Origin of the sequence: Escherichia sp. E4736 (assembly GCF_005781225.1) — a bacterium.
Taxonomy (GTDB): Bacteria; Pseudomonadota; Gammaproteobacteria; order Enterobacterales; family Enterobacteriaceae; genus Escherichia.
The window spans coordinates 1-41615 of record NZ_VATT01000029.1 but is presented as its reverse complement, the minus strand read 5'-3'; the positions used below and the strand labels follow the sequence as shown (position 1 = coordinate 41615).

General features: G+C 48.8%; 43 protein-coding genes and 2 pseudogenes. 14 read left to right on the top strand and 31 right to left on the bottom strand.

What is annotated here, in order from left to right; all coding sequences use genetic code 11:
* The 5 genes from FEK46_RS17475 to FEK46_RS17455 all read right to left on the bottom strand — a co-directional run.
* Positions 1-249 (bottom strand): hypothetical protein (locus tag FEK46_RS17475; protein WP_138194713.1); only part of this gene is annotated, 249 nt, incomplete at its 3' end.
* Positions 250-267: 18 nt separating this feature from the next.
* Complete coding sequence (locus FEK46_RS17470) at positions 268-720, bottom strand: DcrB-related protein (RefSeq protein WP_135559592.1); 453 nt, start codon at positions 718-720, stop codon at positions 268-270.
* A gap of 51 nt (positions 721-771) precedes the next feature.
* The gene (tssI, locus tag FEK46_RS17465) at positions 772-2766 is read right to left on the bottom strand and encodes a type VI secretion system tip protein TssI/VgrG (RefSeq protein WP_135559593.1); all 1995 of its coding nucleotides are present in this window, start codon (positions 2764-2766) and stop codon (positions 772-774) included.
* 210 nt (positions 2767-2976) lie between these two features.
* Positions 2977-3333, bottom strand: a complete 357-nt coding sequence (locus FEK46_RS17460; RefSeq protein ID WP_130210181.1) for a hypothetical protein — start codon at positions 3331-3333, stop codon at positions 2977-2979.
* Positions 3330-3860, bottom strand: coding sequence for a type IV secretion protein Rhs (locus tag FEK46_RS17455; RefSeq protein ID WP_130210183.1), 531 nt, complete (start codon positions 3858-3860; stop codon positions 3330-3332). The genes FEK46_RS17460 and FEK46_RS17455 overlap by 4 nt, the downstream gene beginning before the upstream one ends.
* 973 nt (positions 3861-4833) lie before the next feature.
* Here FEK46_RS17455 and ansP point away from each other — a divergent pair.
* The gene (gene ansP / locus FEK46_RS17445; RefSeq protein WP_131161496.1) at positions 4834-6333 is read left to right on the top strand and encodes an L-asparagine permease; all 1500 of its coding nucleotides are present in this window, start codon (positions 4834-4836) and stop codon (positions 6331-6333) included.
* An 80-nt stretch (positions 6334-6413) separates the two neighbouring features.
* On the opposite strand, the gene FEK46_RS17440 is transcribed toward ansP, so the two are convergent.
* Entirely contained in the window at positions 6414-7475 is a 1062-nt protein-coding gene (locus FEK46_RS17440) for a YncE family protein (protein WP_135559594.1), read from the bottom strand.
* Between the two features lie 240 nt (positions 7476-7715).
* On the opposite strand from FEK46_RS17440, the gene pqqU reads away from it, so the two are divergent.
* Positions 7716-9809: a TonB-dependent receptor PqqU gene (gene pqqU / locus FEK46_RS17430; RefSeq protein ID WP_135559595.1), complete on the top strand. Its 2094-nt coding sequence runs from the start codon at positions 7716-7718 to the stop codon at positions 9807-9809.
* 142 nt (positions 9810-9951) lie between these two features.
* Here pqqU and mcbR read toward each other — a convergent pair whose 3' ends face one another.
* Together mcbR and curA are read right to left on the bottom strand one after the other, a co-directional pair.
* A complete protein-coding gene (gene mcbR / locus FEK46_RS17425; RefSeq protein ID WP_130210191.1) occupies positions 9952-10617 on the bottom strand; it encodes a colanic acid/biofilm transcriptional regulator McbR in 666 nt (221 codons plus the stop codon).
* A 198-nt stretch (positions 10618-10815) separates the two neighbouring features.
* The gene (curA, locus tag FEK46_RS17420) at positions 10816-11853 is read right to left on the bottom strand and encodes an NADPH-dependent curcumin/dihydrocurcumin reductase (protein ID WP_131161499.1); all 1038 of its coding nucleotides are present in this window, start codon (positions 11851-11853) and stop codon (positions 10816-10818) included.
* A gap of 180 nt (positions 11854-12033) precedes the next feature.
* Here curA and mddA point away from each other — a divergent pair, with 180 nt between their 5' ends.
* Together mddA and FEK46_RS17410 are read left to right on the top strand one after the other, a co-directional pair.
* Positions 12034-12552 (top strand): L-methionine sulfoximine/L-methionine sulfone acetyltransferase, encoded by a 519-nt coding sequence (gene mddA / locus FEK46_RS17415; RefSeq protein WP_130210195.1) that lies wholly within the window; start codon positions 12034-12036, stop codon positions 12550-12552.
* Positions 12549-12998 carry a DMT family transporter gene (locus tag FEK46_RS17410; protein WP_001548534.1) on the top strand — a complete coding sequence of 150 codons (450 nt, stop codon included), beginning with the start codon at positions 12549-12551 and terminating at the stop codon, positions 12996-12998. The genes mddA and FEK46_RS17410 overlap by 4 nt, the downstream gene beginning before the upstream one ends.
* Here FEK46_RS17410 and ydcY read toward each other — a convergent pair whose 3' ends face one another.
* Both ydcY and FEK46_RS17400 read right to left on the bottom strand, forming a co-directional pair.
* Entirely contained in the window at positions 12999-13232 is a 234-nt protein-coding gene (ydcY, locus tag FEK46_RS17405) for a DUF2526 family protein YdcY (protein ID WP_113649882.1), read from the bottom strand.
* An 85-nt stretch (positions 13233-13317) separates the two neighbouring features.
* Positions 13318-13491, bottom strand: coding sequence for a GhoT/OrtT family toxin (locus tag FEK46_RS17400; protein WP_135493895.1), 174 nt, complete (start codon positions 13489-13491; stop codon positions 13318-13320).
* A 194-nt stretch (positions 13492-13685) separates the two neighbouring features.
* Between FEK46_RS17400 and yncL the strand changes: the two genes are divergently transcribed.
* Positions 13686-13781, top strand: a complete 96-nt coding sequence (gene yncL / locus FEK46_RS17395) for a stress response membrane protein YncL (RefSeq protein WP_074399477.1) — start codon at positions 13686-13688, stop codon at positions 13779-13781.
* A 98-nt stretch (positions 13782-13879) separates the two neighbouring features.
* Here the strand turns inward: yncL and patD are convergent, their stop codons facing one another.
* The 8 genes from patD to FEK46_RS17355 form a co-directional block, all read right to left on the bottom strand.
* A complete protein-coding gene (gene patD, locus FEK46_RS17390; RefSeq protein WP_131161500.1) occupies positions 13880-15304 on the bottom strand; it encodes an aminobutyraldehyde dehydrogenase in 1425 nt (474 codons plus the stop codon).
* Between the two features lie 21 nt (positions 15305-15325).
* On the bottom strand, positions 15326-16120 hold the full coding sequence (locus FEK46_RS17385; RefSeq protein WP_130260846.1) for an ABC transporter permease: 795 nt from the start codon (positions 16118-16120) through the stop codon (positions 15326-15328).
* A complete protein-coding gene (locus FEK46_RS17380) occupies positions 16110-17051 on the bottom strand; it encodes an ABC transporter permease (protein ID WP_001251315.1) in 942 nt (313 codons plus the stop codon). Before FEK46_RS17380 ends, FEK46_RS17385 begins: the two co-directional genes overlap by 11 nt.
* Entirely contained in the window at positions 17052-18065 is a 1014-nt protein-coding gene (locus FEK46_RS17375; RefSeq protein WP_131161502.1) for an ABC transporter ATP-binding protein, read from the bottom strand. It abuts the gene before it with no gap.
* Positions 18066-18082: 17 nt separating this feature from the next.
* Positions 18083-19228, bottom strand: coding sequence for a putative ABC transporter substrate-binding protein YdcS (gene ydcS / locus FEK46_RS17370; protein WP_135559596.1), 1146 nt, complete (start codon positions 19226-19228; stop codon positions 18083-18085).
* A 241-nt stretch (positions 19229-19469) separates the two neighbouring features.
* Complete coding sequence (locus FEK46_RS17365) at positions 19470-20879, bottom strand: PLP-dependent aminotransferase family protein (RefSeq protein WP_135559597.1); 1410 nt, start codon at positions 20877-20879, stop codon at positions 19470-19472.
* A 79-nt stretch (positions 20880-20958) separates the two neighbouring features.
* Complete coding sequence (hicB, locus tag FEK46_RS17360) at positions 20959-21375, bottom strand: type II toxin-antitoxin system antitoxin HicB (RefSeq protein ID WP_130210249.1); 417 nt, start codon at positions 21373-21375, stop codon at positions 20959-20961.
* 43 nt (positions 21376-21418) lie between these two features.
* A complete protein-coding gene (locus tag FEK46_RS17355) occupies positions 21419-21595 on the bottom strand; it encodes a type II toxin-antitoxin system HicA family toxin (protein ID WP_130260850.1) in 177 nt (58 codons plus the stop codon).
* 221 nt (positions 21596-21816) lie between these two features.
* Between FEK46_RS17355 and FEK46_RS17350 the strand changes: the two genes are divergently transcribed.
* Positions 21817-22047: a YncJ family protein gene (locus FEK46_RS17350; protein ID WP_130260851.1), complete on the top strand. Its 231-nt coding sequence runs from the start codon at positions 21817-21819 to the stop codon at positions 22045-22047.
* Between the two features lie 92 nt (positions 22048-22139).
* On the opposite strand, the gene rlhA is transcribed toward FEK46_RS17350, so the two are convergent.
* Positions 22140-24101, bottom strand: a complete 1962-nt coding sequence (rlhA, locus tag FEK46_RS17345) for a 23S rRNA 5-hydroxycytidine C2501 synthase (protein ID WP_135559604.1) — start codon at positions 24099-24101, stop codon at positions 22140-22142.
* A 72-nt stretch (positions 24102-24173) separates the two neighbouring features.
* Positions 24174-24710 (bottom strand): XRE family transcriptional regulator, encoded by a 537-nt coding sequence (locus FEK46_RS17340; protein ID WP_135559598.1) that lies wholly within the window; start codon positions 24708-24710, stop codon positions 24174-24176.
* Between the two features lie 52 nt (positions 24711-24762).
* On the opposite strand from FEK46_RS17340, the gene ydcO reads away from it, so the two are divergent.
* Positions 24763-25974 carry a BenE family transporter YdcO gene (gene ydcO, locus FEK46_RS17335; protein WP_135559599.1) on the top strand — a complete coding sequence of 404 codons (1212 nt, stop codon included), beginning with the start codon at positions 24763-24765 and terminating at the stop codon, positions 25972-25974.
* 34 nt (positions 25975-26008) lie between these two features.
* Here ydcO and FEK46_RS17330 read toward each other — a convergent pair whose 3' ends face one another.
* From FEK46_RS17330 to tehA, 3 genes are all read right to left on the bottom strand, one after another.
* Positions 26009-26677, bottom strand: coding sequence for a DUF3313 domain-containing protein (locus FEK46_RS17330; RefSeq protein WP_130219290.1), 669 nt, complete (start codon positions 26675-26677; stop codon positions 26009-26011).
* A 297-nt stretch (positions 26678-26974) separates the two neighbouring features.
* Entirely contained in the window at positions 26975-27568 is a 594-nt protein-coding gene (gene tehB, locus FEK46_RS17325; RefSeq protein ID WP_135559600.1) for a tellurite resistance methyltransferase TehB, read from the bottom strand.
* Positions 27565-28557, bottom strand: coding sequence for a dicarboxylate transporter/tellurite-resistance protein TehA (gene tehA, locus FEK46_RS17320; protein WP_130210219.1), 993 nt, complete (start codon positions 28555-28557; stop codon positions 27565-27567). Before tehA ends, tehB begins: the two co-directional genes overlap by 4 nt.
* Before the next feature lie 123 nt (positions 28558-28680).
* On the opposite strand from tehA, the gene ydcK reads away from it, so the two are divergent.
* On the top strand, positions 28681-29661 hold the full coding sequence (gene ydcK / locus FEK46_RS17315; RefSeq protein ID WP_135559601.1) for a YdcK family protein: 981 nt from the start codon (positions 28681-28683) through the stop codon (positions 29659-29661).
* Here ydcK and rimL read toward each other — a convergent pair.
* From rimL to FEK46_RS17295, 4 genes are all read right to left on the bottom strand, one after another.
* A complete protein-coding gene (gene rimL, locus FEK46_RS17310; RefSeq protein WP_135559602.1) occupies positions 29653-30192 on the bottom strand; it encodes a 50S ribosomal protein L7/L12-serine acetyltransferase in 540 nt (179 codons plus the stop codon). The two genes, ydcK and rimL, sit on opposite strands and share 9 nt — an antisense overlap.
* A 62-nt stretch (positions 30193-30254) precedes the next feature.
* Positions 30255-30479: a YdcH family protein gene (locus tag FEK46_RS17305; protein WP_001296778.1), complete on the bottom strand. Its 225-nt coding sequence runs from the start codon at positions 30477-30479 to the stop codon at positions 30255-30257.
* 141 nt (positions 30480-30620) lie between these two features.
* Positions 30621-32276, bottom strand: coding sequence for a glucan biosynthesis protein OpgD (gene opgD / locus FEK46_RS17300; RefSeq protein ID WP_130210225.1), 1656 nt, complete (start codon positions 32274-32276; stop codon positions 30621-30623).
* A gap of 224 nt (positions 32277-32500) precedes the next feature.
* Positions 32501-33844, bottom strand: coding sequence for a VOC family protein (locus FEK46_RS17295; RefSeq protein WP_135559603.1), 1344 nt, complete (start codon positions 33842-33844; stop codon positions 32501-32503).
* A gap of 217 nt (positions 33845-34061) precedes the next feature.
* Here FEK46_RS17295 and FEK46_RS17290 point away from each other — a divergent pair, with 217 nt between their 5' ends.
* Positions 34062-34985, top strand: a complete 924-nt coding sequence (locus FEK46_RS17290; protein ID WP_135406753.1) for a LysR substrate-binding domain-containing protein — start codon at positions 34062-34064, stop codon at positions 34983-34985.
* A 30-nt stretch (positions 34986-35015) separates the two neighbouring features.
* Here FEK46_RS17290 and FEK46_RS17285 read toward each other — a convergent pair whose 3' ends face one another.
* Positions 35016-36656: a methyl-accepting chemotaxis protein gene (locus FEK46_RS17285; protein ID WP_138194711.1), complete on the bottom strand. Its 1641-nt coding sequence runs from the start codon at positions 36654-36656 to the stop codon at positions 35016-35018.
* A 340-nt stretch (positions 36657-36996) separates the two neighbouring features.
* Between FEK46_RS17285 and FEK46_RS23770 the strand changes: the two are divergent.
* The 4 genes and pseudogenes from FEK46_RS23770 to FEK46_RS17275 form a co-directional block, all read left to right on the top strand.
* Positions 36997-37134 (top strand): annotated as a pseudogene (locus FEK46_RS23770) (hypothetical protein); the annotation flags it as partial.
* The gene (locus tag FEK46_RS17280; protein WP_316246020.1) at positions 37073-37204 is read left to right on the top strand and encodes a type I toxin-antitoxin system Hok family toxin; all 132 of its coding nucleotides are present in this window, start codon (positions 37073-37075) and stop codon (positions 37202-37204) included. The pseudogene FEK46_RS23770 and the gene FEK46_RS17280, both read left to right, overlap by 62 nt.
* A 289-nt stretch (positions 37205-37493) precedes the next feature.
* A pseudogene (locus tag FEK46_RS23765) lies at positions 37494-37631 on the top strand (hypothetical protein); the annotation flags it as partial.
* The gene (locus FEK46_RS17275; protein WP_316246020.1) at positions 37570-37701 is read left to right on the top strand and encodes a type I toxin-antitoxin system Hok family toxin; all 132 of its coding nucleotides are present in this window, start codon (positions 37570-37572) and stop codon (positions 37699-37701) included. The pseudogene FEK46_RS23765 and the gene FEK46_RS17275, both read left to right, overlap by 62 nt.
* 65 nt (positions 37702-37766) lie before the next feature.
* Here the strand turns inward: FEK46_RS17275 and FEK46_RS17270 are convergent, their stop codons facing one another.
* Entirely contained in the window at positions 37767-37940 is a 174-nt protein-coding gene (locus FEK46_RS17270; protein ID WP_130210233.1) for a hypothetical protein, read from the bottom strand.
* Between the two features lie 272 nt (positions 37941-38212).
* Positions 38213-38743 (bottom strand): cytochrome b561, encoded by a 531-nt coding sequence (gene cybB, locus FEK46_RS17265; protein WP_130210235.1) that lies wholly within the window; start codon positions 38741-38743, stop codon positions 38213-38215.
* A 188-nt stretch (positions 38744-38931) separates the two neighbouring features.
* Here cybB and gap point away from each other — a divergent pair, with 188 nt between their 5' ends.
* Positions 38932-39933 carry a type I glyceraldehyde-3-phosphate dehydrogenase gene (gene gap, locus FEK46_RS17260; protein ID WP_130210237.1) on the top strand — a complete coding sequence of 334 codons (1002 nt, stop codon included), beginning with the start codon at positions 38932-38934 and terminating at the stop codon, positions 39931-39933.
* 40 nt (positions 39934-39973) lie between these two features.
* Here the strand turns inward: gap and aldA are convergent, their stop codons facing one another.
* Complete coding sequence (gene aldA, locus FEK46_RS17255) at positions 39974-41413, bottom strand: aldehyde dehydrogenase (protein WP_130260864.1); 1440 nt, start codon at positions 41411-41413, stop codon at positions 39974-39976.
* Between the last annotated feature and the right edge of the window lie 202 nt (positions 41414-41615).

The following is a 41615-nucleotide window of genomic DNA, read 5'->3' as shown; positions in this document are numbered from 1 at the left end:
GGCTTCGCTGACCGTTTCTGTGGCGCCGGTGTACACCATCGCCACACCCACCACAAAACCGGTCAGCACGACGGCCGTGCATCCCATCGTGAACCCCACTGACGCCGCCAGTAACGAGGTTGCGCCGACAATGAGGGCATCAATAACGACATTTGCGGCCACCTCCAGCACCGCCCCCAGCACATCTGCCATAAACGACGTATGCAGCAGGGCATCACCCTGTCTTGCCGCCCAGAATGCATCTTCCATGTCCCGTTCCCTGTGTGATTAATTCGTTCTGGCTTCCTGCCGTATCCTGAAGCGCAGATTCTTTTTAATTTCAGCCCAGCGCGTCATGTCTGCCGGGGTCAGCGGTGTGGTTCTGGCGTAGGTGAAGGCCATCATGACCCGCTCACCCGGCAATACAAATGTCACCTGACACTGGTATACATGCTCGTTACCCCGGAGAAACTGGCTCTGTATTTCCAGCCCTTCCTCTGCGTCATTAATCCCCACGCGGGTCACCTGCACGGGCGTGTAGCGCAGTTCTTTTACCTGCTTTTCCAGCTTTTTCATTTGCTGTTCAACCTGAGATGCTAATTCATCTCCTTCCTGCATCTGGCCCCGGCTGATAATTAGTGCAGCGTCGGGATCGCTGAGGCGCAGCATATTAATCGTACTGTCCTGAATAATATTTCCAGGAAAAGTTACAACAGTTTCATTGAGATAGTACTCCGTCATAATGGTATGAGTCCTTTTTAATTAATGAATTATTTATTGATGGGTTTTTATTTATTTTTTAGTCATGAATGTGGCGTCTATCGCCAACTGAAGGGCTGTTTTCTCTAATGTTCCAGGCGGAGGTATATCTGCCGCTCTGTTATTCATATTTAAGTCAAGCTGCCCTGATTGTGTATTTATTTTTCCATTCTCTGTTGCAGTAATATTAAAATTCTTACAGGTTATATTAAATATTCCGTCACTGGTCATTTGCAGGATAGTTTCTCCGCAGCTAAGAATAATGGAATCTCCCGCAGCAAGGCGTAAATTCTGCACTGTCTGAATCGTTTTATCCCTTCCGGCGAGAGAGATATCATCTGTCTGGACTGTTAGAGAACGTTTCTCACCAATAATCGCAGTTTCTGTTTTATCAATGACTTTAAGGCGATTATTGCCCACCCAATGGCTTTCATTATTATTTACTTCAATGCGTTGATCTTTCTCGGCATGCAACCAGATTTCTTCTCCGCCAGTTTTATCCTCAAAACGCAGGGCGTTAGCATTGGTTGGGCCGCCGCCGATGGTGTGGCTGTAAAACCCGCTTTGCGTCGCTGCGCCCGGTAGTCCCCACGGTGGCATGGTGTCCTGGTTGTATGTCCGCCCTACGATAATGGGTAAATCCGGATCACCATTTTTGAAATCCACCAGAACTTCCTGACCAATGCGCGGGATCTGAATGCCACCGAATCCTTTACCCGCCCACGGATAACTGACACGGACCCAGCAGGAACTGTTTTCATCATTCTTACCGTAACGATCCCAGCCAAACTGAACTTTCACCCTTCCATATTTATCTGTCCAGATTTCCTGTCCCGCCGGGCCGGTCACGATGGCGCTCTGTGGGCCTTTGGTGTGGGGTTTGCTCAGGGTTCGCTGCGGACGGTAAACTTCATTGGTGGGATGTAACTCAAAGCTGGTTGAGTAAGAGAAGTGCTGCTCCTGGCCGCTGTGTTGCGCATTGTCCTGTATAAATAGCGTGGTCTGTGCCAGCAGATATTCCCGGTTCACTTCGGCTGTCGGATAGTTTTCCAGGGTGAAGGTAAAACCTGTCATCAGGGTACGAATATTGCCGCTGCCCTGTACCCGACTACCGGGGCTACGCTGTTCTTCCATGCGGATGCGTGTCAGCATTTCACCTTCACTCTTTGTGAAGTAGTCTCCCGGCCATTCATAGTGCTCATATTCAGCAAGGCCGGTTTCACGCGGATTAGCCACGGTGCTCTTCAGCAGTGAACGCGGCTTCATAAAGTCGAAATCATTCAGCACCCACTGTCCGCTGCGCAGGCTTTCATTTGCTGTGATGGTATGGATAAACTCCTTGTCCAGTTTCAGCCCTTTCTGGTAATAACACACCAGCGGCGAATCTGCGCATGCCTTGTGGACATTAATGGCATCAGCCAGCACTAACGTGTGACTGTTCTCGCTGTGCTCAAACCACCAGTAGATACCCCATTCCTGCATCAGGCGCTGAATAAAATCGAAATCTGTTTCACCGTACTGCACCTGCCAGGCACGAGTCGGATAATTTTCCACCAGTCGTTTTTCGACTGGCCTGGGGTACTCATCCAGTACCTCATCCAGAATGTCCACCACGTTTTTATTCTGAAACGCTTTGTAGTCACTAGTGTGGGTCAGTATTTTTAACCACGGTTCGATCCGCAGTTCATACACCACCGAACGTCCTTGATGACCAGCCACGCGTGCCGCCGTCACCAGCCCGCTGATATAACGTTTTCCGCCGTCATCCAATTCGATATGGACGCACAGATCTTTGCCCACCATCGGTTTGAGCTGCAGGTTGGCTGCGGGGGAAACATAGCCCAGGTTCAGGATGTCAGGAGTTTTTAATTTAATAGAATAAGTAAATAGTTCCCCTACTGTTTCTGTACCCCCCAAGCTTGCAAACAGTAACATTCCATCAGGAACTGCACTGCCGCTCAAAGTCACGTTATGTGTACCCGATCCAATTAGTGCACCGGATGGATAATCTGTAGCTGTAAAACTCATAATTAATCCTTTTAACTAGAAATGGCCAAGTGCTAATAAGAAATCTTACAGAGAGTAAAATATGCAATATATTCGTAGTTGGCATAAAACATCTCAATACTTATGAATGCTACTGAAGATACTATCAACTATATATACCATAGTCATGTTAACCTGATGAAAATATTCACCTAAAGCACATTAATAAAATCAATGAAACTATTTAATTTGTTATTTAGTATGATTATCATCAAGTCTTAAAATACGCTCCCCTGACCTAATTATGCTAAAACCATAGTATTCTTTATCACTTCCGGAAGAGAGCATATATTTTCCGATATAAATAACATCTGGAGATAGCTTATTTATGTCAATGCATACGGGATCGAACTGACCAGTCACTCTTTTCAGTTTTATTGCATTGCCATATTTACCTTCATACAAAATATAATTTGAAATCATATTCCCATCGTCTGGTTTTGAACAAACCCGTCCGTCTTGTAAATATATATTACCGGGCAACAATGGGCGAACATAATCACCAACAGTGCATCCCGACAAAAAGAGCAACAAAAAGAATCTCTTCATATGACGCCCGCAGGAAATAAATTAAGTACCTTTTTGTATTTTTTCGATAAAGTGTCCACTGATTCAGTTGTATCACCTACATAGTTAACATTTGCCAAATCAGCTACCAGTCCATAGTTAATCAATAGCCAATAATCAGAAACTATAGATGCTTGTTGTTCCATGGAATAAGAAGAAATTGACTGTAAATTAAGATCGTAATGATAATTTGCCGCCCAGGAAAATAAACCACGTAACTTAACTGAATACCCTTTCTGATATTGCCAAACATGCATCATTTCATGGATAAACAAGTGAGAAGCACCTGCTACTGTTTCACGATCGCCAGGCATTGCTTGCGATGAAAAATCTGAACTATAAACAGCATCAGGATAATACATTTCCCCGTTTGGGGTCATCGCTGTTCTTTCCCCTTGACCTGGCAAATATTTTTCATTGTGGATCCATACCTTGTTATAATCAAGTGTATTCTCAAAAATCGATCTGGCTAATGTTAATTCACCAGATGTCATTCTCCTTAATGACATATCATTCCTCCTGGAGATAATATTTTTCAGATAAAAACAAATGCTCTTTTATTATTTATTAAATAGGGTTCTCTTTGATGTTCAACATTTCCACTTTATGCAGTATTGATGGCATCATCTTCATAGACAATGAAATCAAAGCAAGTTCTCAACGATTTCCATTACGATTCCTTAACATTGGTTCTCAGCATCTTTATTTATCTATCTTCAATATCAATAGTTGATGTAAATGATTGCACGGGTAACATAATTTTCATCAATTAATTAATATCTGTAAACGCTACCGCCCCACCCTGATATCTTAATCTGCACATAGCCATCTTAACGTTATGCCCCATACATTAGTAATGTAAATTAAGAATTCGGAATATATCAAATTCACTTCATAAATTAATATCGAGAATGATATACACATTAATTATATTGAAGTAATGTTTTAAGGGTTGTAATGTCCCTGGAACGGGACTAATTCAAGAAGTTTCTGTTGGGCAATAGCGCGTTTATCACCCTATATCCCTCTTACATTTTTTGGCATTTTCTGTAACGTCGGTAACTGGCATTTCTAATCAGCAATTGTATTGGTCTTTGGCGTATTACCCCTGAAACCAGTCATACGCTAGTCCTTCACTATTCAATGATAATCAGCGACGACCAACCACACCAGTGTCCACTGCAACCACTGGAGTTCAGAGCAACGAACGAGTGGTGAAAAAGTCGGCGGCCGTCGAGTATCATCGAACCAAAAGTGGTTTTTCCGTCATAATTTCATCAGGTTGCGACTTTGTCGCTAGCCGCCATTATCCCCACACATTTATAGCGGGATTATTTTGCATCATTACACGATAACGGGTAGGATTCTGCGCCGACAGTTATACCCATAAAGAATAATGGTGAATCTTGTCATCGCCAGGATGAATAAACATTGTTCATGGCAACTTATATGACTTTTTCATTAAAGCAATCAGGGAGAGCAATGAGTAAACACGACACCGACACTTCAGATCAACACGCCGCGAAACGCCGCTGGCTTAATGCCCACGAAGAGGGGTATCACAAAGCGATGGGCAATCGCCAGGTGCAGATGATCGCCATCGGCGGCGCGATTGGCACCGGTTTGTTTTTAGGTGCAGGAGCCCGACTGCAAATGGCAGGTCCTGCGCTGGCACTGGTTTATTTAATATGTGGTTTGTTTTCGTTTTTTATTCTGCGTGCATTGGGTGAGTTAGTATTACATCGCCCTTCCAGTGGCAGTTTTGTCTCTTATGCCCGAGAGTTTTTAGGAGAGAAAGCTGCTTACGTTGCTGGCTGGATGTACTTCATCAACTGGGCGATGACGGGGATTGTCGATATTACCGCCGTCGCTCTGTATATGCATTACTGGGGTGCGTTTGGCGGCGTGCCGCAGTGGGTCTTTGCGCTCGCTGCGCTGACCATCGTTGGCACCATGAATATGATCGGTGTGAAATGGTTTGCGGAGATGGAGTTCTGGTTTGCGCTTATTAAAGTGCTCGCCATTGTGACCTTTTTGGTCGTGGGTACAGTGTTCCTCGGTAGCGGTCAGCCGCTGGATGGCAACACCACTGGCTTTCATTTAATTACCGATAACGGCGGCTTCTTCCCCCACGGTTTGCTGCCTGCGCTGGTGTTGATTCAGGGCGTAGTGTTTGCTTTTGCCTCCATTGAAATGGTTGGTACAGCTGCCGGAGAATGTAAAGACCCGCAGACCATGGTGCCTAAAGCAATTAACAGTGTGATTTGGCGTATTGGTCTGTTTTACGTCGGCTCCGTGGTGTTGCTGGTTATGTTATTGCCGTGGAGCGCGTATCAGGCGGGGCAAAGTCCTTTCGTGACGTTTTTCTCTAAACTGGGTGTGCCGTACATCGGCAGCATTATGAACATTGTGGTGCTGACCGCTGCCCTCTCCAGCCTGAACTCAGGTCTGTACTGCACTGGACGTATTCTGCGCTCGATGGCGATGGGCGGTTCCGCACCGAGTTTTATGGCGAAAATGAGCCGTCAGCATGTGCCGTATGCCGGGATCCTGGCGACGCTGGTCGTTTATGTTGTTGGCGTATTCCTTAACTATCTGGTGCCGTCTCGCGTATTTGAGATTGTCCTGAACTTCGCGTCGCTGGGAATTATCGCCTCGTGGGCGTTTATCATCGTGTGCCAGATGCGCCTACGTAAAGCGATTAAAGAAGGCAAAGCAGCGGACGTCAGTTTTAAACTGCCTGGCGCGCCCTTCACATCTTGGCTGACGCTACTGTTTTTGCTGTGCGTGCTGGTGCTGATGGCGTTCGATTACCCGAACGGGACTTATACCATCGCTGCGCTGCCGATTATCGGTATTCTGCTGGTTATAGGCTGGTTTGGTGTGCGCAAACGCGTTGCTGAAATTCACAGCACTGCGCCAGTCATCGAGGAAGATGAAGAAAAACAGGAAATTGTGTTTAAGCCTGAAACGACGAGTTAATTGCATAATTGCTCGGTTTAAAGCCGGATGCGGCGCTAGCGCCGCATCCGGCCTACGAAAGACAAACTCCCCTGTGTCGATTACAGCGCAATACGAATCACATCGTCCGGCTGGGTAGCTTCCTGCTGTTTAGTGGATTTTTGTTTAACACTGACATACAGCGTTTTGCCATCGGCAGACAGCGCCAGGCTATTCGGATAAGTCGGCGTATCGAACGTTTTCACCACCTTATAGCTTTTCGCATCAATCACACTAACTTTACCCGCCTGACGATGCGTCACGTAGGCTTCATTACGCGCTGGGTTAAACAGCACAGCCAGTGATTCCGGTGCCGCAACCTTCGCCAGAATATTGCCATTACGGGTATCGACCACTAACACTTCTGCCGCTTTTGAATCGGTGATAAATGCACGCTGATTGGCGGTATCAAGGCTTATGTTGATAAAGAAGTGCTCTTTGCCGTCATCCAGCAGCTTTTTACGGCTGAGGATTTTATTGTCGGCGGTGTCGATGGTAATCAATTCGCCGTCAGCGTTAGTGGTGTAAAGACGTTTGCCTTTACTATCCAGCGCTAAACCAGTGCTCATTTTACCGGTGTTCTGGATGGCGGTTTTCAGTTTGATATTCTCGCCATCAACGACCCAAATCACGCTCTCTTTGCCAATACCACTGATGTAAACCGTGTTCATGGCATCGTCAGCTACCAGCTCACGCGGCTGCAACGGGCGCACCTCTTCCGTGCGCTTACGATCATCCAGCACCAGACGCCCTTTCACTTCGCCCGTTTTGGCATCTATCGCCGTGACCGCGCTGTTTACGGTGTTACCAAACCACAACGTCTGAGTCGTGTTATTGATGGTGGCACCAAACGGCTTGAGATCGTTATGGATCGCCTGAGTCACTTCCAGAGTGACCGGATCGAGACGATAAACCACGCCGCCTTTATCCAGTTTGCGGCTTTGCGAAGTAGCAAGCCACAGCGCGTTCTCCTGCTGGCTATAAGCCATTTCGTAGGCACCTTTACCTACCGCTTTACGCAGCATTTCTTCTGCGGCCTGCGTACTGAATGATGAAGCAACGAGCAATGAACCTAACAGTAATGAACCACGCAGGCGCGATGAAAACAGATGACGTAAATGCATGACGACTCCCTTTGATGAACCGATATTTTTGCTGCTTCACAATGCTTCGCTGAGCGTAATCATCGTTACACTCTTGTTATAAATGGGAATGGTAATCATTATTTTCTCAAATGTGGAGTATTTCTTGTCGTTACGACTACAATTTCCTCAATTACTTAACGTATTGTGCCGTTTCGTTTTCCATAAATTTACAATTTTATTACCATGACGGCGTATTCCCATTCTTAACCTGGCTTTTTCATGAAGATTTTTTCCGTCCGACAGACCATTTTGCCCGTACTGATTGCCCTTTCTCCTTCCGCTTTTGCAACCAATGAACAAACCATGATTGTCAGTGCCGCGCCACAAGTGATTTCCGAGCTGGATACGCCAGCAGCCGTTAGCGCGGTGGATGGCGAGGAGATGCGCCTGGCAACACCGCGCATCAATTTGTCTGAATCACTGACCAGCGTGCCCGGTTTGCAGGTACAAAACCGGCAGAACTATGCGCAAGATTTACAGCTGTCGATTCGCGGATTTGGTTCCCGCTCCACTTACGGAATTCGCGGTATTCGCCTGTATGTGGACGGTATTCCCGCCACCATGCCCGACGGACAAGGGCAAACATCCAACATCGATTTAAGCAGTGTGCAAAATGTGGAAGTGCTGCGTGGCCCCTTCTCTGCCCTGTATGGCAACGCGTCTGGCGGGGTGATGAATGTCACTACTCAAACCGGGCAACAGCCGCCAACCATTGAAGCCAGTAGTTACTATGGCAGTTTTGGCAGCTGGCGCTATGGGCTGAAAGCGACGGGCGACGGCACACAGCCGGGCGATGTCGATTACACCGTCTCAACCACACGCTTTACGACCCACGGCTATCGTGACCATAGTGGTGCACAGAAAAATTTAGCCAATGCCAAACTGGGCGTACGCATTGATGACGCCAGCAAATTAAGCCTGATTTTCAACAGCGTGGATATCAAAGCAGATGATCCAGGTGGATTAACCGAAGCAGAATGGAAGGCGAATCCGCAACAAGCGCCACGCGCTGAACAGTACGACACGCGAAAAACCATCAAGCAAACTCAGGCTGGGCTGCGCTATGAGCGTAGCCTGAGTTCGCGGGATGATATGAGTGTGATGATGTATGCCGGAGAGCGAGAAACGACCCAGTATCAGTCAATCCCAATGACACCGCAACTTAACCCGTCGCATGCTGGCGGCGTGATTACTCTGCAACGCCATTACCAGGGGATAGACAGCCGCTGGACACACCGTGGTGAACTGGGCGTTCCGGTCACGTTCACTACCGGCCTGAACTACGAAAACATGAGTGAAAACCGCAAAGGCTACAATAATTTTCGCCTGAATAGCGGCGTGCCGGAGTACGGGCAAAAAGGTGAGTTGCGCCGCGACGAACGCAATCTGATGTGGAACGTCGATCCCTATTTACAGGCACAGTGGCAGCTGAGCGAAAAACTGTCGCTGGATGCTGGCGTGCGCTACAGCTCCGTATGGTTTGATTCCAACGATCATTACGTTACTCCGGGTAACGGCGATGATAGCGGTGATGCCAGTTATCACAAATGGCTACCAGCCGGATCGCTAAAATATGCAATGACCAATGCCTGGAATATCTATCTGGCAGCCGGGCGTGGTTTTGAAACGCCGACGATTAATGAACTGTCTTATCGCGCTGATGGGCAAAGCGGTATGAACTTTGGTTTAAAACCTTCCACCAACGATACAATTGAGATCGGCAGTAAAACGCGTATTGGTGATGGGTTGCTTAGTCTCGCATTGTTCCAGACCGACACCGATGATGAAATTGTTGTCGATAGCAGTAGCGGTGGGCGTACGACTTACAAAAATGCCGGAAAGACCCGTCGTCAAGGCGCTGAACTGGCATGGGATCAACGTTTCGCGGGAGATTTTCGCGTAAAAGCGTCCTGGACCTGGCTTGATGCCACCTATCGCAGCAATGTTTGCAGTGAACAGGATTGTAACGGTAACCGGATGCCAGGGATCGCCCGTAATATGGGTTTTGCGTCGATAGGTTATGTACCGGAAGATGGCTGGTATGCAGGCACGGAAGCGCGTTACATGGGCGATATTATGGCAGATGATGAAAATACGGCCAAAGCGCCTTCTTATACTCTCGTCGGCTTATTCACCGGGTATAAATACAATTACCACAATTTAACTGTGGATTTATTTGGTCGTGTCGATAATTTATTCGATAAAGAATATGTCGGATCGGTGATTGTTAATGAATCAAATGGTCGATATTACGAACCAGCTCCCGGGCGTAATTATGGTGTGGGCGTGAATATCGCATGGCGATTTGAATAACTATACTCTAAATAATTCGAGTTGCAGCGGCCCCGTAAGGGGTGAGGCCCATGGATGGGCCGAATAACCCGCAGACGCAGCACATGCAACTTGAAGTATGACGAGTATACATTGATGCCCGATATTTGCCGGGCGTTTTAATTTAACAACTGTATTGCTGGCACAACATAGCAACGTTTTTTTGCATAATTTCAGCAAGACAATGTCTGCATCCCTCTTTGTCTTTTGCTTTTAACGCGGCGAATAGTACATGATAGCTTTCAATACGCTCACGTAATTCTGCTGGATTAATCGCTTCATAAAGATAATGTAAACCAGGTCCCATCCTGACCCATAATTGCTCAATCATTTCACACAGAATGGGCATTTTTGAACGATGATAAATCGCTAAGCGAAATAGTTTGTTTGCATTAATGAGTTGTTCCATATCGCCGTTTTCTTGCGCCTGCTGTAATTTCTCGAGCAATTCCTGAAGTTCCGCTATGTCTTGCGAGGAAATGTTTTCAACAGCCAGGGCAACTGCCATTAATTCCAGTTCGTAGCGGATCCGATTGATTTCGTCTAATTGACTTTGCCTTACTTCCGGTACTGTAAATGCTTGTGCAGGTGCGACAGAGAGCGCATTAACCGAAACCAGGCGTAATAGTGCTTCACGCACGGGTGTAATACTCATGCCTAATTGCTCCGCCAGATTTTTAGTGATCAAGCGTGCGCCAGGTTTCAGTGCACCAATACTAAGCTGATGTTTCAGGTCGTTCTCAACCTGCATAGTCAAACTGATATGCGATATTTTTTCCGTTCCAGGCATGTTATTTCCTTCAGGTGTATTCGTTCCAACTCTGCCGGTATAGCAGAAGTCGTTTACCTGGTGTATGAAGCTGAATAATCATTATCCACTCATCTTTATTGTTATTAGCTACAGAACAGTGATGTGATTAGTTAATTAAAGCTGGAAATAAGATTTTTGTCTGGATTTTTGTGGCGGCTTTACGCCGCCGCCGTATCTTTAGTCATCACCCGCGACACGAATAACAACTTTGCCGAAGTTTTTGCCGCTCAGCAGGCCGATAAATGTCTGCGGTGCGTTCTCCAAACCGTTGGTAATTTGTTCACGATAGTGAATTTTACCCTCTTTCACCCATTGTCCCATCTCCTGCTGGAACTCATGGATTCGGTGGCCATAATCCTGACTGATAATAAAGCCTTGCAGGCGAATACGTTTTTTCAGCACCGTGGCCATCAACAACGGTAAACGGTCTGGCCCCGATGGCAACTCCGTCGCATTATAGCCGCTTACTAAGCCACAGACAGGAATACGCGCGGAGGTATTAAGCAACGGCAGCACGGCATCAAACACCTTCCCGCCAACGTTTTCATAATAGATATCAATCCCTTTCGGACACGCTTTCGCCAGCTGCCCGGCAAAATCATCCGCGTGGTGGTCAAGGCAAACATCGAAGCCCAGCACCTCGGTAGCATGGCGGCATTTTTCCGCGCCACCGGCCACTCCAACTACCCTACAACCTTTAAGTTTTCCGATTTGCCCCACCGTCGCACCCACTGGTCCTGTCGCTGCAGCAACCACCAACGTTTCGCCCTCTTTGGGCTGACCGATATCCAGTAGGCCCATATAAGCGGTAAAGCCGGGCATCCCCAGCACACCCAGTGACCACGAAGGATTTTGCGGATGATCGCCAAGTTTCACCAGTTCATCGCCACTGGATATGTCATAGTCCTGCCATCCACTGTAGCCAAGCACCCAGTCGCCAGGCTGGTAATCAGGATGATTCGACTCCACGACACGGCTCACCGTACCGCCGACCATCACCCCGCCAATATCAACGGGCGGTGAATAAGATGGCTCATCGCTCATTCGTCCACGCATATACGGGTCCAGTGACAAATAAACTGTGCGCAGTAACACCTGTCCTTCACCCGGTGTGGCGACATCATCTTCTTCAAGACGAAAATTCTCCGGAACCGGCGCGCCATGCGGACGCGAGGCCAGAACCCAACGGCGGTTACGCTGCTTTTGTTGCCCCATAATGCTCTCCTGTGCTTTTGGCATGAATCGATCAATGGTAGCAGGCACACGTGGTTATATTTGTCTGTATGCATCACATTCCTCCCACAACACGCAATAATTTCATTGTAGATTGCGTTGCTTCCGGCTGTTTTCGATAGTATTGATAACATCATCATCAATATTTAATCGAGGCCAGATATGTCCATCCGTTTTGCCTGCAAAGCCGATTGTGCTGCTATTGCGGAAATTTATAACCACGCCGTGTTGTATACGGCGGCTATCTGGAATGACCAAACTGTGGATGCAGATAACCGCATTGCCTGGTTTGAAGCGCGGACTTTAGCAGGTTATCCAGTGCTGGTGAGCGAGGAAAACGGCGTAGTGACGGGATATGCCTCGTTTGGCGACTGGCGTAGTTTCGATGGTTTTCGCCATACCGTGGAACATTCGGTTTATGTCCATCCAGATCATCAGGGCAAAGGTCTTGGGCGTAAATTGTTAAGCCGATTGATCGATGAAGCGCGGGATTGCGGGAAGCATGTCATGGTCGCCGGGATCGAATCGCAAAATCTGGCCTCGCTGCATCTCCACCAGTCTCTGGGATTTGTCGTCACCGCACAAATGCCGCAGGTAGGCACTAAATTTGGTCGTTGGCTGGATCTGACATTTATGCAGTTGCAACTCGACGAGCGCACTGAACCGGACGCGATTGGATGAATCAGTCGCTCACCCTTGCCTTTTTGATTGCCGCCGGAATTGGCCTGGTGGTGCAAAACACGCTGATGGTGCGCATCACCCAGACCTCCTCTACCATTCTCATCGCCATGTTGCTGAACTCACTGGTGGGGATTGTGCTATTCGTCTCCATTTTATGGTTTAAACAAGGGATGGCAGGGTTTGGCGAACTGGTTTCCAGCGTGCGTTGGTGGACACTGATTCCTGGCTTGCTGGGATCATTTTTTGTCTTTGCCAGTATCAGCGGATATCAGAATGTGGGGGCAGCTACGACCATTGCAGTACTGGTCGCCAGTCAGTTGATTGGAGGGCTGGTGCTGGATATTTTGCGTAGCCATGGCGTGCCATTACGGGCGTTGATCGGCCCAATTTGTGGCGCAATTTTACTTGTGGTTGGCGCCTGGCTGGTGGCCAGACGCTCGTTTTAATCACAGGATAGTGCCGCCTTTGGTTAACTGTTCGTGGCGAGCTTCCATATCTTCTTTATGCTTACGCCCGTGATGAGCGATTGCTGTACGCAAACGCTGCTGCTGAGTGTAACGTTCTTCCCGGCTTAACTCTGCGTCATCGCTCAGGGCGATTAATAATTCGTTCATATGGGCAATGACGCTCTCATCAATTGCTGCATCCACGCGTGCGATGACCTCTTCCAGATGCGACATACTTTCTCCTTAGCCACTTGTGAAAATTATCGATTCTCCCAAATGATATAAGTCTGCGTTGTGCCGTCAAGCTAGTGCTCAAGATTTAAAACAGCGAAAACAGCAGCGCCACCGGAAAACTCATCGGCCAGGTCACCGCCACCAGGAAGGCGCTCAGAAAACGAATGTGCTTCTTCTCGTGGGAAAGAAACCAGGTAGTAACAAACGCGATAGCTGCCATAACAGCATAAAAAACAAGCAGACATTGATAAAGAGACATGTACGGGCATCCAGCCAGAGGAATAAAACGCGCGCAAATATGCGTTATTTTTTGATGCACATCAAGTTTTTCAACCCGTTTGAGATATTTCCATAACCCGGGAGCTGCCCTTGTCCATCTTCAGAATGAGTATTATTGCAGATTTACTTAACCCGTACTATACACATAGGGGCTATGACAAAAGGTGGCAAAATATGAATGTTTCCAGTAGAACCGTAGTGCTTATAAATCTCTTTGCTGCTGTTGGATTGTTTGCTCTTATCTCTATGAGATTTGGTTGGTTTATTTGATGTAGCGATATTGCACGCAGTACACACTGTCAGAGAGATATCAACTCTCTGACAGTGCGTTAGATCTTCTCACACTCTCCCTGGCTACAATATTACCCTTAATGTTTAACCATTACGTGGCGGACAACGGTGTAATCCTCCAGCCCATAAAGTGACATATCCTTGCCATAACCTGAAAGTTTCTGACCACCGTGCGGCATTTCACTTACCAGCATGAAATGGGTATTGACCCATGTGCAGCCATATTGCAGACGTGCACTAACGCGATGCGCCCGCCCCACATCTTTCGTCCATACTGAAGAGGCTAAGCCATACTGGCTATCATTTGCCCAGTTCACTACCTGTTCTTCATTATCGAAGACAGTCACGCTCACCACTGGACCAAATACCTCTCTTTGAACGATAGCATCTTCTTGCAACGCGCCTGCCAGCAGCGTCGGCGTATAGTAATAACCGTTACCTTTTCGTTTCTCCCCACCGGTGATCACTTTAATGTGTCCCGTCGCTTTCGCCTCTTCCACTGCTTTGCTGACGCGGTCGAGATGAGCCTGGGAACTCAACGGCCCCAGTTCCGTTGATTCGTCATCCGGCGCGCCCGATTTCAAGGTTGCGACAGCGGCGCCGAGTTTTTCCACCAGCGCATCGTAAATGCCTTTTTGCGCATAGATTCGACAAGCTGCGGTGCAATCCTGTCCAGCGTTGTAATAACCAAACGTGCGGACACCTTCAACCACAGCTTCAATATCAGCATCATCAAAAACAATGACCGGCGCTTTGCCGCCTAACTCCATGTGGGTGCGCTTAATGGATGGCGCGGTATGGCTGATGATGTGCTCACCGGTGGCGATAGACCCCGTCAGCGAAACCATGCGCACTTTTTGATGCCCGGTCAGCGGATCGCCCACGGTCTGGCCCCGGCCAAACAGTACATTGATCACGCCCGGCGGGAAGATATCTTTCGCCAGCTCTGCCAGTTTTAGTGCGGTCAGCGGCGTGATTTCTGATGGCTTCAGTACCACGCAGTTCCCCGCCGCCAGTGCCGGAGCCAGTTTCCATGCAGCCATCATCAATGGGTAATTCCAGGGGGCAATAGAAGCCACAACGCCCAGCGGATCGCGGCGGATCATCGAAGTATGTCCCTCGAGATATTCTCCTGCCGCCAGACCATTCAGGCAGCGAGCAGCTCCGGCGAAAAAGCGAAAAACATCGACAATCGCAGGAATTTCATCATTGAACGCACTATGCAGAGGCTTGCCACAGTTACGAGACTCCAGTTCGGCAAAAACCTGACCATTTTCTTCAATAACATCAGCCAGTTTCAGCAGGCATTCTGCGCGCACCTTCGGCGTGGTTTGCCCCCATTCGGCAAATGCCGCATCTGCCGCGCGAACAGCAGCATCAACTTGCTCTGCCGATGCCTCGGCAATCTCCAGTAAAACGTCCCCCGTTGCCGGATTATAGACAGGCTGTTTTTCCCCTTCGCCGCTAACCAGTTCTCCGTTAATCAGTAACTTATGTTGCATAGCATATTCCTGTATCAGTGGTTATTGACCATTGTCGCCTTCGCGGGTTAGCCACCAGGCTCCCAGGATCGGCAAGGTTGTTACCAACATAACCAGCAGTGCCACCACGTTGGTTACCGGTACATCACGTGGTCGCCCAAGCTGATTGAGCAACCACAACGGTAACGTCCGTTCATGGCCTGCCGTAAAGGTCGTAACGATGATTTCATCGAACGACAAGGCAAACGCCAGCATCCCTCCTGCCAGTAGCGCCGAACTGAGATTCGGCAACACCACATAACGAAAGGTTTGCCAGCCATTAGCCCCAAGATCCATTGACGCCTCAACCAGACTCCACGAGGTGCGGCGAAAACGGGCAATGACATTGTTAAACACCACCACTACGCAAAAAGTCGCATGCCCGACCACGATGGTGAAAAATCCCGGCTCCAGATTGATGGTTTTAAACGCGGTTAATAACGCCAGACCAGTAACAATGCCTGGCAGCGCAATAGGCAGCAGCAGTAACAGAGAAATGGCGTTTTTGCCGAAAAAGTCTCGTCGCCACAGCGCGGCAGCTGCCAGCGTCCCTAACACCAGCGCAATTAATGTTGCCAGCGCCGCCACTTTAAGTGACAGTGTCACGGCATCAAGAATATCACTACGCTGTGCTGCCACGCTAAACCAGCGCAGTGTCAGACCTTGCGGGGGGAAGCTAAATGCTGCTTCTTCAGTATTAAAAGCATAGGCAGCAATAATAAGGATGGGAAAATGTAGGAAAACCACGCCGCCCCAGGCCGCCAGTTTGAGGAAAAACGGTGCGCGTTCAGAGTGCATCGAACGCTCCCAGACGTTTCACGAACGCCAGATAGAGTGCGATAAGGACTATCGGCACCAGAGTAAAAGCCGCAGCCATCGGCATATTGCCAATCGCTCCCTGCTGGGAGTAGACCATATTGCCGATAAAATACCCTGGCGGGCCAACCAGCTGTGGGACGATAAAATCACCCAGTGTGAGCGAAAAGGTAAAGATAGAGCCAGCCGCGATGCCAGGGATCGCCAGCGGCAGCACCACATAGCGAAAGGTTTGCCGTGGACGCGCGCCAAGATCAGCCGACGCCTGCAACAATGACGGCGGCAAACGCTCAAGCGCCGCCTGCACAGGCAGGATCATGAACGGCAACCAGATATAGAGAAACACCAGAAAGCGCCCTAGCCCAGAAGTTGACAGCGTATTACCGCCCACCGCTGGTAATGTAAGGAACGCTGTCAGCAGTGGTTCCAGCCCCAGATGTTGTAAAAACCACTGCGCCACACCGTCTTTAGCCAGCAATAAGGTCCAGGCATAGGCTTTAACAATGTAGCTTGCCCACATGGGCAACATCACCGCAATGTAAAAGAACGCTTTCATTTTGCCGCTGGTATAGCGCGCCATATACCACGCCATCGGAAAGGCCAGAATGGCACTGGCGATAGTGACTGCCACAGCCATTGTCAGTGTGCGGAGAATGATGTCGTAATTCGCCGGATTAAACAGCGCACGGATATTCGCCAGCGTCAGCTCCGGCGTTACCGACATGGTGAAATCGTCAAAGGTATAAAAGCCCTGCCATAACAACGTCAGCAGCGAGCCGAAATAGACAATACCAAACCACATTAGAGGGCCAAGCAGCAGCAAAAACAGCCCCAGCCCCGGATTACGCCAGAAGAAACCGGACACCTTACCCAGACCAGGACGTGAAGGTGATTGCAATACGTTCATCGCCATTCACCTCTCCTCAACCAGTGGCACCATCACATCACGCGCCCAGGAAACCATCACCTGTTGACCAGCCGTGAGCGTGTTGGGTAAGTCTTCGCCCGTTACATTTGCCTGGCTAACCAGCAGTTTTTCACCGCTGTTAAGTTTCAGTTCAAAACGTGTGGCTGCCCCCTGATATTGCACCGCCTGAATCGTGCCATTGGCCTGCACTTCACCTGGTGTATTCAGGCGAATATGTTCCGGCCGCAGGGCAAAACTGCCCACCATGCCGCAAAGATTCTCGGCCATTAGCGGATCAAAAACGTTGGATGTCCCGACGAATCCCGCAACAAACGGCGTGCGCGGGCGCATATAGAGATCGCGCGGGGAATCGACCTGTTCAATGCGTCCATTATTGAAAACCGCCACACGATCGGACATCGATAACGCTTCGCCCTGATCGTGGGTAACGAAAATAAAAGTAATACCGAGCGACTGTTGCAGCTTTTTCAGCTCAAGCTGCATTTGTTCGCGCAATTTGAGATCCAGTGCGCCGAGCGGTTCATCCAGCAACAACACGCGCGGTTCGTTCACCAGTGCTCTGGCGATGGCGACTCGCTGGCGCTGACCACCAGAAAGCTGTGACGGTTTACGTTGCTGTACAAACCCCAACGCCACTTTCTCCAGCGCCTCTTGCGCCATTGCGTACCGCTGCTTTTTATCCACGCCTTTAACCATCAGCCCGTAGGCCACATTCTCGAGAATCGACATATGGGGAAACAGCGCGTAGTCCTGGAAGACGGTATTCACGTCCCGCTCCCACGGCGGTAGATTACTGGCCGGTTTGCCAAAGATAGCAATCGCCCCGCCGGAAAGCTGTTCGAAGCCAGCAATCAGGCGCAGGCAGGTGGTTTTGCCGGAACCGGACGGTCCCAGCATAGAGAAGAACTCACCATCTTTTATCGCAATACTGACGCCATCTACCGCGCGCACGTCGCCGTACAACCGCGAGACGTTGTCAAACTCCACTGCGTACGTCATAAAACACCCCAGCGAAGTTAGCGACCGCCCATAATGGCAATGTAATCCTGCGTCCAGCGACTGTAGGGAACAAACTTGCCCCCTTCGGCTATAGGCGTTTTCCAGAAGGCAATTTTATCGAAATAGTTAAAGCCGTTGGTTTCACAGCCTTTATCGCCCAGCGACGGACTGGCTTTGCAGCCTTCCGGTACTACCGGCAGCGAACCAAACCAGGCCGCTACATCGCCCTGCACCTTCGGCGTTAATGACCAGTTCATCCATTTGTAGGCGCAAACCGGATGTTTCGCTTCGCTATGTAGCATGGTGGTGTCAGCCCAACCGGTAACGCCCTCTTTCGGGAAAACGGTAGCGACAGGCTGGCCTTCGGCTTTCAAGGCGTTGGCCTGATAGGGCCAGGCACTGGAAGCGACCACTCCCTCGTTTTTGAAATCGCTCATTTGCACGGTTGTGTCATGCCAGTAGCGATGGATCAAACTATGTTGATCGCGCAGCACTTTCAGTACTGCCTGATACTGTTGTTCAGTGAGTTGGTATGGATCGGAGATACCCAACTGCGGCTGAGTCGCTTTGACGAACAGCGCAGCATCTGCAATGTAGATAGGGCCGTCATAAGCCTGTACGCGGCCTTTATTACTCTGACCGTCCGGTAGATTCTGCTCAACAAAAACCACTTGCCAGCTATCTGGTGGTGTCGGGAAGGTTTTGGTGTTGTACATCAACAGGTTCGGACCCCATTGATATGGCGTGCCATAGACTTTTCCACCCACGTTAAACCAGTCGCCTTTAACCACGCGCGGATCGAGCGTTTTCCAGTTGGGAATCAATGCGGTATTAATCGGCTGCACGCGTTTACCCATAATCAAACGCAGCGAGGCATCGCCGGACGCCGTGACCAGATCGTAACCTCCTTTGGTCATCAGGCTGACCATTTCATCGGAAGTCGCTGCAGTTTTCACATTGACCGCGCAACCTGTTTCTTTTTCAAATTGCGTCACCCAGTCGTATTGTTTATCGGTTTGTCCGCGTTCGATGTATCCCGGCCAGGCGATAATATCCAGTCGTCCTTCCGGTTTATCCAAATTGGTAGGCTGTTCGGCGGCGTGGGCGGTCATTAATGTCATGGTAAGCGCACACAGGCTGCTGCGGGCAAATGTCTTGCTCATAAAGTCTTACTCCTGTCGTAATTAATTGTTCAGCCGCCGTGCCGTAAAAATATCTCCTTGTTTAACCATAGACGGCGGCTTGCAGGCGCACCCTCGCCCCCGAGAAAATTTAATCAGGATGTGAGCTAACGCGCATTATGCCGTTTGAGAAGCTATCTTCTGGAGTATAGACAAGGGGTTAGGAAATATAGCTTCTATTCGAAATTCATATTACCCAACCTGAGAGAAATTAAATGGGGATCTATTTCAGGTATTCTTTAATAAGGTGACCTAATTGTTTAACCGCCTGTTCTTCGCGCTCCCCCCACTGCCATGCAGTATTAAAACGGAAAAAACGTGACCAACTTTCGCCAGTAGAAAACATTTTACCCGGCGCAATGCTGATGTGATGCGCCAATGCCTGAACACTTAATTCGCCCGCATCTAACGGTTCGGGAAGCTCCAGCCAGAGAAAATAACCGCTGTCATTGTGATGAATTTTCACTTCCGCAGGCAGATAACGCAGCAGCGCCTGCCAGGCACGTTGTTTACGTTCCGCAAGCTGGCGACGTAGACGACGAAGATGGGCATCGTAACGACGAGTAGAAAGGTAATCCACCAGTGCAAGCTGCATTGGCGAACTTGTGGAAAGCGTGCTCATCAACTGCAATCGCTGGATTTTGCGTGCATGTTTTCCGGCGGCGACCCAACCAATGCGAAAACCTGGCACCAGACATTTAGAAAATGATGAGCAAAGCAGTACACCATCGTGACGATCCCACGCTTTCGCGGGTAGCGATTTTTCCCGACCAAAGTAAAGCTCATTGTAAACGTCATCTTCAATTAACATCACGTTGTACTGATTGAGCAACGCTACCAGCCGCGCTTTTTTCTGTGGCGTTAAGGTAAATCCGAGTGGATTCTGGCTATTAGTCATTAGCCAGCAGGCTTTGACCGGATACTCCTGTAACGCCAGTTCCAGCGCCTGAAGATCGATCCCTTCGTTAACATCCGTCGCCACCGATAACGCCTTCAGCCGTAACCGCTCCAGTGCCTGCAACGCGCCGTAGAAACAAGGATTCTCGACAATCACCCAATCGCCCGGTTCAGTGACCGCTTGCAAACTGAGGTTTAATGCCTCTAACGCCCCGGCGGTAATGACAATTTCATCAGGAGAAATAGTGATGCCTTGTAAGGCATAGCGACGAGCAATAGCCTGACGCAGTTCTGCATTCCCTGGCGGCAAGTTTTCAATCACGCTCATCGCCGTGGCGGTTTTACTCACCTGCGCCAGCGAGCGGTTCAGTTGCTGTAGCGGAAACAGGTGCGGATCGGGAAAGGCTGAAGCAAACGGTACTACCGATGGATCGCGACTGGCCTGCAACATATCAAAAATATAGGTGTTAATATCGACCGTTTCATCACGCGTTACCGGAATAGCAGGTGCCTGCGGTGATTTCACCGTGCGCGGCGCAACGTAATAACCTGACTGCGGCCGCGCAATAATATACCCCTGACTTTCGAGCAACTGATAAGCATGACCGACAGTCATAAAGCTCATGCCAGAAATCGCAACCTGTTCACGTAGAGAAGGCAGGCGATCGCCGGGTTGCCAGATGCCTGACGCAATTTGCTCACGTAATAGTTCTGCGAGCTGCTGGTATTTTTTCATTAATTGGATCGTTATTATGTGCAGGTGATCCGGCAGTCTATATCAGTTGTTAAAAATGACAACTTTACGTTAACTGTAATTAAACCATTACCAGCGATAACTCTTTGCCCAGGGCTTTAGCCGCAAGCTGGACGGCGTCGATTTTTGTCGCATGATGCAAATCAAACAAGCGAGTGATCTCCTGCCTGGGTTTACCAATCCGCCTCGCCAGCTCTTGCTGGGTGATATCTGACTGCAAAAAAGCATTTAACAGCAATACCTTAGAAGCGACACTTAAAGGCACTTCAACAAAGTGATCGTTGTTATTTAATGGCGAAGGCAACGGGATTAGCTCGTTATCTTCAAAATAAAAATCAAATGCGGTGAGTAAGGCATCTTTTGCTGCTTCCATCGCTTCAGCAACAGTTTCTCCCTGCGTTAACGCTTCAGGGATATCTACAAAAGAAACCACATAACCGCCTTCCGGCGCAGGTGTAAGAGTGACGGGATAACGCATAATTTTGACTGTCTCTCGCATGTCATTAACCTTCTTATGGCGATTAATTTAAACCGAGTTGTTTCAGGGTTGCTTTACGCAATGGTTCTTTGATCTCGTCACTGGGGTGACGCGGCATGACACTACGTCGCCCCTGAAACCTGAGTTTCAAATGGTTGCTGCCATTCGCCACATCTACGCCCTGAGATTCGAGCCAACGTCTGAACTCGCTTTGTTTCACATCGCCTCCCTGCCGCTGAGTATATCAACAAAGTAAACATTAATGTTTACCTCCTTTTTTAATTTGCTCGAAAATAGCACTAATTCGCCGCAACGGTGAAAAGCAGTGCCAAATCAGGAAGGCAGGTTCCAGAAATTCTTTGCGCTAATTTGCAAAACAGAAGAATAACTTAAAGAAACTATCGGCATCATAGCGGCAAAGTGTAATAAACGGGTGGCGGGATGTTTACGAAAGCGTTATCGGTAGTCTTATTAACGTGTGCGCTGTTCTCTGGTCAGCTGATGGCAGGACACAAAGGACATGAATTTTTGTGGGTGAAGAATGTGGATCATCAACTGCGTCATGAGGCGGACAGCGATGAATTGCGTGCTGTGGCGGAAGAGTCGGCGGAAGGTTTGCGCGAGCATTATTACTGGCAAAAATCACGCAAACCAGAAACGGGACAACCTTGAGTCGTTTGTTGCCGGATGTGGCATGAACGCCTTATCCGGCAACAATATCATGCAGATTCAATGAGTTGTGATTACCCCTGAAAGCTTGCGTTTTATCCTTTCCGCTTCGGCAATGTTTTCAGCAGATCATCCGGGCTTACAGATGCGACAACGCTTCCCGGTAACGGCATTTTCAGAATATGATTTTTAATTTTACCGATGACGTGCATCTCACACGGGCGACAATCAAACTTCAGCGTTAGTACTTCATCACCGTTAACCAGTTGCATTGGCGTTGCCTTCCAGCTTTTAATATTACCTTTCGCCTGTTTCGGACACAGATTGAAGGCAAAGCGCAGGCAGTGTTTGGTGATCATCACCGGGACTTCGCCCTTCTCTTCATGCGCTTCATACGCCGCATCAATCAGTTGTACGCCATAGCGATGATAGAACTCGCGTGCTTTATGGTTGTAGACGTTCGCGAGGAAACTCAAATGCGTTTGCGGATAAACCGGCGCAGGTTCAGCAACCGGTTTACGACTGCCGCGCTGGTAGCTGGCAAGACGTGCAGCATCCAGCATTTCGACGGCCTCACGGCGGAACTGATTTAACAGACTGTTTGGCACAAACAGCGCCCCCGGCAAATTAATTTGCACATCGCGGGCGTAATAGATGGTTTGCCCCAGTTTTGCCAGGCTATCTTTCAGGTTATTCAGCGCTTTTTCGGCGTTATTCGCTTCGTCGAACTGCCCATCCAGGGTATGAGTGATGCTAACGCCCTCTTCGCTGGTTAACGTCAGAATGAGTTGTTCTTGCCAGCCACCCAGTTCAATGTCTACCGCTACCCGACGCTCGCTGGAGGTTTTCGTCAGTGCCTGTTGCCAGTTATGGTCAAGGTTACGGTTAAGCGGATGATGTGGGCGAATTTTATGCAAATCTGCTGGCATTTCATTTGGCCAGACGCGGTAGTGATTTTCTCCGGTTTTCTCTACCGTATTGGCACGAAAGCCAACCACTTCACGTTTAATCATTACGTTCAGGCCATCGCCATTTGCCAGTGGCTCGGTGACGGCAACATCGAGATGATCTTTCGCCACTTTCAATACTTCACCCACCGGCAGGCCGATAAATTTCGGCGAATCGAACGCGCCAATGTCACCTTTACGCGCGTTAACAAAGTAGTCTGTGCTACCACGATGGAAGGTTTTTTCTGTCGAAGGCACAAAGAAATGTTCAGTACGACCTGATGAAGCACGAGCCAGATCGCCGCGCTCTTCAATAATGGCATCCAGCATCTGGCGATAATGGGCGGTGATATTCTTCACGTAGCTCATATCTTTGTAACGGCCTTCAATCTTGAAGGAGCGTACGCCCGCATCGATCAACGCGCCGAGGTTGGCAGTCTGATCGTTATCTTTCATCGACAGCAGATGTTTTTCATAGGAAACCACCCGCCCCTGATCGTCTTTCAATGTGTATGGCAAACGGCACGCCTGCGAGCAATCGCCACGGTTGGCGCTACGTCCCGTTTGTGCATGAGAAATGTAGCACTGACCGGAATATGCCACACACAATGCGCCATGAATAAAGAACTCAATAGTCGCGTCCGTGGCCTGATGAATCGCACGAATCTGCTCCAGGTTAAGTTCACGCGCCAGCACAATCTGGGTAAAGCCAACGTCAGAGAGGAACTTCGCTTTCTCTACAGTACGAATATCGCACTGCGTACTTGCGTGCAGTTCAATCGGCGGAATATCAAGTTCCAGAATTCCCATGTCCTGAACAATCAGCGCATCTACGCCTGTCTGGTAAAGATCGGTAATCAGTCGTTGCGCCGGTTCCAGTTCGTCGTCATGCAAAATGGTGTTAAGCGTGACGAAAATTTTTGCGCCATAACGGTGGGCAAATGGCACCAGTTCGGCGATATCTTTCAGACTATTACTGGCGTTATGACGGGCACCAAAACCAGGGCCGCCGATATAAACAGCATCGGCACCGTGCAAAATAGCTTCGCGGGCAATGGCGGCATCGCGTGCCGGGCTTAACAGTTCAAGACGATGAGAAGATACGGTCACTTTCTTATCCAGTAGCTGAAAAAAGGCGGTTATTTTAGCCACAAGCGCGACGTTGCGAAATAGTTTTCCTGTTCAACTACGCGGGTAATGGATAATGGAATGAAAATGCACGGTTTGCTCGCCACGGTTGCAATAGGCATGGGCAACATCTGCGGCAAAGCGTTCACCTTCTCCACTTATAAGGCTTCGCCACTCACCACCAACGCACAGGTCAAGCTGCCCATCAATGACGACAACATGCTCGATAACACCCTTTTCGTGCGGCGTCGATTCGCTTATTGCACCAGGGGCCATCATGATCGAGAAATGTTCAAAACAGAGTTGCGGATCATAAGGAAATAAAGAAGTGATCACCATTGCCTGCTGTTGTGGATCATAAACGGATGGCGTAGCGGTCTGCGGTGGCGAAATAAACGTCGAAAACGGCACGTTCATCCCGGTAGCTATTTTCCATAATGTTGCGACCGTCGGGCTGGATTCATTACGTTCAATCTGCCCTAACATCGCTTTTGAAACGCCCGTCGCTTCTGCCAGTCGCGAAAGACTCCAGCCTCGCTGCTGACGAAGATGTTTAAGCGTAGTGGATAAAAAGCGAGCGAGATTTTCCATGCGACTCCTCCTGCAAAACGGGAGTTTATCACTTGTGCGTTATAACGGACAAATGCTACGGTGCCTGTACGCTATAACGCACGAGGTAACTATGCGTCTGTTTTCCATTCCTCCTCCCACACTGCTTGCAGGGTTTCTGGCGGTATTGATTGGTTATGCCAGCTCTGCGGCAATAATATGGCAAGCGGCGATTGTCGCTGGAGCCACCACAGAGCAAATTTCCGGCTGGATGACGGCGCTGGGGCTGGCAATGGGAGTCAGTACGCTGGCTCTGACATTATGGTATCGCGTGCCTGTTCTTACCGCATGGTCAACACCCGGTGCTGCGTTGCTGGTCACCGGGTTACAGGGACTAACGCTAAACCAGGCCATCGGCGTTTTTATTGTCACGAATGCGCTAATTGTTCTCTGTGGTGTGACAGGATTATTCGCCCGTCTGATGCGTATTATTCCGCACTCGCTGGCAGCGGCAATGCTGGCCGGAATTTTGTTACGCTTTGGTTTACAGGCGTTTGCCAGCCTGGATGGTCAGTTTATGTTATGCGGTAGTATGTTGCTGGCGTGGCTGGCGACAAAGGCTATTGCGCCGCGTTATGCGGTAATTGCGGCGATGATTGTTGGGAGCGTGGTCGTTATCGCACAAGGTGACGTTGTCACAAAAGATATCGTTTTCAAACCAGTTCTCCCCGCTTATCTCGCCCCTGAATTTTCGTTTGCTCACAGTTTGAGCGTTGCACTCCCCCTTTTTCTGGTGACGATGGCATCGCAAAATGCGCCAGGGATTGCGGCGATGAAAGCCGCCGGGTATTCAGCTCCTGTTTCGCCATTGATTGTATTTACTGGATTACTGGCGCTTCTGTTTTCTCCTTTCGGCGTCTATTCCGTAGGTATTGCGGCTATCACTGCGGCTATTTGCCAGAGCCCGGAGGCGCACCCGGACAAAGATCAGCGTTGGCTGGCTGCCGCTGCGGCTGGCGTCTTTTATTTACTGGCGGGTCTGTTTGGCAGTGCCATTACCGGGATGATGGCTGCCCTGCCTGTAAGTTGGATCCAGATGCTGGCTGGTCTGGCGCTGTTAAGTACCATCGGAGGCAGTTTGTATCAGGCTTTGCATAATGAGCGTGAGCGCGATGCTGCTGTGGTGGCTTTTCTGGTAACGGCAAGTGGACTGACGCTGGTAGGTATTGGCTCGGCGTTTTGGGGATTAATTGCCGGTGGTGTCTGTTATGTAGTATTGAATTTGTTCGCTGACAGAAGCCGATAATCAGAAGCGCCATCTTGCGATGGCGCGACTGGCATTACTTTTTGTTAACGTCAAACATGGTCGCGTCGGTCGCCATGTCATCAATAACTTGCTTAATATTTTCGAAAGCCATTGGTGTGCTTTCGTTATTCAGGTCCTTACCTTCGCCCTGACGAACCACTTTGATAACCGGTTTGTTGGTAGCCGCATCAATCAGCTCACCTTCAAAGTACAGGCGGGTATCCATGGTACGGTGACCCGTCGCCATTTGCGTCCCCGCTACCACTAATGCGACAGGAACAACTTCATAGAACTGTAACCCTTCGTTGCTGGTATCTACACCAGTAATAGCACCACGGAAAATCAGACTACGAGGCCCAGCGGTAGTAACCAGTGGTTTACGCTGTGAGATGGCTTCTTTCATTTCAGTATTGGTATAGCTCAAAATTCTATCCAGAACTTTTTGCCCTACCTGGGTAGAAGGTTTAGGCACCGGATAATAGGTGATTGGGTTCCAGACGATACTGTCATATTTACTTTGATCAAAATTTGGATCAACCCAGCGTAATACCGGTTTGCCCGTTGCTGAAGTTGTTTCTTGAAGGTTGGAGTAATTGTTTAAAAAACCAGAATATTTATCTGGCTGGGTGATTTTAGAGGCACAACCTGACAGAGCCAACAAGCCGCATAAAGCCGCAACTTTCGCAATTGATGTGGTACGCATGAATAGTTTCCTGAGATGATTATATTACTTTTTAAGTTATAGCAAAAAGTACCGCTTCGTGTTGTGGCAAAAAAAGTGTTGGTGAAAATAAATTTTCCAGCCCCTTTTCTGACAATATAGTCAATGACGAAAAGGGGGCAGAGTCAATCTTCAGTTGTTAAATTTCAGGCAGTTAAGCCGATAAAAAACTTCAACCACTGTGATATATTTCACATCACCTCGATAAAAAATATGCCTACCGCAAAAAAACAGTTAAACATCTCACGTGGACATTTTCATGCGCCTTGCCCTGTTAGCTTATTTTTTACGTGCCAGCATCGTGGCGAAACGTAGTTTAATGCGATTGCCGTTAGCGTCGGTGCGGTGGAGTTCACCCACGTCTTCATTGTATTTCAGCATCTCCCAGCCTTCGTAATATTGACGTAACTCCCCTTCTTTAAAGGCAAAGGGGAACCCGACGGTACATGGAAAATCAGCTGTGTCCATTGCTGCCACAATCAAGTTATAACCACCGGGTTTGGTGCAACGCTGCATATTGGCAATCAATCCAGGAATGGTTTTCGCCTCCAGGAACATCAGCACCACGGTAGAAAGAATAAAATCGTATTGTCCATCAAACGTCAGGTTATTTAGATCAACAACCTGGGTGCGCAAATTTTCCAGTTTTTCAATGGATTTGATGCGCTCGACGTTGGCAATGCTCATGGCATTTTTATCCCATGCGTCGACATCATAACCATTGGCTGCCAGGTAAAGGCTGTTACGGCCATTACCACAGCCCAGATCCAGCGTTTTACCCGGATTAACCACTTTCACCGCTTCCAGAACTTCAGAGTGTGTGCGGGTTAATTCATATTTATCAGTGAAGTAGTTTTCATCACGAATAATCATTCTTTGTCCTCAGCTTTCATTAAAACGGCGCGCTCGGTTCTGATTAACAATTTTCCCTGCATCAGAAGCGCGAAAGTACGGATGAGCAGTAATGCGATAATAAAATTGGTAAAAATAAATAGCGGCACAGCCAGGGTATGGAAAAAGCCATTGTCGTTACCGCTTCCTAAATGCAAACCGGTGGTTGCCAGTGCAGATACGCCGAACGAGAAACTCCAGAATGAGGCATTAAACGGCTGGGAGAGATACCACGGCATCAGGCGTAACATAAAAAGAAGTTGCAGTAGACCGTAACCGAAAAGCATTTTCGCCAGCGTATCGCCCTCGCCACCGTTGACGCTCAACCAGGCGCTACATGCCACCAGCGCCGGTGCAAGCTGAATCCCCAGCGATGTACGCAGTGCCGTGGGCAATTCTCCCGAGCTGCGCAGACGCTGAAGGATTACCGGCTCAAGACTTAACCAGGAGAAAACGCCAGCCCCTAAAAATACCAGACCAGCATCGGTGTAGCCCAATGCTCCACAGGCCATTGCACTGATGAAGTTGTTGGCAACAGTAGGTAAATAAAGTCCGGGTGTCGTAGCTTCCTCAGGATGGGAACCGCGCCATAAACCGGCTGTTTGCCAGGCGGCATAAGCCAGTTGAATCACAACACCAATACTGAACAGGCCCACCGCCAGCGGACGAAACCAGGGGACAAAACCAATTGCCACCAGCATCGTTGTTGCCGGAAACAAACTCACAAAACTGCTCATCACTGGATGACGCACTTCCGCCAGCACGCTATGCGGAAAGCGTATGAGTCGGGTAATAAATGCGCTAGTCAGTAATCCCCAAATGATCATTGCCAGAATCACCAGCCCATCGCCCAACCAGTGACTGACCTGCCAAACCTGGCTGGCATAACGCCAGGCAAATCCCATCCCTATCGTCCCCAACACAATGCCAAAGTAACCTGCCGGTAAATTGAGCACTTTATCGCTCTGCATCTTCTTACTCATTTTGTTGAATTTATAAAGTATATTTGAAATACATTTTATGGAAATTTGCTAAACATAGCCAGAGTCACAGAATTTGCTACGGTTATAGTAGGTCACCTGCGGGAAAACGCTATGCGCAAATATCGTCTTAGTGAAGAACAACGAGCTTTTAGTTATCAGGAAGATAGCGATAAAAAGAGTGTTTTATTGCGGCAGATTATTGCCATCGCTGATTTTAATGACGTAATAGCCGGAACGCCTGGCGGCTGGATTGATAATGAAACCGTATTGGCCCAGGATGGAAATTGTTGGATCTATGACCAGAATGCCATCGCGTTTGCCGGAACGGTGATATCCGGTAATACACGCATCACCGGAAGCAGCGAGCTATGGGGCGATGTTTGCGCGAAGGATAACGTCTGGATCGATAATAGCAAAATCAGTCAGGGCGCTCTGATAAGTGACAACGTCACAATCCATGATTCATTAATATGCGGAAATTGCAGGATTTCTGGTCATGCCTGCATTGATCAGAACTCAATGGTAGTCGCTGCGCAAGGTTTAACGCCCGACCACCATCTTCTGTTGCAAATTTGTGATCGCGCAAGAGTCAGCACCTCGCGCATTGTTCATCAGGCGCAAATATATGGTGATGCCATTGTGAAATTTGCGTTCATTGAGCATCGCGCCGAAGTTTTTGATTTTGCACGTATTGAAGGTAATGAAGAGAACAACGTCTGGCTGTGTGACTGCGCGAAAGTCTACGGACACGCACGTGTGATCGCCGGAACAGAAGAAGATGCCATTCCCACGCTTCATTACAGTTCGCAGGTAGCGGAACATGCCTCGGTAGAAGGCAATTGTGTGTTAAAACATCATGTTCTGGTGGGTGGTCATGCACTCGTACGTGGTGGTCCGGTTTTACTCGACAATCACGTCACCATACAGGGGAACAGCCGCATTACAGGTGCGGTGATGATTGAAAACCATGTGGAGTTAACCGACCACGCCGTCGTTGCAGCCTTTGATGGCGACACGGTTCATGTCCGTGGTCCAAAAGTTATTAACGGCGAGGAGCGCATTACGCGAACGCCGCTGCCAGGGTTATTGTGAATCGATAATACGCGCGTATAAGTTCACATCATCAAAGGCATCATTCAGGAACTCAGCCTGTTTAAGGCAACCTTCAAGGATAAAACCATTGCGCAAAGCTACCTGGTTGCTTTGGGGATTGTCCACCCGACATTTGATCACGAAGCGTCTGAGTTCACCAGACTGAGCGTAATGATGCATCAATGCCTGCAGCGCCTGAGAAATGATCCCCTGCCCCTGATGAGATTCGTCCAGCCAGTAGCCGATTTCCGCGGTTTTATTCAGTGGTTCAATACGATTAAACGAGATAACGCCGATAAGTTCATCTTCTTTGAAAATCATGAACATTTTGGCATATCCACGCTGATGCAACATCACATTACCCTGCACCGTTTTTCGCGTGTCCTCTTCGCTTTGAACAAACTGTGGCCAGTTTAGCGACTGCTGTAACCAGGTTTTATTTTTACAGATTAACTGATAAAGAGGTGTGACATGACTTTCTGCAACAGCATGTAATTCAAGTGATTCGCTTACTTTTATCGTTTCAGTCATCTTATCTCCAGTCAATCCATGCAGTTGTTAAAAAAGCCGCCTGGCAGGCGGCTTAAGAAAGTTTACACCTCTTTGACGCTCTCCTGTTGCAGGATTTTGAGCATCTCATCTTTCAACTGGAGCTTCTGTTTTTTCATGCGGACCACTTCCGCATTGTATCCTCGACCGTCGGAACCTTCCTTTCTGGCAATTTCATGATCAAGTTTATTGTGTTTATCGAACAAGGACATAAAGCGAGGATTTTCGTTTTTCAGACGGGATATTAAATCTCGGTATTCTGGAAACATACGCACTCCCTGTTAGTGGCTGACAAAGTGTACATGAAATACACATCATCAGATTACTCAGATAGTTTGGGGAAAAATGCGAGCGGGATCGTGTTTTACCAGACGGCACCTTCCGTCAGAAGGTGCCGAAAAAAATGACGATCAATTCATCACGCGATCGTCAACGTATTTGCGCTTATCCGGAGCTGGTGGGAAATACTGATACAGCCATGTTTCACTGATGGCATCGCCCTGACAGCGGAGATACATCCGCATATCAACCGGATCAGTAGAGTCCGAAGTCGGATACCAGTCAAATTGAATACGGTAACCATCAATCGGTTCAATGTAGAGAATTTCGATTTGCTTCGCTTCACCACTGGAGAGCGTAATAACAGGTTCAATCCCCTTAGGCGCAGCCGCTTTCAGGTCCCCACCAACAAAATCGACGGCAAAACGACGCGCCCATTTTTCTGGATAATGCTCACCCGGCGCCCACCCTTCCGGAAAACCTCCCATGCCGGTGCGCGTCGCCATAACACGTGCCAATGGACATTGAACAGGGGGATGTGCGCTCCAGTACAGACGATACTGGAATGCAAACTCGTCCCCTGCTTTTACTGCTTTTTCTGGCTGCCAGAAGCAGACAATGTTATCCAGCGTTTCACCCGTTGTTGGGATTTCCATCAGGCCGATGGTGCCTTTGCCCCATTTATTACGAGGCTCTACCCACAAACTTGGTCGTTTATTGTACCAGCCCATGATGTCTTGATAATGGGAGAAATCACGATCCAGTTGCAATAAACCAAAGCCTTTCGGGTTATTGTCGGTGTAGGCATTGAACTGCAATTTCTGCGGATTATTTAGCGGCCGACAGATCCACTCGCCATTGCCCCGCCACATGGAAAGACGGTCGGAATCATGGATTTGCGGATGAATAGTATCGCACATACGACGTTCGTTAGTGCCGCAACTAAACATACTGGTCATCGGTGCAATACCCAATTGCTTGATCTCTTTACGCGCATACAGATGGTTTTCAACATCCATAATCACCTGACTCTTTTCACACTGGATGGTGAACTTGTAGGCACCGGTAATACTGGGGCTATCGAGTAAGGCATAAACGGTAAAGGTGGTTGCGCCTGGTTTTACGGTATCAAACCAGAAAGCGGTAAAATCGGGGAACTCTTCTTTGCTGTCGGTATAAGTATCAATCGCCAAACCACGGGCCGATAAACCGTATTGATACGTGTCATCAACGGCACGGAAATAGCTTGCACCGAGGAACGATACCACATCGCGGCGAGCCAGTTCCGGCGCTTTAAATACGCGGAAGCCTGCAAAGCCGAGATCGCTTTGCCCTTCCAGTTGTTTGGTATCTACGCCCGCATCATTGTATTTGAACAATTCTGGACGAAAGTGAATTTCACGTGCCAGATGCGTTGCAGGATCAACCGAGAACATGCGTACGCGGCGGCGGAAACCCATCCCCATATGAAAGAACTGGGCATCAAGCTGGCGGTTCTCGACGTTATGCCACAGTGATTGTTCGGCGTCGTATTGAATGCTGTTATAAGCCTGCGGGGTCATAGTCGCCAACGTGTTGGGTAACGGACGCGGCTCGCCACCCCACGGCTTTTGCGCTAAATCATGCGCCATCGACTGTAAAACCGAAAAGTCAAAACGCTGAGTTTGCCCATCGGCAATATCAGAATCTGCCGCGAACGCAGCCTGAGAAAAAAGAGAAGCAATACCGCTGGTACCGCACACGGCGGCCATAGCCATTGAACCTTTAATAAATCGTCTACGATCCATACCTGACAGTGAGTCCTTCTGGTGTTGTGAATGGTCCCGCGCTGGTCGTTTTCAGCGGCAAGAAAGTGCTTATTAATGACCGCTCACTCTAGACAATATTTATTAATAATCCAATTGTTGAGCATGGAGAATCTGCACAAATCGGCAATTTTTTTATGTCGATGGGAAGAGCCTGATTCATTTGTAAAATCAGGCAAATTTTTGCAAAGCAGGATGGCCCGATTTTAAAGCAATCCACAGCGGCGTTTACTGCGTTCTTCCGCTTCCTTGTATAACTGAAATTCATCAAAAACCTGGCAGCCCAGCGCCTGCTCGAATGCCTCACGACTGGCATTACCATGACTGCGCGTCTGCGTTTCGTTACCGAGATTGGACTGGAAGATCCCCGCCGCACTCACCGGCAAAAAATCCTCATACGTAATAGGTTGTGCGACAACCCAGCCACGTTCAATCAAAGGTTGCGGATCGTCCCCAGGATGTATCGCCTGACGATGCGCTTCACCCGATGGTGTCAGTCGATAACGGAACCATGCCAGCCCTTGCTGGCGCATCAAAAATTCGCTGTCCGGGAAAGCGCGAAAGGTTTCCTGCAAATGCAGTTGATGAGTGAGATTATCCTGTCCAGTTCCGGCATTACACAGAAGTTCATCATACAGTCGCCGCCCTTTCGGCGTTAACGCCACTCCGCGCTGCTCTATCTCACCAAATCGCGCGGTATGCCTCCCCTGCTGTTGCCCCACAAACAGAACCGTTTCTTCCAGTGCCTTAAAGCTGGTTTGACGCAATAAAATCGGCACCTCGCGGCGCGGCGGCCCTTCGATGAGAATTTTTGGTTCGATACCGCGTTCGGGCATCATCGACTGCACCCGATCAATGTCCAGCGTGCGTGGCGTCAGGTGATTGATATGACAGCCTGGAAAACAGACTACATCAGCGATCAGTCGATGCTCGTTATGCAACGCGTGATAGGTTTCTTCATCTACCGTTGCTGACTGATGCCAACGAAACGTCTCCAGGGCTTCTCGCACAAACTCCCGCGCTTGCGCTTCGCTAAAACCGCCCTCCCGATCATATTCATCTAACAGTTGCCGACAACGTGGGGTAAAGATATCGCGCTGGCGTAAAATCTCCGCCGCCTTTTGGCGCAATGTTTTGTTTTCGATAAGCTCAAGGCGGAGCAATGAGGTAAAAACGCGGAAAGGATTACGCGCAAGCGAGGCATCATCGATGGGCCGAAATGCCGTAGAATGTACCGGCACGCCAGCCTGCGAGAGATCGTAATAACTCACCGGATACATTCCCATAATGGCGAATATCCGCCTTAATGTGGCAAGTTCCTGCGCGGTTCCTACACGTATCGCCCCATGACGTTCAACGTTAAGCCTCGCCAGCTCATCCGCATTAACCATTTTTTCATGCAGTTGGGGATTATTTTCCAGCACAGCCAGATTCACGTCAGCGACCAGTTCCAGCAACGTACCGTACTGTGGAACTTCTTGTTGATACATGGCTGACATTGCCTGCGAAAACTGTTCCCGAATCTCATCCGCTGTGATGCTGTTCGCCATAATGCCTACCCCCAGTGGTCAATTATCTCGAGTGTAGGTAACCGCATTCACTCTGGTGGGAAGAATTTACAAACTGTGATCTCGCCGCGAAATCATCAATATTATCGATTTCGATGTAACATAATTACTTTAAAATGTTAATAATATTTTGCAATCAAGTTATCATAATCAAACAACATCACTTGTCAGCGGCACCGCTTCGTTTTTAACATCGCTTATGGAAAAAAATAGTCTGTTTAGTCAGCGCATCCGTTTGCGCCACCTTCATACATTCGTAGCTGTCGCACAACAAGGAACTTTGGGGCGCGCGGCTGAAACCCTTAATCTGAGTCAACCGGCACTCTCTAAGACATTGAATGAGCTGGAGCAATTGACGGGTGCTCGCCTGTTCGACCGGGGACGTCAAGGCGCGCAGCTCACCTTACCTGGCGAGCAATTTTTAACTCACGCAGTCAGAGTTCTTGACGCCATCAACACCGCTGGACTGTCACTTAATCGTAAAGAAGGCCTTAACAATGATGTCGTCAGAGTGGGCGCGCTACCTACCGCGGCACTAGGGATATTACCTTCGGTTATAGGTCAGTTTCATCAGCAACAAAAAGAAACCACACTGCAAGTTGCCACCATGAGTAACACGATGATCCTGGCGGGATTAAAAACAGGGGAAATCGATATTGGTGTTGGTCGGATGTCAGATCCTGAACTGATGACCGGACTTAATTACGAGCTGCTGTTTCTCGAATCACTTAAGTTAGTTGTTAGGCCTAATCACCCCCTGCTTCAGGAGAACGTAACGTTAAGTCGGGTACTGGAATGGCCTGTTGTCGTATCACCAGAAGGCACCGCGCCACGGCAGCATTCAGAGGCATTAGTAAAAAGCCAGGGATGTAAAATTCCTTCAGGCTGCATTGAAACGTTGTCTGCATCGCTTTCACGTCAGCTTACGGTTGAATACGACTACGTGTGGTTTGTTCCTTCTGGCGCGGTAAAAGACGACCTGCGTCATGCAACACTGGTGGCCCTGCCTGTTCCGGGGCATGGAGCAGGCGAACCTATTGGAATACTGACCCGCGTAGATGCAACACTCTCTTCCGGTTGTCAGTTGATGATTAACGCCATTCGAAAATCAATGCCGTTCTGAAAAGTAAGGGATCTTACGATCCCTTTTTTATCACACCGTTGCCAAACTCACTGAACTCCCTGTTCCTTGTTGATCCGCCTGAGCTGGTTGTTTCTTCAGACGGAACACATCCACGGCTTCAGTTAACCGCGCCGCCTGTTCTTCAAGAGATACCGCCGCAGCTGAAGCCTCTTCCACCAGAGAAGCGTTCTGTTGCGTCACTTTATCCATTTCAGAAATCGCCTGGCTAACTTGTGTGATACCTCTGCTTTGTTCATCTGAGGCGGCAGCTATTTCTTGCATGATATGTGTGACGCTCGCCACGGCATCAACAATAGCGCTCATGGTTTTCCCTGCCGTTGCCACCTCATCGGCCCCCTGGCCAATCAACCTGACGGACTCACTGATCAAGCCTTCAATATCTTTCGCCGCCTGGGCGCTGCGGCTTGCAAGTATACGCACTTCGCTGGCGACAACGGCAAATCCGCGTCCTTGTTCACCGGCTCGTGCGGCCTCAACGGCGGCATTGAGCGCCAGGATATTGGTCTGGAAGGCAATACTGTTGATAACAGCCGTGATTTCAGAAATTTTCTTCGAGCTACTGGAGATATTACCCATTGTCCGCACTACACCGGAAACTGTTTGTCCGCCATCACCGGCTTTACTTGAGGCCTCTTGCGCCAGTTTGCTGGCATGATGTGCATTATCAGAATTTTGCTTCACTGTTGCGGTGAGTTGCTCCATGCTGGCGGCGGTTTGTTCAATTGCCGCCGCTTGTTCTTCGGTGCGTGAGGAAAGGTCAGCATTACCGGCAGAAATCTCACTGGTGCCACGATAGATCTCTTCAGCCCCCTGACGCACCGTTCCCACCGTCAGCGCCAGCGAATGCTGCATTTGCTGTAGATGGCGACTTAAGCGGCCAATTTCACTGCGGCCAGTGGGTTCGTCAACCAGAGTCAGATCGCCACTGGCAATTTTTTCAATCCGTTGGGCAGCATGTTGCAGTGGACGAATGACAATCCGGCGTAACACCATAAAGGTTATCAGCGTCATTACCAGCGCAAGTATAAATGCGCCAATCATAAACATCCCTCCCAGACGAGTACGCTGATGCGCCTGTTCCGCTAGCTGGTTAGCTCTGGCGCTACGTATCTCAATGGCTTTGCTTAACTGCTGGTTATAGGCATTATCAAGCGTTCTGATCTGCTCACTTTCATGATTGATAATGGCTTCAAACATGCCATTTTTGGCATATTTCAACATGGGTTGCAGGCCGGAAATATAAGCCAGGAAACGCTGATTTAATTCTCCGTCCAGCGCATCGTCAGCGGGAGTTTTCACCAGGCGAGTACGGTAAACGTTATAGCCTTGTTGCGATTGCTTTATTTGCAATTCCGCTTGCGCAATATTTCGCTTCATCTCTTCCATTTCAGCGATACGACTCGCTGCCCCGGCCTGAATCATATTGATCCGGGCTGAACGCAATAAATCAGAGCTGTTTGCTAAACCCGTGCGTATCTGGATCTCGTCGCTGACGTCGCGCTGATCGCGGTCTGCCTGCCAGAGAAAATACCCCGACAGGGATGAACTCAAGGCAAACAGAAACAGGATGCCGCCAAGAATGCAGGCAAATAATGGAACCAGCCTGATGTGATGTAAAAAGCCTAAGCGGTGTGAGGATGTTGTATTCATGACCGTTGTCTCTCTTCCTGGTTTACTCCCGATAGAGAGTCATCGGCAATCGATGCTAATTGCTTACTGGCAAAAACCTGTTCATATCACATTTTTACAACAATTTTTGTGATGAGAGATTATTACCATCGGAATGAGGAGACTTACGAGTAGTTATACCTTGTAAGGCGTATTACGAAAAATTCTGGAAAATGCCACGCAATTTCGTGAAGTGATTATTTCGATGGTAAGTGTAATTTATAGGATGTTTGCGGGCGCCTGAGACTTTCTGTTTTCAGGCTTACCGAAAATCAGAAAGACGAAGGCCCCGACTGATATTTCTATCAACCGAGGCCAACGAATGAACCCAACAATTCAGATGTTAGCCTCTTACCTGCCATCCGGCAAGGAGAAAGGCTATGAAGCGCAATCCCCTGGTGGTGTGTCTGCTCATTATCTGCATCACGATTCTGGCATTCACCCTCCTGACCCGACAAACGCTCTACGAACTGCGATTCCGGGACGGTGATAAGGAGGTGGCGGCTCTCATGGCCTGTCAGTCCAGGTAAGGGCCTGCGCGGGGAGCATTCCCCGCGCATCTGGTTGACGAGTTCATTTTCTCATGGCGCCCCTTATTCATACCTCAACTGGAAGCTCGCTCGCATTGAGTCTTGCAGCGAGTGTTCTCTGATAACGATTTACCGGAAGCCGTCACACAATTTCGTGAAGTGATTATTTCGATGGTAAGTATAATTACATAGGATGTTTGCGGGCGCCTGAGACTTTCTGTTTTCAGGCTTACCGAAAATCAGAAAGACGAAGGCCCCGACCGATATTTCTATCAACCGAGGCCAACGAATGAACCTAGCAATTCAGATGTTAGCCTCTTACCTGCCATCCGGCAAGGAGAAAGGCTATGAAGCGCAACCCCCTGGTGGTGTGTCTGCTCATTATCTGTATCACGATTCTGGCATTCACACTCCTGACCCGACAAACGCTCTACGAACTGCGATTCCGGGACGGTGATAAGGAGGTAGCGGCTCTCATGGCCTGTCAGTCCAGGTAAGGGCCTGCGCGGGGAGAATTCCCCGCGCATCTGGTTGACGAGTTCATTTTCTCATGGCGCCCCTTTTAGTTAGTGCATGTTTTTTTCGATGCGCTGATAGAACCATCATTACAGACAAATTTGCCGCCAGCTGTACAGTGAGAGATCCCCCCTTTCGCACCAGAACAGGGTTTGCGCCCAGCATCAACATAAAAAGACATCAGTAATCCCATCAGTAAAATAAAGAGCAACTTTTTCATACAACCTCCATGGCTTGCCGAATCTTATGTTCGGTATAAAAGTTATACGCTGTGCGGTCTTTATTTCACTTAGGGAGATCAAAGATTGGAGAAATTGAATTTCAATCTTAACAGTAGATATATTGATTAAATATCAACCCGTTGAACATATAAACTCGGATTATGGTTTTATTTGTCATACAAATAAATATAATAGGCGCTTCCGATGTAGGCCCGTATTCTTCGCCTGTACCACGGGTCTGGTTTAGTACAGGCGCTTTCTTCTAATACCTTCAGGAGCGCTTACGCGGCATCATGCGCAAAAGCGTGTTGTCTTTCCATAAATAGTGGTGTGCCAGAGCAGCAGCCGCATGAAGCCCGATAACGTAATATCCCAGATTGGCCAACGTTTCATGCCACCACTTTAATCTATCCACCAGGTCAAAATTGGCCTCTGACGCGTAAGGCATTGTCAGACCAAACGCAAACCACGGATTACCCCGGTTATACATCATCACCAAACCAATCACTGGCAATACAATAAACAGGAGATAGATCACCAAATGTCCCAAATGAGCGAGTCCCGTCATCATGGGCCTGGGTTTCGGTACAATGGGCGGCGTTGGGTATTTCAATCTGAGTAACAGACGAACCACCATCAGCACGAGAATTGAGATGCCACATGAAACGTGGATCATGTTGATCACCGGACGATCGCTACGCGGGAAAAATCCACGAAACTCCATCGCACAATAGGCTGCAATAACCAGCAAAAAGACCAGCCAGTGAATGCCAATTTGTAACCTTGAATATCTAATTCCCATAACATTTCCTGCTTTAACACAATTTGCCGTTAACATAACGAGCTTTTCTTAAAATTTCATTAAATATTGTTCACCCGTTTTCAGTACGTTACGTTTCATGGCAAAAAGGTAGATTGCCCATCCTGTCATCCTGGTCTAAGCCTGGAAAGGACTAATTTTTACCCACAAGTTCTTGACTGGAGAAAACCATGAGCAAAGTTGGCATTAACGGTTTTGGTCGTATCGGCCGACTGGTATTACGTCGGCTACTTGAGATTAAAAGTAACATTGACGTTGTCGCCATTAATGATCTTACGTCTCCGAAAATTCTCGCCTACCTACTAAAGCACGATTCAAACTACGGTCCTTTCCCCTGGAGCGTCGATTTCACAGAGGATTCACTTATTGTTGATGGAAAAAGTATTGCGGTTTACGCCGAAAAAGACGCGAAAAATATCCCCTGGAAAGTAAAAGGTGCTGAAATTGTCATTGAATGTACCGGTTTTTATACTTCCGCAGAAAAATCCCAGGCGCATCTGGACGCTGGAGCGAAAAAGGTGTTGATTTCCGCACCGGCAGGAGAAATGAAAACCATCGTTTATAACGTCAATGATGGCACTCTGGATGGCAACGACACCATTATTTCTGTGGCGTCATGCACAACCAACTGTCTTGCGCCGATGGCCAAAGCATTGCATGACAGTTTTGGGATAGAAGTTGGCACAATGACAACGATCCATGCATATACCGGCACCCAGTCTCTGGTGGATGGTCCGCGTGGTAAAGATTTACGTGCATCGCGGGCGGCGGCGGAAAATATCATCCCCCACACTACCGGTGCGGCAAAAGCCATTGGTCTGGTGATCCCGGAACTTAGCGGCAAACTTAAAGGCCATGCGCAACGCGTGCCAGTGAAAACAGGTTCAGTGACCGAGCTGGTGTCTATCCTTGGGAAAAAAGTGACTGCTGAAGAGGTGAATAACGCACTTAAAAAAGCAACGACCAATAACGAGTCATTTGGTTATACCGACGAAGAGATTGTCTCTTCCGATATCATTGGCAGCCATTTTGGTTCGGTGTTTGATGCGACCCAAACGGAAATCACCGCAGTGGGCGATTTACAACTGGTGAAGACCGTCGCCTGGTACGATAACGAGTATGGTTTTGTCACTCAACTCATTCGTACTCTGGAAAAATTCGCCAAACTCTGACCAGCACTGGCGGAGGAAAAACCTCCGCCTCTTTCATATCTTACGACTGCAAATAGACCACCTGAGTCTGTAGATACTCATGCAAACCATGTTTGCCATCTGCGCCGCCAATACCCGACTTACGCCATCCAGCATGGAAACCTTGCATAGCTTCGAAGTTTTCTCGGTTGATGTAGGTTTCGCCAAACTTGAGTCCTTTGATGGCTTTCATCGCCACGTTAAGATTCTCGGTATATATCGATGACGTCAGGCCATAATCGCTGTCGTTGGCCATGGAGATAGCCTGTTCCAGCGTGTCAAAAGCGACTACCGGCAGCACTGGCCCAAAGGTTTCTTCGTGCATAATGGACATTTCCTGGCGGACATCCAAAAGCAACGTTGGCGGATAATAATAACCTTTCCCTTCTACAGCCTTACCACCCAACGCGATTCTCGCGCCCTCTTCTACTGCCCGCGCTACCTTTTGTTCCACCCTTTCCAGAGCCGCAGCGTTAATCAGCGGCCCCATCGCAATGTCGTTACGTTCGGCGGGGTTACCAAATTGAACCGCCTGCATTGCCTCGCCCAGTCGATTAACAAAGCGATCGTAAATACCTTTCTGCACATAGACACGTTCCGCACAGTTACACACCTGCCCGGTATTTATCACGCGTGAATCAACAATGGCTTTGACGGCCAATTCAAGATCGGCGTCATCCATCACGATAGCAGGGGCTTTGCCCCCCAGCTCCAGACACACTTTGGTGATATTTTTCGCCGCGGTCGCCATGATTTTTTCTCCGGCAGCGACGCTGCCTGTCATGCTGACCATAGCGACTTTTGGATTACCCGCCAACTCCTGACCTACCGTTTCACCGCGTCCTAACACAAGGTTAAACACGCCGCGTGGTAGGCCAATTTCGTCGACGATTTTAGCAAATGCGATCGCATTGTTTGGCGTAAATTCGCTCGGTTTGATGACGATGGTATTGCCTGTGAGAAGAGCTGGCGCCATTTTGCGAGCGATCAGGAAAAACGGGAAGTTCCACGGTAGGATACCGGTCGTTACGCCCAACGCACGTTTAAACAGCAGGATGTTTTCCCCAGGACGATCACTTTGAATAATCTCGCCCTCGTAGCGACGAGCCCATTCTGCCATGTAATCGATATAGTCAGCAGTAAAAGCGACTTCGACTTCGGCCAGCTGTTGAATTTTGCCACCTTCCTCGACGATCAATGAGCTAATTTCACTGGCCCGTTCGCGGATCCCCGCAGAGATTTTCCGTAACCAGTTCGCTCGTTCAATCGCGGGTAATGCTTCCCATTCTGGCTGCGCTCGCTCTGCCGCATCGATTGCTTTGCGAGCATCTTCAGCCTGGCCATCAGGAATGCGGGAAATCACTGCCTCTGTTGCGGGGTTAACCACATCAATCCATGCGTCGCCGCGCCAGGTGATAAACTGTCCATCGATATACATAGGATGTTGAACGGGTACAGACATGGGCTACTCCTGCGATTGATATGTTTATATTTTGTAACTCACGCGTTAATTAACATCAATCACAGCAGAGAAGGCATCGTGGATGTGCAATTTTGTGAAAGGCTTCATAAAAAGAGATACGACGGGAATAAAGAGAGGAAGAAAAAGATCAGATTATTACCCGTTTGCAATCATTTGTTCACTGATCTTGACCCGCTATCTC

Coding starts and splice junctions, on each gene's coding strand:
- mcbR (WP_130210191.1), bottom strand. CDS start 10,617: ATGCCTGGAACGGAAAAAATATCGCATATCAGTTTGACTATGCAGGTT.
- patD (WP_131161500.1), bottom strand. CDS start 15,304: ATGCAACATAAGTTACTGATTAACGGAGAACTGGTTAGCGGCGAAGGG.
- FEK46_RS17455 (WP_130210183.1), bottom strand. CDS start 3,860: ATGTCATTAAGGAGAATGACATCTGGTGAATTAACATTAGCCAGATCG.
- FEK46_RS17305 (WP_001296778.1), bottom strand. CDS start 30,479: ATGTTTCCAGAATACCGAGATTTAATATCCCGTCTGAAAAACGAAAAT.
- FEK46_RS17290 (WP_135406753.1), top strand. CDS start 34,062: ATGGAAAAAAATAGTCTGTTTAGTCAGCGCATCCGTTTGCGCCACCTT.
- FEK46_RS17380 (WP_001251315.1), bottom strand. CDS start 17,051: ATGGCGATGAACGTATTGCAATCACCTTCACGTCCTGGTCTGGGTAAG.
- cybB (WP_130210235.1), bottom strand. CDS start 38,743: ATGGGAATTAGATATTCAAGGTTACAAATTGGCATTCACTGGCTGGTC.
- FEK46_RS17285 (WP_138194711.1), bottom strand. CDS start 36,656: ATGAATACAACATCCTCACACCGCTTAGGCTTTTTACATCACATCAGG.
- gap (WP_130210237.1), top strand. CDS start 38,932: ATGAGCAAAGTTGGCATTAACGGTTTTGGTCGTATCGGCCGACTGGTA.
- hicB (WP_130210249.1), bottom strand. CDS start 21,375: ATGCGTTATCCCGTCACTCTTACACCTGCGCCGGAAGGCGGTTATGTG.
- curA (WP_131161499.1), bottom strand. CDS start 11,853: ATGGGGCAACAAAAGCAGCGTAACCGCCGTTGGGTTCTGGCCTCGCGT.
- yncL (WP_074399477.1), top strand. CDS start 13,686: ATGAATGTTTCCAGTAGAACCGTAGTGCTTATAAATCTCTTTGCTGCT.
- tehA (WP_130210219.1), bottom strand. CDS start 28,557: ATGCAGAGCGATAAAGTGCTCAATTTACCGGCAGGTTACTTTGGCATT.
- FEK46_RS17385 (WP_130260846.1), bottom strand. CDS start 16,120: ATGCACTCTGAACGCGCACCGTTTTTCCTCAAACTGGCGGCCTGGGGC.
- aldA (WP_130260864.1), bottom strand. CDS start 41,413: ATGTCTGTACCCGTTCAACATCCTATGTATATCGATGGACAGTTTATC.
- ydcY (WP_113649882.1), bottom strand. CDS start 13,232: ATGTCGCATCTGGAAGAGGTCATCGCACGCGTGGATGCAGCAATTGAT.
- FEK46_RS17400 (WP_135493895.1), bottom strand. CDS start 13,491: ATGTCTCTTTATCAATGTCTGCTTGTTTTTTATGCTGTTATGGCAGCT.
- rimL (WP_135559602.1), bottom strand. CDS start 30,192: ATGACTGAAACGATAAAAGTAAGCGAATCACTTGAATTACATGCTGTT.
- FEK46_RS17410 (WP_001548534.1), top strand. CDS start 12,549: ATGAATCAGTCGCTCACCCTTGCCTTTTTGATTGCCGCCGGAATTGGC.
- FEK46_RS17270 (WP_130210233.1), bottom strand. CDS start 37,940: ATGAAAAAGTTGCTCTTTATTTTACTGATGGGATTACTGATGTCTTTT.
- FEK46_RS17330 (WP_130219290.1), bottom strand. CDS start 26,677: ATGCGTACCACATCAATTGCGAAAGTTGCGGCTTTATGCGGCTTGTTG.
- tssI (WP_135559593.1), bottom strand. CDS start 2,766: ATGAGTTTTACAGCTACAGATTATCCATCCGGTGCACTAATTGGATCG.
- ydcK (WP_135559601.1), top strand. CDS start 28,681: ATGCGCAAATATCGTCTTAGTGAAGAACAACGAGCTTTTAGTTATCAG.
- FEK46_RS17470 (WP_135559592.1), bottom strand. CDS start 720: ATGACGGAGTACTATCTCAATGAAACTGTTGTAACTTTTCCTGGAAAT.
- tehB (WP_135559600.1), bottom strand. CDS start 27,568: ATGATTATTCGTGATGAAAACTACTTCACTGATAAATATGAATTAACC.
- pqqU (WP_135559595.1), top strand. CDS start 7,716: ATGAAGATTTTTTCCGTCCGACAGACCATTTTGCCCGTACTGATTGCC.
- opgD (WP_130210225.1), bottom strand. CDS start 32,276: ATGGATCGTAGACGATTTATTAAAGGTTCAATGGCTATGGCCGCCGTG.
- ansP (WP_131161496.1), top strand. CDS start 4,834: ATGAGTAAACACGACACCGACACTTCAGATCAACACGCCGCGAAACGC.
- FEK46_RS17350 (WP_130260851.1), top strand. CDS start 21,817: ATGTTTACGAAAGCGTTATCGGTAGTCTTATTAACGTGTGCGCTGTTC.
- FEK46_RS17295 (WP_135559603.1), bottom strand. CDS start 33,844: ATGGCGAACAGCATCACAGCGGATGAGATTCGGGAACAGTTTTCGCAG.
- FEK46_RS17375 (WP_131161502.1), bottom strand. CDS start 18,065: ATGACGTACGCAGTGGAGTTTGACAACGTCTCGCGGTTGTACGGCGAC.
- FEK46_RS17365 (WP_135559597.1), bottom strand. CDS start 20,879: ATGAAAAAATACCAGCAGCTCGCAGAACTATTACGTGAGCAAATTGCG.
- mddA (WP_130210195.1), top strand. CDS start 12,034: ATGTCCATCCGTTTTGCCTGCAAAGCCGATTGTGCTGCTATTGCGGAA.
- ydcO (WP_135559599.1), top strand. CDS start 24,763: ATGCTACGGTGCCTGTACGCTATAACGCACGAGGTAACTATGCGTCTG.
- FEK46_RS17340 (WP_135559598.1), bottom strand. CDS start 24,710: ATGGAAAATCTCGCTCGCTTTTTATCCACTACGCTTAAACATCTTCGT.
- FEK46_RS17440 (WP_135559594.1), bottom strand. CDS start 7,475: ATGCATTTACGTCATCTGTTTTCATCGCGCCTGCGTGGTTCATTACTG.
- ydcS (WP_135559596.1), bottom strand. CDS start 19,228: ATGAGCAAGACATTTGCCCGCAGCAGCCTGTGTGCGCTTACCATGACA.
- FEK46_RS17460 (WP_130210181.1), bottom strand. CDS start 3,333: ATGAAGAGATTCTTTTTGTTGCTCTTTTTGTCGGGATGCACTGTTGGT.